This is a genomic window from Streptomyces sp. NPDC057099, assembly GCF_042671245.1.
Lineage (GTDB): Bacteria > Actinomycetota > Actinomycetes > Streptomycetales > Streptomycetaceae > Streptomyces > Streptomyces purpurascens.
Map to the genome: position 1 here is coordinate 112008 of NZ_JBHUTX010000009.1, position 55283 is coordinate 167290.

General features: G+C 70.1%; 55 protein-coding genes and 1 pseudogene (1 of these 56 only partly in view). 30 read left to right on the forward strand and 26 right to left on the reverse strand.

Annotated elements, in window-relative coordinates; genetic code table 11:
* Window positions 1-22 precede the first annotated feature (22 nt).
* Complete coding sequence (locus ACFT4A_RS15335) at window positions 23-871, reverse strand: DUF4394 domain-containing protein (protein ID WP_382829985.1); 849 nt, start codon at window positions 869-871, stop codon at window positions 23-25.
* Between the two features lie 260 nt (window positions 872-1131).
* Between ACFT4A_RS15335 and ACFT4A_RS15340 the strand changes: the two genes are divergently transcribed.
* Window positions 1132-2376, forward strand: coding sequence for a PucR family transcriptional regulator (locus ACFT4A_RS15340; protein WP_382829987.1), 1245 nt, complete (start codon window positions 1132-1134; stop codon window positions 2374-2376).
* Between the two features lie 44 nt (window positions 2377-2420).
* Here ACFT4A_RS15340 and ACFT4A_RS15345 read toward each other — a convergent pair whose 3' ends face one another.
* On the reverse strand, window positions 2421-5162 hold the full coding sequence (locus ACFT4A_RS15345; protein ID WP_382829989.1) for a SpoIIE family protein phosphatase: 2742 nt from the start codon (window positions 5160-5162) through the stop codon (window positions 2421-2423).
* Window positions 5163-5271: 109 nt separating this feature from the next.
* Between ACFT4A_RS15345 and ACFT4A_RS15350 the strand changes: the two genes are divergently transcribed.
* The gene (locus ACFT4A_RS15350) at window positions 5272-6408 is read left to right on the forward strand and encodes a PP2C family protein-serine/threonine phosphatase (RefSeq protein ID WP_382829991.1); all 1137 of its coding nucleotides are present in this window, start codon (window positions 5272-5274) and stop codon (window positions 6406-6408) included.
* A 373-nt stretch (window positions 6409-6781) separates the two neighbouring features.
* Here ACFT4A_RS15350 and ACFT4A_RS15355 read toward each other — a convergent pair whose 3' ends face one another.
* From ACFT4A_RS15355 to ACFT4A_RS15370, 4 genes are read right to left on the reverse strand one after another with little or no spacing between them, the layout of a single operon-like run.
* Complete coding sequence (locus ACFT4A_RS15355) at window positions 6782-7945, reverse strand: DSD1 family PLP-dependent enzyme (protein ID WP_382829994.1); 1164 nt, start codon at window positions 7943-7945, stop codon at window positions 6782-6784.
* A complete protein-coding gene (locus ACFT4A_RS15360) occupies window positions 7942-8907 on the reverse strand; it encodes an ornithine cyclodeaminase family protein (RefSeq protein WP_382829997.1) in 966 nt (321 codons plus the stop codon). The genes ACFT4A_RS15355 and ACFT4A_RS15360 overlap by 4 nt, the downstream gene beginning before the upstream one ends.
* A complete protein-coding gene (locus ACFT4A_RS15365) occupies window positions 8891-9181 on the reverse strand; it encodes a Rid family hydrolase (protein WP_382829999.1) in 291 nt (96 codons plus the stop codon). The genes ACFT4A_RS15360 and ACFT4A_RS15365 overlap by 17 nt, the downstream gene beginning before the upstream one ends.
* A 5-nt stretch (window positions 9182-9186) precedes the next feature.
* Window positions 9187-9885, reverse strand: coding sequence for a transcriptional regulator (locus ACFT4A_RS15370; RefSeq protein ID WP_382830002.1), 699 nt, complete (start codon window positions 9883-9885; stop codon window positions 9187-9189).
* A gap of 231 nt (window positions 9886-10116) precedes the next feature.
* Between ACFT4A_RS15370 and ACFT4A_RS15375 the strand changes: the two genes are divergently transcribed.
* Window positions 10117-11250, forward strand: a complete 1134-nt coding sequence (locus tag ACFT4A_RS15375) for a threonine synthase (protein ID WP_382830005.1) — start codon at window positions 10117-10119, stop codon at window positions 11248-11250.
* 194 nt (window positions 11251-11444) lie between these two features.
* Window positions 11445-11834, forward strand: a complete 390-nt coding sequence (locus tag ACFT4A_RS15380) for a DUF6368 family protein (RefSeq protein ID WP_382830007.1) — start codon at window positions 11445-11447, stop codon at window positions 11832-11834.
* Window positions 11835-11992: 158 nt separating this feature from the next.
* Here the strand turns inward: ACFT4A_RS15380 and ACFT4A_RS15385 are convergent, their stop codons facing one another.
* Window positions 11993-13609 carry a sulfite oxidase gene (locus ACFT4A_RS15385; protein WP_382830009.1) on the reverse strand — a complete coding sequence of 539 codons (1617 nt, stop codon included), beginning with the start codon at window positions 13607-13609 and terminating at the stop codon, window positions 11993-11995.
* Window positions 13610-14188: 579 nt separating this feature from the next.
* A complete protein-coding gene (locus ACFT4A_RS15390) occupies window positions 14189-15037 on the reverse strand; it encodes a DUF4394 domain-containing protein (RefSeq protein ID WP_382830012.1) in 849 nt (282 codons plus the stop codon).
* Between the two features lie 328 nt (window positions 15038-15365).
* Here ACFT4A_RS15390 and ACFT4A_RS15395 point away from each other — a divergent pair, with 328 nt between their 5' ends.
* On the forward strand, window positions 15366-16103 hold the full coding sequence (locus ACFT4A_RS15395) for a flavodoxin family protein (RefSeq protein WP_382830015.1): 738 nt from the start codon (window positions 15366-15368) through the stop codon (window positions 16101-16103).
* A gap of 47 nt (window positions 16104-16150) precedes the next feature.
* Here ACFT4A_RS15395 and ACFT4A_RS15400 read toward each other — a convergent pair whose 3' ends face one another.
* Window positions 16151-17566 (reverse strand): hypothetical protein, encoded by a 1416-nt coding sequence (locus ACFT4A_RS15400; protein ID WP_382830016.1) that lies wholly within the window; start codon window positions 17564-17566, stop codon window positions 16151-16153.
* A gap of 113 nt (window positions 17567-17679) precedes the next feature.
* Between ACFT4A_RS15400 and ACFT4A_RS15405 the strand changes: the two genes are divergently transcribed.
* Window positions 17680-18948, forward strand: coding sequence for a molybdopterin-dependent oxidoreductase (locus tag ACFT4A_RS15405; RefSeq protein WP_382830019.1), 1269 nt, complete (start codon window positions 17680-17682; stop codon window positions 18946-18948).
* A gap of 316 nt (window positions 18949-19264) precedes the next feature.
* On the opposite strand, the gene ACFT4A_RS15410 is transcribed toward ACFT4A_RS15405, so the two are convergent.
* Genes ACFT4A_RS15410 through ACFT4A_RS15420 form a run of 3 tightly spaced genes read right to left on the reverse strand, consistent with a single transcriptional unit; the run spans window position 19265 to window position 21377 of the window.
* Complete coding sequence (locus ACFT4A_RS15410) at window positions 19265-20044, reverse strand: class I SAM-dependent methyltransferase (protein ID WP_382830022.1); 780 nt, start codon at window positions 20042-20044, stop codon at window positions 19265-19267.
* Window positions 20041-20658: a DUF2064 domain-containing protein gene (locus ACFT4A_RS15415; protein WP_382830025.1), complete on the reverse strand. Its 618-nt coding sequence runs from the start codon at window positions 20656-20658 to the stop codon at window positions 20041-20043. The genes ACFT4A_RS15410 and ACFT4A_RS15415 overlap by 4 nt, the downstream gene beginning before the upstream one ends.
* Entirely contained in the window at window positions 20655-21377 is a 723-nt protein-coding gene (locus ACFT4A_RS15420) for a glycosyltransferase family 2 protein (RefSeq protein ID WP_382830028.1), read from the reverse strand. The genes ACFT4A_RS15415 and ACFT4A_RS15420 overlap by 4 nt, the downstream gene beginning before the upstream one ends.
* A gap of 127 nt (window positions 21378-21504) precedes the next feature.
* On the opposite strand from ACFT4A_RS15420, the gene ACFT4A_RS15425 reads away from it, so the two are divergent.
* Together ACFT4A_RS15425 and ACFT4A_RS15430 are read left to right on the forward strand one after the other, a co-directional pair.
* On the forward strand, window positions 21505-22245 hold the full coding sequence (locus ACFT4A_RS15425; protein ID WP_382830030.1) for a response regulator transcription factor: 741 nt from the start codon (window positions 21505-21507) through the stop codon (window positions 22243-22245).
* Window positions 22242-23354, forward strand: coding sequence for a sensor histidine kinase (locus ACFT4A_RS15430; protein WP_382830033.1), 1113 nt, complete (start codon window positions 22242-22244; stop codon window positions 23352-23354). Before ACFT4A_RS15425 ends, ACFT4A_RS15430 begins: the two co-directional genes overlap by 4 nt.
* 31 nt (window positions 23355-23385) lie before the next feature.
* Here ACFT4A_RS15430 and ACFT4A_RS15435 read toward each other — a convergent pair whose 3' ends face one another.
* Together ACFT4A_RS15435 and ACFT4A_RS15440 are read right to left on the reverse strand one after the other, a co-directional pair.
* The gene (locus tag ACFT4A_RS15435) at window positions 23386-24387 is read right to left on the reverse strand and encodes an NAD-dependent epimerase/dehydratase family protein (RefSeq protein WP_382830036.1); all 1002 of its coding nucleotides are present in this window, start codon (window positions 24385-24387) and stop codon (window positions 23386-23388) included.
* Between the two features lie 96 nt (window positions 24388-24483).
* Window positions 24484-25989, reverse strand: coding sequence for a SulP family inorganic anion transporter (locus tag ACFT4A_RS15440; RefSeq protein WP_382830038.1), 1506 nt, complete (start codon window positions 25987-25989; stop codon window positions 24484-24486).
* Window positions 25990-26268: 279 nt separating this feature from the next.
* Here ACFT4A_RS15440 and ACFT4A_RS15445 point away from each other — a divergent pair, with 279 nt between their 5' ends.
* Window positions 26269-26673: a MerR family transcriptional regulator gene (locus tag ACFT4A_RS15445; protein WP_382830041.1), complete on the forward strand. Its 405-nt coding sequence runs from the start codon at window positions 26269-26271 to the stop codon at window positions 26671-26673.
* Here the strand turns inward: ACFT4A_RS15445 and ACFT4A_RS15450 are convergent.
* Window positions 26670-27164 (reverse strand): GntR family transcriptional regulator, encoded by a 495-nt coding sequence (locus ACFT4A_RS15450; RefSeq protein WP_382830044.1) that lies wholly within the window; start codon window positions 27162-27164, stop codon window positions 26670-26672. The genes ACFT4A_RS15445 and ACFT4A_RS15450 overlap by 4 nt on opposite strands.
* A gap of 97 nt (window positions 27165-27261) precedes the next feature.
* Window positions 27262-27642 (reverse strand): flavin reductase family protein, encoded by a 381-nt coding sequence (locus tag ACFT4A_RS15455; RefSeq protein ID WP_382830046.1) that lies wholly within the window; start codon window positions 27640-27642, stop codon window positions 27262-27264.
* A 121-nt stretch (window positions 27643-27763) separates the two neighbouring features.
* Between ACFT4A_RS15455 and ACFT4A_RS15460 the strand changes: the two genes are divergently transcribed.
* A complete protein-coding gene (locus tag ACFT4A_RS15460; RefSeq protein ID WP_382830049.1) occupies window positions 27764-27922 on the forward strand; it encodes a hypothetical protein in 159 nt (52 codons plus the stop codon).
* Between the two features lie 31 nt (window positions 27923-27953).
* On the forward strand, window positions 27954-28817 hold the full coding sequence (locus ACFT4A_RS15465; RefSeq protein WP_382830050.1) for an NAD-dependent epimerase/dehydratase family protein: 864 nt from the start codon (window positions 27954-27956) through the stop codon (window positions 28815-28817).
* A 26-nt stretch (window positions 28818-28843) separates the two neighbouring features.
* Here the strand turns inward: ACFT4A_RS15465 and ACFT4A_RS15470 are convergent, their stop codons facing one another.
* Window positions 28844-29299, reverse strand: a complete 456-nt coding sequence (locus tag ACFT4A_RS15470; protein ID WP_382830053.1) for a group II truncated hemoglobin — start codon at window positions 29297-29299, stop codon at window positions 28844-28846.
* Between the two features lie 283 nt (window positions 29300-29582).
* Between ACFT4A_RS15470 and ACFT4A_RS15475 the strand changes: the two genes are divergently transcribed.
* The 3 genes from ACFT4A_RS15475 to ACFT4A_RS15485 are packed head-to-tail and all read left to right on the forward strand — an operon-like array spanning window position 29583 to window position 33071.
* A complete protein-coding gene (locus ACFT4A_RS15475; RefSeq protein WP_382830055.1) occupies window positions 29583-30773 on the forward strand; it encodes a hypothetical protein in 1191 nt (396 codons plus the stop codon).
* 38 nt (window positions 30774-30811) lie between these two features.
* Window positions 30812-32335 (forward strand): substrate-binding domain-containing protein, encoded by a 1524-nt coding sequence (locus ACFT4A_RS15480; protein WP_382830057.1) that lies wholly within the window; start codon window positions 30812-30814, stop codon window positions 32333-32335.
* The gene (locus tag ACFT4A_RS15485) at window positions 32322-33071 is read left to right on the forward strand and encodes a hypothetical protein (RefSeq protein ID WP_382830060.1); all 750 of its coding nucleotides are present in this window, start codon (window positions 32322-32324) and stop codon (window positions 33069-33071) included. The genes ACFT4A_RS15480 and ACFT4A_RS15485 overlap by 14 nt, the downstream gene beginning before the upstream one ends.
* 8 nt (window positions 33072-33079) lie before the next feature.
* On the opposite strand, the gene ACFT4A_RS15490 is transcribed toward ACFT4A_RS15485, so the two are convergent.
* Both ACFT4A_RS15490 and ACFT4A_RS15495 read right to left on the reverse strand, forming a co-directional pair.
* A complete protein-coding gene (locus tag ACFT4A_RS15490; protein WP_382830063.1) occupies window positions 33080-34126 on the reverse strand; it encodes a Clp protease N-terminal domain-containing protein in 1047 nt (348 codons plus the stop codon).
* Window positions 34127-34185: 59 nt separating this feature from the next.
* The gene (locus tag ACFT4A_RS15495; RefSeq protein WP_382830066.1) at window positions 34186-34785 is read right to left on the reverse strand and encodes a hypothetical protein; all 600 of its coding nucleotides are present in this window, start codon (window positions 34783-34785) and stop codon (window positions 34186-34188) included.
* 261 nt (window positions 34786-35046) lie between these two features.
* On the opposite strand from ACFT4A_RS15495, the gene ACFT4A_RS15500 reads away from it, so the two are divergent.
* The 4 genes from ACFT4A_RS15500 to infA all read left to right on the forward strand — a co-directional run bounded on the left by ACFT4A_RS15500 (window position 35047) and on the right by infA (window position 38815).
* The gene (locus ACFT4A_RS15500; RefSeq protein WP_382830272.1) at window positions 35047-36834 is read left to right on the forward strand and encodes a sensor histidine kinase; all 1788 of its coding nucleotides are present in this window, start codon (window positions 35047-35049) and stop codon (window positions 36832-36834) included.
* Between the two features lie 127 nt (window positions 36835-36961).
* On the forward strand, window positions 36962-37609 hold the full coding sequence (locus tag ACFT4A_RS15505) for a response regulator (protein ID WP_382830069.1): 648 nt from the start codon (window positions 36962-36964) through the stop codon (window positions 37607-37609).
* 193 nt (window positions 37610-37802) lie between these two features.
* Complete coding sequence (locus ACFT4A_RS15510; protein WP_382830071.1) at window positions 37803-38594, forward strand: GNAT family N-acetyltransferase; 792 nt, start codon at window positions 37803-37805, stop codon at window positions 38592-38594.
* Window positions 38591-38815 carry a translation initiation factor IF-1 gene (infA, locus tag ACFT4A_RS15515; protein WP_010981942.1) on the forward strand — a complete coding sequence of 75 codons (225 nt, stop codon included), beginning with the start codon at window positions 38591-38593 and terminating at the stop codon, window positions 38813-38815. The genes ACFT4A_RS15510 and infA overlap by 4 nt, the downstream gene beginning before the upstream one ends.
* 77 nt (window positions 38816-38892) lie before the next feature.
* On the opposite strand, the gene ACFT4A_RS15520 is transcribed toward infA, so the two are convergent.
* Window positions 38893-39327 (reverse strand): VOC family protein, encoded by a 435-nt coding sequence (locus tag ACFT4A_RS15520; RefSeq protein WP_382830074.1) that lies wholly within the window; start codon window positions 39325-39327, stop codon window positions 38893-38895.
* A 98-nt stretch (window positions 39328-39425) separates the two neighbouring features.
* Between ACFT4A_RS15520 and ACFT4A_RS15525 the strand changes: the two genes are divergently transcribed.
* Genes ACFT4A_RS15525 through ACFT4A_RS15535 form a run of 3 tightly spaced genes read left to right on the forward strand, consistent with a single transcriptional unit; the run spans window position 39426 to window position 41796 of the window.
* Complete coding sequence (locus ACFT4A_RS15525) at window positions 39426-40031, forward strand: TetR/AcrR family transcriptional regulator (protein ID WP_382830076.1); 606 nt, start codon at window positions 39426-39428, stop codon at window positions 40029-40031.
* The gene (locus ACFT4A_RS15530; RefSeq protein WP_382830079.1) at window positions 40028-41092 is read left to right on the forward strand and encodes a DMT family transporter; all 1065 of its coding nucleotides are present in this window, start codon (window positions 40028-40030) and stop codon (window positions 41090-41092) included. The genes ACFT4A_RS15525 and ACFT4A_RS15530 overlap by 4 nt, the downstream gene beginning before the upstream one ends.
* A complete protein-coding gene (locus ACFT4A_RS15535) occupies window positions 41089-41796 on the forward strand; it encodes a GNAT family N-acetyltransferase (protein ID WP_382830082.1) in 708 nt (235 codons plus the stop codon). Before ACFT4A_RS15530 ends, ACFT4A_RS15535 begins: the two co-directional genes overlap by 4 nt.
* Before the next feature lie 25 nt (window positions 41797-41821).
* On the opposite strand, the gene ACFT4A_RS15540 is transcribed toward ACFT4A_RS15535, so the two are convergent.
* From ACFT4A_RS15540 to ACFT4A_RS15550, 3 genes are all read right to left on the reverse strand, one after another.
* Window positions 41822-44461 (reverse strand): SpoIIE family protein phosphatase, encoded by a 2640-nt coding sequence (locus ACFT4A_RS15540; RefSeq protein ID WP_382830275.1) that lies wholly within the window; start codon window positions 44459-44461, stop codon window positions 41822-41824.
* 267 nt (window positions 44462-44728) lie between these two features.
* Window positions 44729-45754 carry an ABC transporter substrate-binding protein gene (locus ACFT4A_RS15545; RefSeq protein WP_382830085.1) on the reverse strand — a complete coding sequence of 342 codons (1026 nt, stop codon included), beginning with the start codon at window positions 45752-45754 and terminating at the stop codon, window positions 44729-44731.
* Window positions 45755-46018: 264 nt separating this feature from the next.
* Window positions 46019-46279: a hypothetical protein gene (locus tag ACFT4A_RS15550; RefSeq protein ID WP_382830087.1), complete on the reverse strand. Its 261-nt coding sequence runs from the start codon at window positions 46277-46279 to the stop codon at window positions 46019-46021.
* Window positions 46280-46389: 110 nt separating this feature from the next.
* On the opposite strand from ACFT4A_RS15550, the gene ACFT4A_RS15555 reads away from it, so the two are divergent.
* Both ACFT4A_RS15555 and ACFT4A_RS15560 read left to right on the forward strand, forming a co-directional pair.
* On the forward strand, window positions 46390-47004 hold the full coding sequence (locus tag ACFT4A_RS15555) for a TetR/AcrR family transcriptional regulator (protein ID WP_382830089.1): 615 nt from the start codon (window positions 46390-46392) through the stop codon (window positions 47002-47004).
* 12 nt (window positions 47005-47016) lie between these two features.
* Window positions 47017-47970 (forward strand): phosphotransferase family protein, encoded by a 954-nt coding sequence (locus tag ACFT4A_RS15560; protein WP_382830090.1) that lies wholly within the window; start codon window positions 47017-47019, stop codon window positions 47968-47970.
* A 27-nt stretch (window positions 47971-47997) separates the two neighbouring features.
* Here the strand turns inward: ACFT4A_RS15560 and ACFT4A_RS15565 are convergent, their stop codons facing one another.
* Entirely contained in the window at window positions 47998-48357 is a 360-nt protein-coding gene (locus tag ACFT4A_RS15565; protein ID WP_382830093.1) for a hypothetical protein, read from the reverse strand.
* Window positions 48358-48686: 329 nt separating this feature from the next.
* On the opposite strand from ACFT4A_RS15565, the gene ACFT4A_RS15570 reads away from it, so the two are divergent.
* From ACFT4A_RS15570 to ACFT4A_RS15590, 5 genes and pseudogenes are all read left to right on the forward strand, one after another.
* Complete coding sequence (locus ACFT4A_RS15570; protein ID WP_382830096.1) at window positions 48687-50120, forward strand: glycoside hydrolase family 43 protein; 1434 nt, start codon at window positions 48687-48689, stop codon at window positions 50118-50120.
* A gap of 47 nt (window positions 50121-50167) precedes the next feature.
* Window positions 50168-50449, forward strand: a complete 282-nt coding sequence (locus ACFT4A_RS15575) for a hypothetical protein (RefSeq protein ID WP_382830099.1) — start codon at window positions 50168-50170, stop codon at window positions 50447-50449.
* A 156-nt stretch (window positions 50450-50605) separates the two neighbouring features.
* On the forward strand, window positions 50606-51016 hold the full coding sequence (locus tag ACFT4A_RS15580; RefSeq protein WP_382830102.1) for a GPP34 family phosphoprotein: 411 nt from the start codon (window positions 50606-50608) through the stop codon (window positions 51014-51016).
* 52 nt (window positions 51017-51068) lie between these two features.
* Window positions 51069-51131, forward strand: a pseudogene (locus ACFT4A_RS15585) (hypothetical protein); the annotation flags it as partial.
* A gap of 15 nt (window positions 51132-51146) precedes the next feature.
* Window positions 51147-51470 (forward strand): GNAT family N-acetyltransferase, encoded by a 324-nt coding sequence (locus tag ACFT4A_RS15590; RefSeq protein WP_382830277.1) that lies wholly within the window; start codon window positions 51147-51149, stop codon window positions 51468-51470.
* A 312-nt stretch (window positions 51471-51782) separates the two neighbouring features.
* On the opposite strand, the gene ACFT4A_RS15595 is transcribed toward ACFT4A_RS15590, so the two are convergent.
* Window positions 51783-52166 (reverse strand): VOC family protein, encoded by a 384-nt coding sequence (locus tag ACFT4A_RS15595; RefSeq protein ID WP_382830105.1) that lies wholly within the window; start codon window positions 52164-52166, stop codon window positions 51783-51785.
* 125 nt (window positions 52167-52291) lie between these two features.
* Here ACFT4A_RS15595 and ACFT4A_RS15600 point away from each other — a divergent pair, with 125 nt between their 5' ends.
* Window positions 52292-53185: an aminoglycoside phosphotransferase family protein gene (locus ACFT4A_RS15600; RefSeq protein ID WP_382830108.1), complete on the forward strand. Its 894-nt coding sequence runs from the start codon at window positions 52292-52294 to the stop codon at window positions 53183-53185.
* A gap of 98 nt (window positions 53186-53283) precedes the next feature.
* On the forward strand, window positions 53284-54189 hold the full coding sequence (locus ACFT4A_RS15605) for a trypsin-like serine peptidase (protein ID WP_382830111.1): 906 nt from the start codon (window positions 53284-53286) through the stop codon (window positions 54187-54189).
* A 120-nt stretch (window positions 54190-54309) separates the two neighbouring features.
* Here the strand turns inward: ACFT4A_RS15605 and ACFT4A_RS15610 are convergent, their stop codons facing one another.
* Window positions 54310-55283 carry the 3' portion of an Nramp family divalent metal transporter gene (locus ACFT4A_RS15610; protein WP_382830113.1) on the reverse strand. It continues 457 nt past the right edge of the window, so the window shows 974 of its 1431 coding nt (coding positions 458-1431); its start codon lies off the right edge, out of view; the stop codon is at window positions 54310-54312.

Genomic DNA, 55283 nt, shown 5'->3' on the forward strand with positions numbered 1-55283 from the left:
GGGCCGCGGCGAGGGGCGGGGGTCAGGATCCGGTGAGGGAGATGGCCAGGTCCGTGATGTTCAGCGGGAACTGGCCGATGGAGGTGGCCTGGCCGGTGAAGACGTTGATGGCGTACAGCGAGGGGGTGTTGGCGCCGTACGGGGTGAGGGAGGCGAACGCGGCGTTGTCGACCGTCTTCCCGCCGGACAAGGTGCTGTAGATGTCCATGCCGGCGTTGATTCCGGCGTCGATGCCGAGGCTGCCGGTCGGGGCGAGCGTGCCGTTGTTCGCCGGGGACTGGAGGACGACCTGGTCCGTGGTCGTGTTGATGTCGACGAGTGTGGTCGCGGTGGCCGCGTTGAGGTCGTTGTTCGTATAGGCGGCGGCCGAGACACCCTTGGTCGTGCCCTCGGTCGGCGGGGTGGTGAGGTTCAGATCCTGGATGGTGCTGTGGTCGTTGAGGTTGTGCCGCAGGTTCTGGCCGTTGTCGCTGATCACGCGCAGGCGGTCGGCCGCGGGGTTGAAGTCGACGCCGAAGTTCGCGCCGTGCAGCGCGTACTGGAGTTGGGACACCTTGGTGACGACCACGTCCGTGGTGGTCGGCGGGGTCTTGATCGTGTAGATGCCGCCCTTGTTGCCGACGCCGTACATGAGGCCGTCCTGCACGCGGAAGTCGATCCCGATCAGGCCCGTGTCGCCGCTGAGGCCGGTGACGACCCTGACCCAGTCGAGGACCTGCGGCCGGTCGGTCGTGAACGTGGCCATCAGGGTGCCATCGCCGCTGATCCCGAAGGCGCGCAGGCTGGGCGTGGCGGCGGGGGCGGCCGAGCCGGTGCCGGGTGCGCCGAGCATGAGCGCCGTCGAAGTGACCATGACCGCGACCGCCGCCATGATTCTCTTTCTTGTGTCTGCTGTCATCGGAGTTTCCCTCCCGTTATTGATCACCGCATCATGCCGAAGGCGGTTCTCATTAAGGCCGCTTCACAGTTCCTCCACAAGCGAAAAGGTTGACGGAAACACCCCGATCCGGGAATTTTGCGCACTGTGATAAAAGCCCTGTCGATACACCTGCCACCGTTTTGTGCGGAGTGATGAACGCCGTCCGGATCTCCCCTGTCGGCCCGCTTGTCCTGAATGGCAAGCTCGCGTTCATGGGGAGCCTCTTCGCCGAGCTGGCCCGGCAGGCGTCGAGAAACGCCCGTCGTGAGGTCGAGACGTACACACGTGAGATCTCGGAGTTCGGGTTCCTGGACAAGGACTCCCGGGCGCGAGCCGAGACGCTGGAGCACGCGATGTGGCTCCGACGTCGTACCGTCGAACTCGCGCCGGACAACAGCGAGTTGAGCGGAGAGGATCTCGGCTACATCGCGTCGATGGGGGAGCTGCGGGCAGGTGCCGGGATGTCGCTCGACGCGCGGCAGCGGGTGCTGCGCGTGCACACCGCCCTCATGCTGCGTGAGATCAACGAGGCGACGGAGGCCCAGCGCGGCGGCGGTGTCGACGAACTCATGCGCATGATGACGTGGTTCGCCCCCCAGGGTGAACGAGGCATCGCTTCCTACCGCCAGGGATTCGTGCGCGTACTGCGCCGCCGAATGCCGTACACCGAGCAGGTCGCCCTGCTGACCCGGTCATTGCTGAGCGGAGATCCGATTTCGGCGGAACTCGCCGCAGCCGTCGAGATGGAACTCCCGGACCGCTACGCGGTGACGGTTTTTCGTATTCCGGACCTGCCTGCCATCGATCGTTTCCTGGAAAGCGAGATCGGGGTGCTCGCGAAGAGCCACCGTGCGCCGATCATGTGGGGACCGGAGGGCGGCGACGGGAGCGGTGAGCTGATCACTTTGCTTCCGCTGTTCTCCGGCCCCGAGGCAGCGGAAAGCGCACCGCCGCACGCCGTTCCCGACCTCTCACCCGACCTCACCCCCGGCCACCTGCCGGACCTCGTACAGGACTTCGTCCAGGCCCTCGGCCGCCCCTGCGCCGTCGGCATGTCCGTCGCACCGCTGCCGGAGCTGGCCGACGCTCTGGACCGCGCCCGCCGGATCAGTCGGGCAGCCCCGCCGCGCCGGGCATCCGTCCGGCTGCGGCCGCACACCCTGGCCGATGTCTTCGTCGAACTCGCCGTCGCGGACGTGCCACTCGTCGACGACTGGCTCCGCACACTGGCCCGCCGCCTGGAGACCGGCCCCGACCTCCTGACCACCCTCGACGCCTACTACCGCCACGACATGCACCGCGGTGCCACGGCGACCTCGCTCAACGTCCACACCCGTACCTTGGACTACCGCCTGCGCCGGGTCCGTGAGCTCACGGGGATCGACCCTGGATCGACGCGAGGCGTGCGCACCTTCAGTGCCGTGGTCACCCGGCACCTGTCGGGAGCATGGCGCTGAAACGCGTCGGGCGCGCCGGACCGTTGACAGCGCAACGAGCTGCATCACGGGTCGGCTGCCTCGTCGTCCAGGGGGGTGTCCGCGTCGGCCGGACTCGGGGGAGGCCGCTGTATGACCTCGGGCAGGGCCTGCTCGGCCCAGATCACCTTGCCCTGCGGGGTGTACCGGGTGCCCCAACGCTCAGCCATCTGCGACACCAGGAACAGGCCCCGGCCACCCTCGTCCATCGACGCGGCGTACCGCAGATGCGGTGAGGTGCTGCTGCCGTCGGACACTTCGCAGATCAGCGTACGGTCGCGGATCAGCCGCACGTGGATCGGCCCGGATCCGTAGCGGATGGCGTTGGTGATGAGCTCGCTCAGGATGAGCTCCATGGTGAAGCCGAACTCTGAGAGGCCCCACCCTTCGAGCCTCTGGGACACGGCGTCGCGCATGCCGGCGACGGCGGCGGGATCCGGTGGTACGTCCCAGTCGGCGATCCGGTCGGGCGGCAGTTGCCGCGTGCGGGCGACGAGCAGGGCGACGTCGTCCTTGGGGCGCCCGGGGAGCACCCTGTCCAGCACGTCCTGGCAGGTCTCCTCGGGCGGCCGGCCGGGGTGGCCGGTGAGCGCATCGCGCAGCAGTTCCATTCCCACGTCCAGGTCGCGCCTGCGATCCTCGATGAGGCCGTCGGTGTACAGGACGAGCTGGGTCCCCTCGGCGAGGCACAGTTCCGCGGTCTGGAACGGCATGCCACCGAGGCCCAGGGGCGGACCGGCGGGCACGTCCGGGAAAGTGACGGTCCCATCCGGCCGGACCAGCGCGGGTGCCAGATGCCCCGCCCGCGCCATGACGTAGCTGCGCGTCACGGGGTCGTAGATCCCGTACAGGCAGGTGGCGCCCACGACGCCCGCCGCGCTCTGAGCCGTCTCGTTCTGGTCGATGCTTCCGACCAGGTCGTCCAGATGGCTGAGCAGCTCGTCAGGTGGCAGATCGAGGGCGGAGAAGTTGTGCACCGCGGTACGCAGCCGTCCCATCGTGGCGGCGGCGTGGAGGCCGTGGCCGACCACATCGCCGACGGCCAGTGCCACCCGGCTGCCCGGCATGGGAATCACGTCGAACCAGTCTCCGCCCACGCCCGACTGGGCGGGGAGGTAGCGGTAGGCGATGTCGAGGGCGTTCTGCTCGGGCATGGCCTGCGGCAGCAGGCTGCGCTGGAGGGTGACTGCCAGGGCGTGCTCGCGGGTGTAGCGGCGGGCATTGTCGATGCTTATCGCGGCACGGGCCACCAGCTCCTCCGCCAGCGACACGTCCTCCTCGTTGAAGCACTCATGCTGTCGCGTGCGCCAGAAGGTGGCCATGCCCAGCACGACGCCGCGGGCCTGGATGGGGGCGGTGATGAGGGAGTGGATGCCGTAGTCGATGATCGCCTTGGCCCGCTCCGGGTCCTGCACACGCCAGCCCGTGGCGGTCGGCAGATCGCTCACCAGCTGGGAGCGGCCGCTGCCGTAGCCGCGCGCCTGCGGTGTGGAGGGAAGGTAGTCGAAAAGCCGGCCCTGTTCGGTGAGCGGATGGTCGTCCACGATGCCGGACACGGCCGCGCGTCGCATGTCCGTCCCCGTGGGGGCCGGCTCCTCGCCGTGCAGGACCGCGTCGGCCAGGTCCACGGTGACGAAGTCCGCGAAGCGGGGAATGGGGACCCGCGCCAGCTCGTCGGCGGTGCGCAGCACGTCCAGGGTGGTACCGATGCGGAGTCCGGCGTCGTACAGCAGCCTGAGCCGCTCCCGTGCCACCTCCGCCCTGCCCGTCACCGCCTGCAGCTCGGTGGAGTCGCGCAGTGTCACCACCGTTTCCCTGGGGCCGCCCTCGCGACCCGTGGGCCGCTGGTTGACCGCGATCAGCCGCTCTCCCGCGAGGTGCACCTCGTCGGTGGCCTCGCGCCCGGAGGCGAGCAGCGCCTTCGTCTCGGGATCGAGTCCCGGCAGTTCCGAGACGAGCCGCCCCTCGATGTCCAGGGGCAGCTCCAGCAGTCGTCTGGCCTCGTCGTTCGCCAGCATCAGCCGCCCGTCGGCGGCCACGATCAGCACCCCTTCCCGAACGGAGTGGAGCACCGTGTCGTGGTGCTCGTACATCAGGCTCATCTCGTCCGGTGCCAGGCTGTGTGTCTGCCGTCGCAGCCGCCTGCCCAGCAGTGCCGTCACGCCGATGGACAACAGGAGCGCTCCGGCCCCCGCGCCCAGGATGATCGGTAGTTGCCGGGTCAACTGACTTTCGACGTTCTTGACCTGCATCCCGGCCGAGACGAGCCCCACGACCTTCCTGTCGGCGTTCTTGATCGGCACCGTGGCCTGCACCTCACGACCGAGCGGGCCGTCGACGCTCTCCACGTAGAGCCTCCCCGCCAGCGACGGTCCGATCTCGCCCACGAACCGCTTTCCGATGCGGTCCGGCAAGGGGTGCGTGTACCGGATGCCCTCGGTGTCCATGACCACGATGAAGTCGACGTCGGCGGCCCGGCGTGCCGCTTCGGTGAGCGGCTGGAGGATCTTGCTGGGGTCCGGGGTCCGCAATGCCGCCAGGACACCCGGCGAGTGCGCGAAGGTCTGTGCCACGGCCGTGGAGCGGCGCTTTGCCTCGGCACTGGTGTCCCGCTCCGACTGCAGAATGAGAGCGAAGACACCGCAGCCTACGAGCAGCACCACCAGAGCCACCTGGAAAATCAACACCTGCCCGGCCACGCTCCGCGTGTTCTTGCTGATCAGACGCTTAACCGACAGGCGTTGAAAACGGGCGAAAAGACTCGCCATGCGACCTTTTTAGCACCGGTGATCCCAAGTGGCCAGGGCACGCCCGATCCTTGCCCGGTCAATCTCGAACGCGCGTTCGTCTCACTCTGCGACCGATTAGGTCGATATGATGCTTTTTGTGATCACGCCTGCACGGCTGTGGCGCCGTCGCCCCGCCTACAGCGGCCGATGGGAAGCTGCCAGGCTGTCGCCCCTGGTCCTGACCGCTGTCATCGCCGCCCTCGCGTTCTCCACGCCCAGGGAGATCGCCTTCAGTCGCCTTCTGCCCGCCGCGCCCGCCCTCGCGGCCGCGATGTGGCCCGTGCTCCCCACGATGGCGCTGGGGGCGTTCTGCCTTCTGCTCATGATCGTCCTCAGCCTCTTCCATACCGATCTGGGGACGCCGTACACGTCGGCCGCGATCATCGCGGTCACCTTGGCGGCCGCATACGGCAGTCATGTCCGACTTCAGCGGGAGGAGACGCTCTTCCAGGTCCGCCTCGTCGCCGACGCCGCCCAGAAGGTACTGCTGCGCCCCCTGCCACGCCGCATCGGGGGCGTCGAGATCGAATCGCTCTATCTGGCGGCCCAGGAGCAGGCCCGGATCGGCGGCGACTTCTACGAGGTGCTCGGTACGCCGTTCGGGGTCCGGCTGCTCATAGGCGACGTACGAGGCAAGGGCCTGTCCGCGGTGGGGGCGGCCTCGGCGGTGATCAGCTGCTTCAGGGAGGCCGCCTACGACGAGCCCGACCTGCTGGGCATCGTGCACCGCCTGGAGACCACCGTCACGCGCCACAGCGCGGCATTTCCCGTCCAGGACCAGCCCGAGCACTTCGCCACCGCTCTCCTCGCCGAGATCCCGCACGGTGGCGACCGGCTACGACTCCTCAACTGCGGACATCCGCCACCGCTGATCGAGTACTGCGGGAACGTCCGGGTCCTGGAGCCCACGCTCCCCTCCCCGCCCCTCAACCTCGCAGCGCTCATCGGTGACCGCTACTGGGTCGACATCGTCGCCTTCGCCCCGGGCGAGCAGTTGCTGCTCTACACGGATGGCGTATCCGAGGCCCGGGACCACACCGGCCGGTTCTTCCCGTTGGCGGACTGGATGCGGCGGCAGGATGCGGAGCACCCCCGCGAGCTGCTCGACCAACTGCACCGGGATCTGCTCCGGCACAGCGGCGGAAGGCTCGGTGACGACATCGCGGCCCTCGCGCTGAGGCGCACCACCGCGCAGGATCGGGGAGTCGTCGGAGCCGAGGGCTGAATCCCGGTGCCGGGATACCGGACCGGTTCGGGGATCATTCGACGGCGGTGCCGGTGAGGCCGGCCGTGACGTTGCGCTTGAGGTTGGCGGGGGTGGGGGAGCGGCGGGAATTCGCACAACGGGGAATGGGGCCCGCCTGAGTTGGTGAATCCGGCGGCGATCTTGTCGCGGCCTCGGCCAGAACGGTGGTGTGGCCGTAGCCGGAGTGAAACGCGAGAGCGACAACGGGGCGGTCGGAGGAAGACCTGGTGATGCTGCTTTCCGTTCGTGAATCGAGGTATGTGGCCAGCATGGCACTCGATATGAGCGGCGTGAGGGGGAAGGATTTGTACCCCGGCGGAGCGCTCCTGGGGTGGCGGCGGGCCCCTAGAGGTCACCAACCGGAGATGCGCGGCCAGACGGCTTGTACAACGGGTGCCCCGGGGGCAGGGCGTGTGCTGTCGATGACGTGGTAGCCATGGTGCTGGGCGGCGGTGGCGCAGGCGTGGTTGGGGAGGATCCGCAGGCGGGTGCCGATGGGGAGGTCCGGCAGAGTAGCGCCGTCGCGGGCGGTGAGGGTGCCGTGTTCCTGGCTGGCCGCGCTCATGACCAGGCCCGGGACGGGGTTTCCTGCCAAGTCGAGGACGAGTCCGTAGCCCTGGTCGGTTTTCTGGGCGGCGGTTCCGCGGTCGCGTGACATGGCCATCCAACCGCCGTCGGTGACGATCCAGCCGTACTCGGGGCGGTGGCCGATGACGGTGACCACGACGGACAGGGCGAGGTCGTCGATCTGGCAGACGCCTAGGCCGGCCATGACGAGGTCGAAGAAGACGTAGTTGCCGGCGCGCAGTTCGGTGACGCCGGTGAGGTCCTCGGCGGCGTGGGCGGTCGGGGTGGAGCCGACGCTGACGGTGTGTACGTGAAGGCCGGCGGCGCGCAGGCGCTCGGCTGCGGCGACCGCGGTGTCGCGTTCGTTCCTGGCCGCTAGGCGCTGTTCCTCGGCCGAGTAGGCGAAGTAGGACTCGCCCGCGTGGGTGAGCACTCCGTCCAGGCAGTCGGCGTCGTGCAGGACCCGGCCGATGGCGGGCAGTCCGGGGGCGTCCGGCTTGATTCCTCCGCGGTGGCCGTCACAGTCGATCTCGATCTGGGTCGGGACGGCGATGCCGGCCTCGCGGGCGGCGGCGGCGACGGACGTGGCCTGTTCCGTGCTGTCGAGCAGGACGCGCAGGGTGATCCCGCGGCGCAGCAGGGCGACGACCCGGGGGAGTTTGTGGGGGTCGATGCCGACGGCGTAGGTGATGTCGGTGTAGCCGCCGTCGGCGAAGGCCTCCGCCTCGGCGAGGGTGGAGACGGTGACGGGGCAGGGTGCCTTGTCGTGCAGCAGGGCGGCGACGTCGAGGCTCTTGGCCGTCTTGACGTGTGGGCGCAGGGTGACGCCGAGCTGTCCGGCCCGGGCGGTGAGGCGCTCGATGTTGCGCAGGGTCTTGTGGACGTCGACGACCGCGAAGGGGGTGTCGGGGTCCTCGAGGGTCCGTGCGGCGGCGGGGTCGGTGTTCACAGCGTGATGTCCAGTTTCTTGAGGAGAGCCAGCCCGAGGTACAGGTCCTGCAGACCGATTCCGGAGCTGTCGAAGACCGTGATGTCGTCGACGGAGCTGCGGCCGGGGTGGTGACCGAGGAGGACCTCGCCGAGCGGGGTGAGGGGTGTTCCTTCCGGGGCGTTCTGGCACTCGCCCATGCGGCGGGCCTGCTCGGGGAGGTCGCAGAAGACGTGGGCGCGGTCGAACAGGGCAGGCGGCAGTTCGCGTTTGCCGGGGGCGTCCGCGCCCATGGCGGAGATGTGGGTGCCTGGGCGAACCCAGTCGTCCTCGAACAGTGCGGGGCTGTCGGCCCGGGTCGTGGTGGCGGTCACGATGACATCGGCCAGGGCGCAGGCCTCGGCCGCGTCGGCAGCGCGCGTGGTGTGGCCCTCGGAGGTCAGTGCGTCGGTCATGTGCTGGATTCGCTGCGCGTTCCGGCCGACGACGAGTACGTCCTTGATGGGGCGCACGCGGCTGACGGCCCGGATTTCGTAGGCGGCCTGGTGGCCCGTGCCGAAGACGGCCAGGGTGGCCGCGTCGGGCCGGGCGAGCAGGTCCACGGCGAGCGCGTCGGCGGCGGCGGTTCGGTGGGCATTGGCGGCCCCGACGTCCAGCACGGCGGCGATGCGGCCGATGGTCTGGTCGAACAGCAGGAGCGTGGAGTGGTGGCGCGGCAGGCCGTGTTCGGTGTTGCCGGGCCAGTAGGTGCCGATCTTCACTCCGGCGTGCGCTGCGGATGCCGACGGCTTGAGAGTGAACCGGTTGGCCGGGTCGGAGCCGTGCGCCGCGAGGCTGGGGAAGACGGTGCCGTCCACGGTGGCGGCGAACGCGGCGCGGGCCGCGTCCAAGGCGAGTTCCTCGTCCACGACCGCGGCGGTCTGCCCTTCGGTGACGTGCAGCAGGGCGCGGGTACAGGGCCGGGGGTCAGCCGAGGGCGGCAACGGCGTGCACCTCCACGGCGGATCCGTAGGGGCCGGCGAGCCTCAGGCAGGCGTCGACGTTGTCGAGTATCTGGCGGGCCCGGACCTCGAAGGGCTTGCCGGACAGGCAGCTCCCGTCGGACGCCAGGGGAAGCTGCCCCGAGACAGGGGCGACGCCCCGGTGGGTGGCGACGTGCGAGTAGTGGCCCGCCGGCGGCGCCGGCTCGGCACTGTCGGCTGTCGCTATCGGCGATCGTGTGGTGTCGGTATCACGGGAGGGCGTGCGGGTCGTCATCGTCCTCACTTCGTGTACGTGTAGACGCTGGCCCGGGAGATGCCGAGGAGATCGGCGATGGTCTGCGCCGCGTTGCGGGTGTCGAAGTAGCCGTCCTCGTAGAGGCGGCGCACGAGGTCCTTCTTGTCGTCCCGGGAAAGGGACCGGGGGGTGGTGGAGCGTTCGGCCGCGGCCGTCTCGATGACCTCGCGCAGTTCGCGGCGCGTGCGGTCGCGCAGGCTCTCCAGCGAGACGTCACGGTGCCCGGGGTCGGTGGCCACCAGGTTGGACAGGGCCAGGGTGACCGGGGAGAGCGTCGAGACGTCGAGGTTCAGGCAGAGGGCCGCGATGTACTCGCCGGCGGCGTTCTTGATGCCGATCGAGGTGCTCTTGGCGGGGCGTCCGTCGGGGAACTGGTTGGCGTAGTTCTGGATGACGCTGGGGTAGTTCGCATCCTGGATGCGGGCCAGTCCCAACTCGGTGGCCGAGTCGCCTATCTGACGTCCGGACAGGTTGTTCTCGATGGCCCGGATGGCATGGCGCGGATTGCGCAGGTCGTGCAGCACCACCTCGCAGAGCCCGGGGAACATGCGGCCCAGCGCGACGGCGATCTTCTCGGCTTCGGCGAGGAGGTGCTCGTCACTGGCTGAGTCGGACACCGTCGGCCCGTCCGCCTGCCGATCGGCTTCCTCGGCGCGCCGGGTGCTCTCGTCCTTCACGGACATCCGTCTGCTCCTTCCTGATTCTTGTGCTGGGGCGGCCGGACGCGGTGTCGTGCCACGTCCGGGAAGTCGGTCACGGAGACCTTGTGTCGATTTCCCGTCTGAATGTAGACAGATAATCTATCCAGATCTAGAGTTCCTGTCCAGGGTCAGTCGTCGACGCATCGACCGGCGCCGATCACTTACGGAGCCGGGCCGAGCCCTTGCCAGCCTGCCTAAGGAACGGAACGTCCCGTGTCTCAGAACATCCCCCGCGTCGCCGACCGCAGCGGCGGCCGTTACGCAGCCGACGAGCCCCGCTGGTGCGGCGACGACGGCTCCCCCCTGATGATGGAACCCCTGCCCGGCATCACCCGCCGGCAGATCGACACCAGCGTCAACTCCCAGTGGCGCTACCGCGCCGCACTGCCCCTGCCGCAGGTCGAACCCGTGACCCTCGGCGAAGGACGAACCCCTCTGTTGCAGCGGACCTTGGCGGGACTCCACGTAGCGGTCAAGCCCGAATCCATGAACCCCACGGGCAGCTTCAAGGACCGGGGCACCTCCGTCATGATCAGCGTGCTGCGCCACCAAGGCGTCAGGCAGCTCCTGGAAGACTCCAGCGGCAACGGAGGCTCATCCGTCGCCGCATACAGTGCCGCCGCCGACATCGACGCCCAGATCATCGCTCCCGCCTCCACCTCCCCTTCGAAGATCGTGCAGAGCCGCCTGCACGGAGCGAGCGTGGATCTGGTCCCCGGCAGCCGCCAGGACGTCGCCGACGAAGCCCTCCGCCGCGCTGACACCCGCTTCTACGCCAGCCACAACTGGCACCCCCAGTTCCTCCAGGGCATCAAACTGATCGCCTACGAGATCTGGGAGGACCTGGGCTTCACCGCACCCTCGGCCGTCCTCGTGCCCGCGGGCGCCGGCAGCCTCGTCCTGGGCTGCGCCATGGGATTCGCCGAACTCAAGCGCGCCGGTGAGATCGGCCAGGTGCCCCGCATCCTGGTCAGCCAGCCCGAACTGTGCAGCCCGCTCGTCCGTGCCTTCACTGACGGTGCCGACACGGTCGACGCCCGTGCCTGGCCCAAGACCCTCGCTGAAGGGACAGCCATCGCACAGCCGGTACGCGACCGGGAAGTCCTCCAGGCGATCCGGGACAGCGGTGGCGCCGCCACGGCCGTGGCCGAGGACGAACTCCTGCCCGCCGTGCGGGAACTCGCCGCCACCGGAGTGTTCGTCGAGCCCACCAGCGCCCAAGTCCTGCCGGCCCTGCGCCAGTTCCATGCCGCCGGTGACATCAGTACCGACGACACCGTCGTCCTCGTCCTGACAGGCTCCGGCCTCAAGGCCGGCCAGGCCCTCAGTCAGCTCATCACCGACTAGCGCATCCCTTCCCCTCGCAGGGCACGTCGAGCGGTGCTCCGACCCCCGTTCCTGACAGAGGCTCCACTGCGGCGCTCAAACCGTTCGGACAGGGCGGAGTTGGTGGACCGGCTGGACTCGGCGCAGGAACAATTCGAGCCGTCGCGGAGCCGCTCCTCGGCAACACCATCGCGGACGAAGAGCTCACGGCCCTGGTGGGATTCAATCCGCAGCGCGAGGATTGGCATCGGCCCTTCCTGGTCTACTTGATGGGGCCGGGTGTCGGCGATGAGAGTGTTTTCGAGGCTGAGCACGCGGACGAGCCCGAGGTGGAGGCCATCCTCGGCTTCCGGCCGACCCATGCCGTCAATGTCAGCGCCTACTGCAATCGCGAGATCGACCATGTGGCCACGGCCCTGCTGACCGCCGCTGTCATGGACGTCATCGGGGGCGTGGCCAAAGTCGAGCTGCTGGACGGACAAGCGTCCGTAGTCGCTGGCTTTCCGGGGGTGCGGGGGATCGCCGACGACGACTGGATGGCGCTGGGGACGGCGGAGTTCCTGCGGGCCTGGGCTGCGTATCCCGCCTTCCGGCTGGTCAAGTAGCCCGGACAGATCCGCGGCGGCGGTCAGGGAAGTGCCAAGTGCTGGGCGGCTCCGTGGGGAGCGGGACGGGTCGGCGGGGAGGGTTCTTGCGGCACCTGCCTGGCCGTCAGCTTTGCCCCGGGTCCGGTGTACGGGGAGCGGAAGTGGCTCGGGTGGGGCTAGTCGGCGGTCACCACGACTGAGTGCCATCCGCTGGCCCCGTCGGGGATGGTGCGGGCCCGCTTCTCGGTCTGCACCGCTCCCGTGCGGTCGGTGGCGCGCACCGTGAGGGTGTGGCTGCCCTTGGTGGCCTGCCAGGGGAAGGACCACTGGCGCCAGGTGTCCCGGGAGTCCTCGGCCGCGAGCCGGGCCTCCTGCCAGGGGCCGTCGTCGACGCGGACCTCGACCTTGTCGATGCCACGGTGCTGTGCCCAGGCGACTCCGCCGACCATGACGGTGCCGGCCTTCGGGCGGGCGAAGGGCTTGGGGGTGTCGATACGGGACTGGGTCTTGATCGGTGCCCTGCGGGCCCAGTCGCGTTTGACCCAGTACGGGTCGTAGGCCGCGAACGTGGTGAGCTCGATGTCCCTGATCCACTTGCAGGCGGAGACGTAGCCGTACAGGCCGGGCACGACCATGCGGACCGGGAAGCCGTGTGCGAAGGGCAGGGGCTCGCCGTTCATGCCGAGGGCGAGGAGGGCGTCGCGGCCGTCCATGACGTCGTCGACGGGGCTGCCGATCGTCATGCCGTCCACCGAGCGGGCCACCAGCTGGTCGGCCGGGCCGCCCCGGGACGGCGGCCGTACCCCGCACTCGGCCAGCAGGTCCGCAAGTCGTACGCCGATCCAGCGGGCGTTGCCCACGTAGGGGCCGCCGACCTCGTTCGACACGCAGGTGAGGGTGATGTCGCGCTCGACCAGTTCCCGTCGTAGCAGGTCGTCGAAGGAGAGGGTGACCGGCCGGGTGACGCCCCGGCCGTGGATGCGCAATTGCCAGGTCGTGGCGTCGACCTTGGGCACCACGAGCGCGGTGTCCACACGGTAGAAGTCCTTGTTCGAGGTCGTGAAGGCGCTGATCCCGGGGATGCGGAGCTGGGCGCCCTTGGGAACGGCGAGGGCGGGAGACGCGGGTGTCGGCAGGACGATGTCCTTGCGTGAGGCGATCGCCTCCTGGCCGCGTGAACCCTTCAGCGCCCGGCCCAGGGCCCCGGCCCCGGCGGACGCGGCGGCGGCAGCCGTCGCCGCGATGATGAAGCCACGCCGGTCCCACCCCGGCGAGCGTGCCGAGTCGTCCTCCTCGCGGCCGATCGCCCTCGGTGTGGTCTCAGTCAGTGCGAGGCGTCCGGCGAGGACGAAAAGGACGCAGGATCCGATGACCGCGCCCACGACCGAGGGCAGCGTGTCGGCCCATCCGGTCGAGTCGGGCCGGGTGGTGGCCGCTGCCGCTCCGACCACCCCGAACACCAAGACGCCCGCCGCCCCGGTCCGCCGGTACCGCAGCGCCACAAGGCCCAATGCCAGCGCGAACACTGACAGAACGGTGAGGATCCCGAGCTGCAGAACCAGCTTGTCGTTGGTGCCGAAGCTCCGGATCGCCCAGTCCTTCACAGCGGCGGGCGTGCGGTCGATCGCCGCACCTCCGACCGCGATGACGGGACCGGCCTGCGGGCGTACTCCCGCCGATACGAGTTCGGCGACAGCGAGCGCCGCGAATCCAGAAAGGACGCCGCTGAGCGCCCCAAGCGACGGCCTTAGCCAGTTGCGGGGATTTCGCAGCTTCCTCGTGGCATCTGTCACGTGGGGAATCCGGTCCCGCGGAACCGGAGGATTGGTCGACCGCTCGATCGGAGGAATCTTCTTCTCAGATCAATCCGCACGTGCCGCCGCAACGGATGAACGAACCTGATCGTTGAGCTGCTTTTCCTGCCGCTTCAGCTCCGTGCGCAGGACTGTCCGCGGGCGACTGGAGCGATGGGGAAAGAGCGAACTGGCTGATGACGCCGTACTCATCGTCAGCGAGTTGTTGGCCAACGCCTTGCGCTACGGTCGGCCGCCGGTCCGTCTGTCCCTCACTCTTCAAGGCGCGGGCGAAGTGGAGGCACCCCTCGGCGTACCTGAGCGGGGGAGGACGTGGACTCCGTCTCGTCGATGCGCTCGCCTGTGACTGGGGTGACCTGCCTGACGGCCTCGGCCACATGGTCTGGGCCGAGTTGCCGTGCAGCGCCGATTCATGACATCCCGCCGACGTCCCGGGCGGAACGCAGACTCGGACGGTGCGTGATGCCGGGACCCTCGGTCGCGACCACCAGGGCTGCGGAACTGTGCTGGAGACCGAGCCGAGGGCACCGTCATCGCGAGGTGGGCCGACCCCCGCGCCTAGTTCTGGTCGAGGGGCAGGGCGATGTCGAAGACCTGCCGACCGGCGGGGAAGGCGCCGAGGTTGTCGGTTTCGCCATTGAGGATGTTGACGCTGTAGAAGCTGTATCGCCCCGACCTGCTGAGGGCGGCGAAGCCCTTGTTGTCCCCGTTTTCCTTCTTGTAGTAGATGTCGAACCCGGCAGAGGGACCGGCGTTGAAGCCAAGGTTGCCGGTGGGGGCCAGGTTGCCGGCGTTCGCCGGGGACTGCACCACGACACGGTCGTTGACGGTGTCGATGTCGAACAGCGTCGTCGCGGTCGCCGTGTTGAGGTCGTTGTTCGTGTACGCCGCTCCGGTCACGCCCAGTGCCCTGGACGGCGGTGTGGTCGGGTTGGTCAGTGTGCCGTCGGCGATGGTGGTGAACCGTGCGGTGGGGTCGTCGATGTTGTGCCGCAGGTTCTGCCCGGTGTCGCTGATCACCCTCAGCCGGTTCGCTGCCGGGTTGAAGTCCACGCCGAAGTTCGTGCCCGACAGGGGGACGGTCAGCCGGGAGACCTTCACCGCCTTGGCTCTGTTGGTGATGGTGTAGATGCCGCCGGCGTTGCCGACACCGTAGAGCTTGCCGTTCTGCACGCGGAAGTCGATCCCGATCAGCCTTCCGTCACCGGACAGGCCGCTGATCCGGCCCAGGTCCCACAGGTCGCCTGGGGTGTGGACGTCGAAGCCGACCAGGCGCTGGTCCGTGGTCAACCCCACGCTGAGCAGGCGCTTTCCGTCACCGCCCCAACTGCCCTGGGCGTGGGCGGTGGCTGGGAGGGCGGCGGCCGTGGTGGCGGCCAGGGCGACAGCGACAACTGCCTTACGCATCATGCGTCTCCGAACAGATTCGAGGGCCGCCTGACGGGCAGCCTCAGCACCCAGCAGAAAACCAGACAAACGATGCGAAAGTGTTGCTGTGATGCTTGCGCGTAACCGTGTCGCAGCCAACGGAGCAACAAGCACCCCCGCCGAGTGGGCACGAACATGCAGCGAGGCCCCGGGGCCCGGCCGGACGGGAAGGCGCTGGGGGGAAAGCGGCGTCCGCAGGTGGGTCGCAGCCGGACATCGCGTGAGTTCCGCGAGACGCTGCCGCCGGGGCGGCTCGGCTGCCTCTCCCCGGTCCTTCACCTGTCCGTTCTCCTCACTGGAGTCCACCATGGCAGTGCAGTCCGCCTCTCCCACCGATGCCGTGCATCACTACGACGATCTGACCGCTCTCTACATCAACTGCACCCTCAAGCCGTCTCCGCAGCTCAGCCACACCCAGGGTCTGATCGACAAGAGCCGGGCCATCATGGACGGCGCAGGTGTGACCACGGACCTGATCCGCGCCGTCGACCACGACATCGCACCCGGTGTCTACCCGGACATGACCCGGCACGGCTTCGCCACCGACGCCTGGCCGGACATGTACGAGAAGGTGATGGCGGCGGACATCCTCGTCCTGGCCGGCCCGATCTGGCTGGGCGACAACAGCTCGGTGACCAAGCAGATCGTCGAGCGCCTCTACGCGTGCTCCTCCCTGCTGAACTCCCGGGGCCAGTACGCCTACTACGGTCGCGTCGGAGGCTGTCTGATCACCGGCAACGAGGACGGCGTGAAGCACTGCGCCATGAACCTCCTCTACAGCCTCCAGCACCTCGGCTACACGATCCCGCCCCAGGCGGACGCGGGCTGGATCGGCGCGGCCGGCCCCGGGCCGTCGTACCTCGACGCGGGGTCGGGCGGCCCGGAGAACGACTTCACCAACCGCAACACCAGCTTCATGACCTGGAACCTGATGCACCTCGCCGCCCTGCTGAAGCGCGCCGGGGGCGTTCCCGCCCACGGCAATCAGCGTTCGGAGTGGGACGCGGGCTGCCGCCCGGGCGCGGACAACCCCGAGCACCGCTGAGCCGGACGGACGCCCCTGCCCTCCGGGACATGTGGGGTTCCGCCCCGTCACCAGCCGGTCAAGAGCAGGTGGTTCAGGAGCAGGGCGAGTACGGCCTGCGCGGCGAGCCAGGCGCGGGGATGGGTCAGGAACGCGCAGGCGGCCGGGAGCCACAGCGCGAACGGCAGCCAGATGCGTTCGGTCTCCGCCTTGCTCATCCCGGACAGATCGGCGACGAGCAGAGCGGCGAGAGCGGCGGTGGTCAGGAGGGCGAGGCGGAGGTGAGGGGGCATGTCGGGGGCGCTGGGGAGAGAACGCGTCCTGAGCCGTGTCGCTGACCTGAGGAGCGTGGCCCCGGTGCGTCGCAGGCCCGCCACCGTTGCCGGGCCCACGATCAGGACGGTGCAGGCCAGGTTCGCCCACACCCAGTAGCCGTACGGCCGGACGCCGCCGGCTCCTTGGTGGTAGCGGTCGACGAGCAGCCGGTACGCCTCCCACCAGTCGAAGCCGGCGAAGGTGAACGCGAGCGGGACGACGATGACTCCGGCAAGGGCGTAGGGCAGGGGACGGGCTCGTTTCCGACCGAGCAGCAGGACGGCGCCCGCGACGACGGCGAAGAGAGCGAGGCCGTAGGAGAGGTAGCAGGTGAGGCCGAAGAGGAGGCCCGAGGCGAAACCGGTGAGCCGGGGCCGGTGTCCGGTGACGGCGAGGGCGAGGAAGGCGATGGTCCAGGCGGCGACCGCCGTGAAGTAGCCGTCCGCGGACGTCCCCATCCACACGGCTGCCGGCGTCAGTACCAGGAACGGCGCCGCCCGCCGTGCGAGTGTCTCGTCGGCGAGGGCCCGTACGGCGACCAGTACCGCCACGCAGGCCGACGCGCCGACGGTGATGCACCAGGTTCCGGCCCAGCCACCGCCGCCGAGTCCGACCCGGTCGAGCAGGACGAAGGTGAGGGGCGCCGCCGGAGGGTGGCCGGCCACATGCGCGGGCCAGTGGTCGGGGGACTGGAGCAGGATGTGGTGGGTGAAGTCCCGCAATGTCGCCGGGATGTCCTGGAAGCGGTCGATGACCCGCAGGTACTCGTGCCTGGTCGTGAGCCGGGCCGCGACCCCGCGCTGCCAGCCGTCGATCAGCGCCAGTGACCACGTCCACGCCATCGCCGTACCCCAGGCGGCGCCGAGGAGCGCGCGCCATGGCAGCCGGTCGGCCACGCGCGGGCCGTACGCCACAACCATGACGGCGACGGCGAGCGCCGCCGGGGTGCCGGGGCCGAGGTGAGGGTCCCAGTCGGCCAGGAGGGGAGGCAGGCCCACGTGCAGGGTGCCGTGCTCCCGTTCGATCGCGGCGCCGACCAGCGCGGCCGTCGCGACGAGCAGTGCCGCGGCCGTGGTCGCGTACAGGTCGTGGCGAAGGGCACGGACCGGTCCACGGCGAAGGCCACGGGCGGGATCACGGGCGGGATCACGGTGAAGATCACGGGTCACAGGGGAACGCTAGGCCGCGCGGACCATGCCGAGGCCGCTGCACGTGCGGACGTCAGCGTTTCGTCATGGGTCGCGCACCCTTTCCCGGGGTGGTCCGGGCCTACCGTCGGGCCATGCGAGACGACCCACGGCTTCCTTCCTCACCGGGCTTCTGGCGCAGCCCCCTGCGCGGCCCCTGGTTCACCTCGGTGCTGGGCCTCGTCCTGCTCGTCGGCATCACCCTGCTGTTCGTGACGGGCCTGGTCTCGTACGCGGCCTACAACCCGGACCTGTCGCCGGTGAACGACAAGACACCGGACAAGGGGATCCTCGGCTTCTACCTGTTCGCCTGGCCCACGAACCCGCACTGGCTGTACCGGCTCAACCAGGGCGTCCACGTCACCCTCGGCATCACCCTGGTCCCCGTCCTGCTCGCCAAGCTGTGGTCGGTGGTGCCGAAGCTGTTCGCGCTGCCGCCGGCCCGCTCGCTCGCGCACGCCCTGGAGCGGATCTCGCTGCTCCTCCTGGTCGGCGGCGCGCTGTTCGAGTTCGTGACGGGCGTGCTCAACATCCAGCTGGACTACGTGTTTCCCGGCTCCTTCTACACGCTGCACTTCTACGGTGCCTGGGTGTTCTTCGCGGCGTTCCTCGCGCACGTGCTGCTGCGGGCGCCGGCCGCTGTGCGCAACCTGCGACGCATGCGGGAAGGGCGGGGACCGCAGGAGGAGTCCGGCGCGCTGCCCGAGTTCCCGCTGGTCTCCCCGCGGCCCGCGGAGCCCACGGTGACGCGGCGCGGCGGGCTGTGGCTGGTCGGGGGCGGTTCGCTGTTGCTGTTCGGGACCACGGTGGGGCAGAGCTTCGACGGTCCGCTGCGGCGGACGGCTCTCCTCGCTCCGCACGGAGGCGCCGATCCGGGCAGCGGCCCGAACGGCTTCCAGATCAACAAGACGGCCGTGTCCAGGGGGATCAGTGCCACGGAGACAAGTGAGGCGGCGTGGCGACTGGTGGTCAGAGGCCGCTCCGGGACGGTCCGGTTGAGCCGGGCCGAACTGCTGGAGCTCCCCCTGCACAGTGCGGCGTTGCCCATCGCCTGCGTGGAGGGCTGGTCGACCTCCGACCAGTGGTGGCGGGGCGTACGGCTGCGGGATCTCGCCGCCCTGGTCGGCTACGACGCGAACGCGGCGCCCGATGTGTTCGTGGAGTCCCTGCAGCGCAGCGGCGCCTTCCGCAGCGCGGCCCTGCGCGCCAACCAGGTGCGGGACCCGCGCTCCCTGCTGGCGCTGGACGTCAACGGCGAACCGCTCAGCCCCGATCACGGCCATCCGGCCCGGATCATCGTGCCCGCGGCGCCCGGTGTGCTCAACACCAAGTGGGTCGCCCGGATGACCTTCGGAGACCTGTGATGCGCACCGTGGTCCCGCCGCTGGGAAGCCCCCTGCAGATCCTGCTCCTGGCCTGCTCGTTCGCGCTCGCCGGATACGCGGGCGTGCGGCTGCTGTCGGACGACTGGTTCGGCGTGGCGCTGTGGTTCGTGGGCGCCGCGCTGCTGCACGACCTGGTGTTCCTGCCGCTGTACGCGGTGGCGGACCGGGCGGTCGTCCGGTCGCTCGGAGCGGTCGGCCACCGGGAGCGGACGATGTACGTCCGGGTGCCGACCGCCCTGTCCCTGCTGCTCCTGCTGGTGTGGTTCCCCCTGATCAGCGGTCGGGTGGCGGACCATTACCCGGCGGCGACGGGCCTGTCCGCCGACGGCTTCCTCGCCCGCTGGCTGTTGATCACGGCGGTGCTCTTCGGCGGCTCGGCGCTGCTGCTGGTACTGCGGTTGCGCAGGGCGAGGAAACAGCGGCCACCGGCCGACCACTGAGCGACGGTGTGCCAGCCCAGCGGGCGGGCGTAACGGAGCAGCGCCGGCGTGCCGAGCCGGGCCCAGGGGAACGGGGTGCCGCAGGCGCCCTGATCGCCGGTGCCGCCGGTGACACCGACGAGACGGACGATGGCACGCTCGTCGATGTCCAGCGGGGCCGTCTCGGCTATGAGGAGGCCACCGGGGCGGAGGAGCCGGGCGAGCCGTTCGAGCAGGGCACACGGGTCACCGCCGATACCGACGTTCCCGTCGACGAGGAGGGCACTGCCCCAGCGGCCCTCGCCCGGGAGTGGTTCGAAGACGGAACGCGGCAGCGCCGGCGCGCCGAGCCCCACGGTGTGGGCGACGGCGGCAGAGCTGACGTCGATGCCGAGCGCTGTCCGGCCCCGTGCGGCCAGCTCCGCGACCAGTCGCCCCGGCCCGCAGCCCACGTCGAGGACGGCACCCTCGCACCGGTCGAGCACCTCCCGGTCCACGGCGTCGGCGCGGGCACACCACCGCTCCACCTCCAGGGGCAGCAGCCATCCGTCGCCACGGCGGAGGAAGAGCGGCCCGCGGCCGGCCCGGAGGGCGTCGGCGTAGGGGTCGGCGGACCAGCTGTGCTCCGCCGTGCCCGGCACGACTACCGTGCTCATCGGCCGTCGCCGTTCCGCAGCCCGGCCAGCGCGGCGGCGAAGCGACCGTGCGGCGCCGCGGCTGCGACCGCTTCGGCGTCGGCGGCGGTGTCCACGTCCCGCAGGCACGGGAGTTCACGCACGTTCAGTCCCGCGGCGACGAGCCGGGCGCGCTGGACGGCACCGGTCGTGGGAGTCGACATCGGGACCTCGCGCACCAGCTCCGGATCCGGGGCGGCCAGTCCGAGCGCCCAGAAGCCGCCGTCCTCGGCGGCGCCGAAGCAGGCGTCGTACCCGTCGAAGTCCACGGTGAGCAGGCCCGGCGTGACCTGTGGTGTGTCCATTCCGATCAGCAGGGCCGGGCCGTCGCAGGCGGCGAAGGCCGCGGCCAGTCGGGTGTCGAGGCCGCCCGCGCACTGCGCCACGACGTCGAAGCCGGGCGGCAGCCAGGGCCCGGCCTTTCCTTCGAGGACCAGGATCCGGCGCCGTGCGGGTGCCGCGGCCACCGCGCACAGGGTGTCGGTGAGGGCCGCCTCGGCCAGCGTCGCCGCCTCCTCGGGCGTGAACGGCGGACAGAGCCGGGTCTTCACCCGTCCCGGGAGGGGCTCCTTGGCGATGACGAGCAGGGTGGTCATCGGCGGCTGCCTCCTCGTGAGGGCGCCGCGGCTGTCGCGGGCGGGGCCGGTGCCTCGGCCAGGACGCGGCTCATGTCCCGTACCGCCTGCCAGGTGCCGCGCCAGGCGCCGGTCACCTTCGAGGCACCGCTGCGCGGCAGGTAGGGGACGTCGTGCTCGGTGATGTGCCAGTCCGCGTCGGCGGCGCGCACGACCATCTGCAGGGGGTAGCCGCTGCGCCGGTCGGTGAGGCCCAGGGCGAGCAGTGACGCGCGGCGGGCGGCGCGCAGGGGCCCGAGGTCGTGCAGCCGAAGGCCGGTGCGGCGGCGCAGCATCAGGGAGAGCGCGAGATTGCCGGCCCTGGCGTGTGCGGGCCAGGCGCCTCTGCCCTGCGGTCGGCGCCGCCCGAGGACCAGGTCGGCCGAGCCGTCGTGCACTTCGCGAACGAAGGGCACGAGCAGGGCCGGATCCAGGGAGGCGTCGCAGTCGCAGAAGCACACGATGTCGGCCGTGGCGGCGGTCAGTCCCGCATGGCAGGCGGCGCCGAAGCCGCGGCGGGGCTCGTCGACGACGGTCGCGCCGAGTGCGCGGGCGATGTCGGCCGAGCCGTCGGTGGACCCGTTGTCCACGACGAGGGCACGCCAGCCGGGAGGGATGCGGTCGAGTACCCAGGGCAGGGCTTCGGCCTCGTTCAGACAGGGGAGGACGACATCGACGTCCTCGGGTGCGGAAGAGGTCATCACGGATTTCACCCTACGAACGCGAACGCCGCATATCGGACTTCGGCTCCTTACGAAACGCGGACGCCGGTGGCAGGGGCCGGCTCGGGGCGCGACGTGGAGGGTCCGGCGGTGCGAGGCTGGCGGCATGGACAAGCAATCTGTCGAGCCGGTGGCGGCCGGCCGGGCGTCCGGGGCCGGGCGGGTCCTGGTCGTCGACGACGATCCCACGGTCGCGGAGGTCGTCTCGGGCTATCTCGACCGCGCCGGATACGTGGTGGACCGGGCCGGGGACGGGCCGAGCGCACTGGCCGGCGCCGCCGCGCACTGGCCGGACCTGGTGGTGCTCGATCTGATGCTGCCCGGCATGGACGGCCTGGAGGTGTGCCGCCGGCTGCGCGGTCTCGGGCCCGTCCCGGTCATCATGCTCACCGCTCGCGGGGATGAGGACGACCGCATCATGGGCCTGGAAGTGGGCGCGGACGACTACGTCACCAAGCCCTTCAGCCCCCGCGAGCTGGTGCTGCGGGTGGAGTCGGTGCTGCGCCGGGCGCGTCCCCTCACCGGCGCGCCTCCCCTGAGCGCGGCCGGACTCACCGTCGACCCCGCCGCCCGCCGCGCCGCCAAGAACGGCGTCGAACTCGCCCTCACCCTGCGTGAGTTCGACCTGCTCGCGTTCCTCCTGCGGCATCCGGGCCGGGCGTACAGCCGCGAGGACCTGATGCGCGAGGTGTGGGGCTGGGACTTCGGCGACCTGTCGACCGTCACGGTCCACGTCCGCCGGCTGCGCGGCAAGGTCGAGGACGACCCGGCCCTGCCCCGCCTGATCCAGACCGTGTGGGGCGTGGGCTACCGCTTCGACCCCGACGGAGAGGAGCCCGGACCGTGAACGACACCCTCCTCATCGCCCTGTACGCCCTGCTCGGTGCCGGCGTCGCCGGGCTGCTCGGCGCCGGAACACTGTGGCTGCTGCGCCGCCGGTCGCTGACCGCATCGCTCACCGTCGTGGCGGCGGTGGCCGTGACCGCGATGCTCGCGGGCACGCTCGCCGTGGCTTGGGCGATGTTCCTGTCCGCGCACGATCTGACCGTGGTCACGACCGTCGTCGCGATGGCGGCCGTCGTGTCGCTGGCCACCGCGTTGCTGCTGGGCCGCTGGGTGGTCGCCCGCAGCCGTGAACTCGCCCTCGCCGCACGCTCCTTCGGCGACGGCGGCGACTTCACCGCGCCCCGACGTGCCGCCACCGCCGAACTCGCCGACGTCAGCCGCGAACTGGAGGCCACGAGCGCGAAGCTCGCCGAGTCCCGGGAGCGCGAGCGCGCCCTGGAGACGTCCCGCCGTGAGCTGGTCGCCTGGATCTCGCACGACCTGCGCACCCCGCTGGCCGGACTGCGCGCGATGTCCGAGGCATTGGAGGACGGTGTCGCCGCCGACCCCGACCGCTACCTGAAGCAGATGCGCACCGAGGTCGAACGCCTCAACGACATGGTCGGCGACCTCTTCGAACTCTCCCGCATCCACGCCGGAACCCTGGCCCTGTCGCCCTCCCGGATGTCCGTCTACGACCTGGTCGGCGACGCTCTCGCCGGGGCGTATCCGCTGGCGCACGAACACGGGGTGCGACTGCTCGGGGACCGCGTCGAGCCGGTGCCGGTGGAAGTGGACGGCAAGGAGATGAGCCGGGTGCTGGGCAATCTCCTGGTCAACGCGATCCGGCGCACCCCGGCGGACGGCACCGTCATGGTGGCCGCCGAACGCCTGCCCGACGGCGTCGTGCTGTCCGTCACCGACGGCTGCGGCGGCATCCCCGAGGAGGACCTGCCCCGCGTGTTCGACACCGGCTGGCGCGGCTCCCACGCCCGGACCCCGCCCGCCGGCGCCGGTCTGGGCCTGGCCATCGTCCGCGGCATCGTGGAGGCCCACCAGGGCCGGGCCACCGTCCGCAACATCCCCGGCGGCTGCCGCTTCGAGGTGGTGCTGCCCGCTGCCGCTTCCTGAAAACGGGCAGCACCACCGGTCCATCAGGGCCCTACGAGCCACGCAGGGCCGACCCCGCGAACTCCCGCATGCCCTCGTCGAACCCGGCCTCCGGCTTCCACCCCAGCTCCGCCCGCAGCCGGGACGAGTCAGCCGTGATGTGCCGGACGTCCCCGAGCCGGAACTCACCGGTCACGACCGGCTCGGGCCCGCCGTACGCCGACGCCAGCGCCCGCGCCATGTCCCCGACGGTGTGCGTGTCGCCGCTGCCGGTGTTGTACGCCGTGAGCACACCCGGGGCGGTCTCCGCCTCCAGTGCCACCGCGTTGGCGATCGCCACGTCCCGGACGTGCACGAAGTCCCGCCGCTGCCGCCCGTCCTCGAACACCCGCGGAGCCTCGCCCCGGGCGAGCGCCGAACGGAAGAAGGAGGCGACACCCGCGTACGGCGTGTCCCGGGGCATCCCGGGCCCGTACACGTTGTGATACCGCAACGACACCGCCGCCCCGCCCGTCGAGCGCGCCCAAGCGGCAGCCAGATGCTCCTGAGCGAGCTTGGTCGTCGCGTACACGTTCCGCGGATCGGCCGGAGCGTCCTCACCGACCAGCCCCGGCGCCAACTCCTCCCCGCACACCGGACACCGCGGCTCGAAGCGCCCGGCCGCGAGGTCGGCGGCGGCCCGGGGCCCCGGCCGTACCACCCCGTGACGTGCGCAGGTGTACCGGCCCTCCCCGTAGACCACCATCGACCCGGCCAGCACCAGTCGCCGCACGCCCTGTTCGGCCATGGCCGTGAGCAGTACGGCGGTCCCGAGGTCGTTGTGGGAGACGTAGTCCGCCGCATCGGCGAACCCGGTGCCCAGCCCGACCATCGCGGCCTGATGGCACACGGCGTCCACACCGGACAGCGCGCGCACCACCGCGTCCCGGTCCCGTACGTCCGCGCCCGGGTCCTCGCGCACGTCGAACACGAGGGGCTCATGCCCGCGCGCCCGAAGCACCTCGACGACATGGGACCCGATGAACCCGGCACCGCCGGAGACCAGTACACGCATGCGCCCACCGTAGGGCGGAGCCGGCGCCACACCGGGGGACCGCGCCCAGCCGTCACGAGTCCGTAAGACCTGCCGAGCGCTCGGAGAAGGAGCCGGTCAGTGGCTGCCGGTGAGTTCGCCGCTGAGCGTCCCGTGGATTCGGGCGCTGGGCTCGTTCAGCCCGATGATCTCGACGGTCTTGCCGCGCTGGGCGTACTTCGTCTCGATGGCGTCCAGGGCGGCGACGGAGGAGGCGTCCCAGACGTGCGCGGCGGACAGGTCGATGACGACCCGGTCGGGGTCGGTGGCGTAGTCGAACCGGCCGACGAGGTCGTTGGAGGAGGCGAAGAACAGCTCTCCCGTCACCCGGTAGACGACCCTGGTGCCGTCGCGGTCGGTGGCGGCGGTGACTTCGGCGAGGTGGGCGACCCGCTTGGCGAAGACGACCATGGCGGTGACCGAGCCGACGACCACGCCGATGGCGAGGTTGTGGGTGGCGACCACGCAGGCGACGGTGACCGCCATGACGGTGATCTCCCCGGCGGGCATGCGCTTGAGGGTCTTCGGCGCGATGGAGTGCCAGTCGAAGGTCGCGAAGCACACCATGACCATCACCGCCACCAGGGCGGCCATGGGGATGTCGGAGACGACCGGCCCGAAGACGATGCACAGCACCATCAGAAACGCGCCCGCCAGGAACGTCGACAGCCGGGTGCGGGCGCCGGAGACCCGCACATTGATCATCGTCTGGCCGATCATGGCGCAGCCGCCCATGCCGCCGAAGAACCCCGTGACGATGTTGGCGATGCCCTGACCGACGGACTCGCGGGTCTTGGAGGAGTGGGTGTCGGTGATCTCGTCGACGAGCTTGGCGGTCATCAGCGACTCCATGAGGCCGACCAGGGCCATGGCGAGCGCGTACGGCGCGATGGTCGTCAGGGTGTCCAGGGTGAACGGCACGTCCGGCAGCCCCGGCACGGGGAGGGAGGACGGCAGCTCGCCCTTGTCGCCGACGGTCGGCACGGCGATCCCGGCCGCGATCGTGACGACGGTCAGGACGACGATGGATACCAGCGGTGCGGGGACCACGGTGGTGACCTTCGGGAAGAACACCATCAGCGCCAGCCCGGCCGCGATCAGCGGGTAGACCGGCCAGGGCACGTCCGTCATCTCCGGTACCTGCGCCATGAAGACGAGGATGGCGAGGGAGTTGACGAAGCCGACCATCACGCTGCGCGGCACGAACCGCATCAGCTTCGCCACGCCGAGCGCGCCGAGGACGATCTGGAACATGCCGGCCAGGATCACGGCGGCGACCAGGTGGCCGAAACCGTGCTCGCGGTTCAGCGGGGCGATCACGAGGGCGACGGCCCCGGTGGCCGCGGAGATCATCGCCCGTCGTCCGCCGACGATCGCGATGGTCACGGCCATGGTGAAGGAGGCGAACAGGCCGATCGCCGGGTCGACCCCGGCGATGATCGAGAAGGAGATCGCCTCCGGGATCAGTGCGAGAGCGACCACGAGCCCGCCCAGCACCTCGGTGCGCCAGACCTTCGGATCACGCAGCCAGTCGGGCTCGAGGCCGCGCAGCCGTGCGGCGGGAGACAGTACGGAGGAGGACAAGGGAACAGCTACCTGTCGTGCTCGGGCACACCCTGGGCGGGGGAGGCGTACGGAAGACGGCGCGGAAGGCCGGGCGGGCCTCCCGCGATCGGCCCGCTGTCGGGCCGGAAGTGTCTTCGCCGGGGGCGGCATCGGCCCCGACACGGGATCGGCCGGGCCCCGCAGCCCGCACCGCACGCAGACGGAGGGCGACACAGGCGACCCGCACCGCGGGAAACTCTACCCTAACGTTAGGGTAGAGATCGGCGGGGATGCTTCGGACGAGGTCAGGGCAGGGACGTGGACGACAAGCACATGCAGATCGGCGAGGTCGCAGCGCGGACCGAACTGTCCCTGCGCACCATCCGGCACTACGAGGAGACCGGACTCGTCGTCCCCTCGGCCCGCTCCCAGGGCGGCTTCCGCCTCTACACCGAGCGGGACGTCGAGCGGCTGATGGTCATCCGACGGATGAAGCCGCTCGGGTTCACGCTCGACGAGATGCGTGAACTGCTCGCAGCGACCGACCGCCTCGATTCCGGCGACGAACTGCTCGCCTCCGACCGGGAGGAACTCCTGAAGCGGGTACGCGGTTTCGAACAGGCCGCACAGCGGCGTGTGGAGGACCTGCGCACCCAGCTGGAGCGCGCCGAGGACTTCGCCGCGACCCTTCGCGACCGACTCGACAGCGCGCAAGCGGACTAGGTCTGGGAACCTGCCCCGCCGAACCTCTCGTTCGAACCGCCGATGGGCAGCCCCGCCAGCAGCGCACGCCGGCTGGCCCTGACGTGCTCACGCATCACGTGCTCGGCGCTGTCGCCGTCCTTCTCCAGGATCAGCTCCAGGACGACGTGGTGCTCACGGTCCGACTGCAGGGCACGGCCCGGCTGGCCCAGTGACGTGTGCACCAGCCGGGAGTACGCCAGCTGGTTCATCAGCATCCGGTAGTGGGCCTCCAGCTTGCTGTTGTCGGCACCGGCGATGAGCAGATCGTGGAACTCCTGGACCAACCCCGCGTACCGCTCCCGGTCGTCCCGCTCCACCGCCTCATCGGCCTCGCGCAGATTCCGCTCGAGCAGGTCGATCTCCCTGACGCCGAACTCCTCCGCGAGGGCGAGTTCCGAGAGCGGAGCCCCGGGCTCGATGTCTCCCTTGATGATGCGCCGGCGCATCTCGGCGATCACCCTGGCCTGCATCGAACCTCCCCGGCCTTCGGCCGGGGAGACCCCCACTGCGGTTCGCTCTGCGCGCGATTCACCGAACCCTCCTCCGTCTCCCGAGCCTGCCCGCCGGTCATCCCAGCGGCGCGAGCGCGCCGCCGTCGAAGAACTTACCCGCGCTGTAGACCATGGGAGGGCGCTCGGCGACCGCGGCATGCACCACGCGGCAGATGAACACGGTGTGCGTACTGGCCTGCAGCCGCTCGCGGATCTCGACCTCCATCTGCGCGCTGCTCCGAGCGATCAGCGGGCTGCCGAACGGGCCGCTCTCCCACTCCACGTCCGCGAACTTGTCCCTTGCCTTGGTCGCGAACGTAGCCACGACGTCGAGTTGGTCCGTGGACAGGATGTTGATCGCGAGGTGGTTCGCCCGGAACAGACAGTCGTGGGTGGACGAGGTGCGCTGGACGCAGACCATCACACACGGCTGGCGCCCGGCGGTGGAGGCGATCAACCGCTTCTACCGCACCTTCGACGCCTGATTCGGCAACAAGACCACTCCACGGAACGGGTTCCTGACGCCCAGCCCGGAGTCCAAGTTCGAGGACCGGCCGGAGTCGCTCCACAGGACGGCGATGATCGGCACCCCGGCCGAGGTCATCGAGCGGCTGCACACCTATGAGGAACTCGGCGTCGACGAGTACAGCTTCTGGATCGATACCAGCCTGTCGCACGAGGAGAAGCGCAAGTCTTTGGAACTGTTCATCAAGGAGGTCGTGCCGGCCTTCCAGTGAAGCCGTCCAACTCGCCCGGGAGAGGGTGTTCATGTCGCAGCAGTCGAGGCATGTCGTGGTGACCGGGGCAGCGGGGTTGGTCGGTTCGGCCATCGCGCGCCGCCTCAGGGCCGCGGGCCGCTCGGTCGTCGGTGTCGATCGCCTGCCGTCGCCCGGCCCGTCCGTGGTGGCGGACCTGCGCGACCCCGGGACGTGGAGCCATGCACTGTCGGGGGCAGGGGCGGTCGTCCACACGGCGGCCCTGCACGCGCCTCACGTCGGTGTGCGCCCGGACGGCGAGTTCCGTGAGATCAACGTCGGGGCGACCCGGGACCTGCTGGACGCGTCGTCGGCTGCCGGGGTGCGCCGTTTCGTCTACACCAGCTCGACCTCGGTGTACGGGCACGCGCTGGAGCCGGTGGACGAGGCGGTCTGGGTCACCGAGGACCTCGTCTGCCGGCCGCGCGACATCTACGACGAGACGAAACTCGCGGCCGAAGACCTGGTGCTCTCCGCGGCGGGCGCGTTGAGCACGGTGTGTCTGCGCATCGCCCGGTGCTTCCCCGAACCGCCGGCGGTCCAGGCCAGGCACCGGCTCTACCGGGGTGTCGACCTGGCCGATGTGACAGAGGCTCACCTGCTCGCCGTCCTGGGCCCCCGGGAGGCGGCCGGTGTGCTGAACATCGCCGGCCCGTATCCGTGGCGGATCGAGGACCGCGGGCAACTGCGGCACGATCCGGCCGCGCTCATCACACGACGGGTCCCTGAGGTGGCAGCCGGGTTCGGCCGGCACGGATGGACGCTGCCGACGTCGATCGACCGGGTGTACGTGTCGGAGCGGGCGGGCGCGGTCCTCGGCTACCGCCCCCGCCGCGGGGTGACGGCGCTGATGGCCGAGGCCCGCACGGCCGGCTGACCACTCTCCCTCCACCGGTGGAGCTGCTAGGACAGCCCCTTCCAGCCCCAGCGGGGAGTGGGACCGGGGTCGCCCAGGTCGGTGTCGTCGGGTTCGGCCGAGACGGACCGGGCGATCTTCGTGCCCCAGTCGAAGTACGCCATCACCTGCTGTCGCAGCAGGTCGTCGTCGGGGAGTTCCTTCTCGACGGCCTCCGTCATCAGCTCCATCCACCGCAGGCGCTGCTCCTCGGTGATGGCCAGTCCGAGGTGGGAGCGGAGCAGGGCCTGATGGCCGCCCAGGTCCTGGGTGAACGCTTCCGGACCGCCGAAGACCTCGTCCAGCCAGATGGCCACGTGCTCGATGTGAGTGCGGGTGAAATCGGCGAAGACCGGCGCCAGCAGAGGGTCGGCCAGGACCCGGTCGTAGAAGGTGTTGCTCACCCGGCGGAGGACCTCCACCCCACCGATGGCCTCGCTCAAAGATCCAGTGCGCTCGCTCATGCCACTCATCCCCGTCGACAGCGTCATGCCGGTCAGACCAACGTGTCCCATGCTCGCACCCCACCTCGCCGCGTGTCCGAACATTCGTCCTGCCCATTCGGGTTCAACCGACGTTCCGGGAAGGGCCGTTCGGGGTACATCGGCAACACCGACGATCCTGGTCCGGGCCCACGGGGGGAGAACGCAGGTGTCACGGGGGGAGACGCAGGTGCCCGCGAACAGACCCGCCGCCGAGGAGCCGCGGTTAACCGTCACCAGACCCCCGCGCCGACGCCTGCGCAAGGTGCTGGCGTCGGCGCTGCCCGTCCCGGTCGTCGGGCTGGTCCTGCTCGTGGCCTCCGGGAACCTGCTGTTGCCGTTGCGGCAGGTGGTCACCATCGAGGCCAAGATGGCCTCGAAGAGGGACTTCTTCCAGGACCCCGTGGTCGAGAGGCTGCTGATGAAGCACGGCTTCCGCGTGCACATCACCAACATGGGCTCGCGTGAGATCGCCAAGCAGGACTACGAGGGATACGACGTCGTCTTCCCCTCCGGCCAGCCGGCCTCCGACCTGATCAGCCGGGAGCGCGCCCGGGCGAACCGTCCGGTGCTGCTGTACCGTCCGTTCGTCAGCCCCATCGTGCTGGCCACCTACCGGGACTACGCCGAGGTGCTCACGGCGGAGGGCGTCGCGAAGCGCCTGCCGGGCTCGGGCGGCCGGCCGATGTACTACACCCTCGACATGCGGCGGTTCCTCGATCTCGCGCGCGGCAAGAGGAAGGGCGTCCAGCGCGATCCCGAGGACGGCTACCGCTGGGACGAGATCGACCGCGACGACCACGTCCGCAATGGCAACAAGATCCTTGCCCAGACCTCGGACATCTGCGAGTCCAACTCCGGCGGCACCTACCTCGGGCTCGTGGCCTTCGTCGAGCACGGGAACGACGCGCCGGACAGCGAGACCGAAGCCGAGCAACTCGCGCGGAAGATCAAGCCGCTCCTCGTCGAACAGGGCCTGCCGTCCTCCGAGCGGGCCGAGACGTATCTGTCCCCCGACGGGCAGAGCATCGCACCTGTCTCGGTGATCTACGAGCACCAGTTCCTCGCCCACCAGATCGAGCGCGAGGCCGAGAAGGGCGCGACCGACGACGAGCGCGTCCTGCTCTACCCGTCCACACGCTTCGTCACCGAACCCCAGCTCGTCGCGCTGACCGGCGACGGCGCCCGGCTCGGTGAACTGGTCAGCGAGGACCGCGAACTCCAGCACCGAGCCATGGAGTTGGGCTTCCGGGCCCGCAACGCAACCAGCGGCGCAACCAACGGCGTGACCGGCGGCGCGGCCAGCGACGAGCTCACCCGGTTCCTCACCGACCGGCAGATCCCGGTGCCCACCACCTCCTCCGACGACACCCGGGCGGTCCTGCCCAGCCTGCCCCTGCTGGAGAAGATGATCGAGATCGTCGGCGACTGCCCGGACCGGACGGGCAGCCAGTGAGGCGCGGTGCGGGCCGGCTGGCGCTCTGCCTGGCGCTCGTGGCCACCTTGCTCACCGCCTGCTCGGGCGACGACGGCGATGAAACGGTCCGACTGCGCGTGCTCGCCAGTCCCGATCTCGCCGTACTGGCTCCACTGCTGGGCGATCTGAAGGACGAGACCGGCGTCGACCTGCGGTTGGACCAGCGGGCCGACGCCGAGACGAAGAACCCGGACCGCGACAGGTACGACCTCGCGTGGCTGTCCTCCGACCGCTATCTGCGTCTCACCGACAAGAGCGCGATCCGGGGGGTGCAGCGCACCTCCACCATGACGTCCCCCGTCGTCATCGGCCTGAAGCCGGACGTGGCACGGAAGCTTCGCGCCCGGGTGCCCGGCGGCCGGCTCACCTGGGCGGACATCGCGGACGCCGCCGCCACCGGCACCGTCCGCTTCGGCATGGCCGACCCCCGGCACGCCGGCAGCGGGCTCGCCGCCCTCGTCGGCGTCGCCACCGCCGCGGCCGGCACCGGGGCCGCGCTGCGCCCCGAGGACGTCTCCTGCGACCGGCTGCGCGGCTTCCGCTCCGGCCAGACCCTCACCGCCGACACCGGTCCCGCCCTCGTCGACGCCTACGCCGACCACCAGGACGAGACCAACGCCCTTATCACCTACGAGTCCGATCTGCTCGCCCTCAACGCCACCGACCGCCTCGACGACCGTCTGGAGGTCGTCCGCCCCGAAGACGGCATGGTCCTGGCGGACTTCCCGCTGCTCCTGCTCGACCAGGCCCACCGCACCGCGTACGACAAGGTCACCGAGTGGCTGCGGCGCGACTCGGTGCAGCGGCAGATCATGCGGCAGACTCTGCGCCGCCCCGTGAACACGACGGTCACCCGGGACGCCCGGCTGCGCGAACCGGTCGGCAACGCGCTCTTCTACCCCGACCAACCCGCCGTCGTCGAAGGCCTGTTGGCGGACTACGGTGACCCCGACCGCCGCACCACGAGCCAGGTCGTCTTCCTGCTCGACTTCTCCGGCTCGATGCGCGGTGCCCGGATGTCCGCTCTGCGCGAGGCCTTCGCCGGACTCAGCGGCGCGGACCCCTCCGCCTCCGGCAAGTTCACCCGCTTCTACCGGGGCGAGCGGCTGACCGTCGTCCGGTTCGGCGGCCGAGTCCTGGAGGAGAAGACCGTCACCGTCACCGGCCCGAAGGACCTGACGGCCCTCGCCGACACCGTCGCCAGGGGCGGATACGGCGATGCCACCGCCGTCTGGTCCGCCCTCGACCGCGGGTACCGCACCGCCGCCCGCGAACTGGCCGCCGACCCCGACCGCTCCGTCTCACTCGTCCTGATGACGGACGGCGAGAACAACGCGGGCCTGTCCTATGCGGAGTTCGTACGCCGTCACAAGGCGCTGCCCACCGCCGTGCGCGCCGCCGTCCACACCTACCCCGTCCACTTCGGCGAGGCCGACCCGGGCGCACTGCGGCGCGCGGCGGGGCGGACGGGCGGACGGATGGTGGATGCCGCCGGCTCGTCCCTTTCCGAGGCTTTCAAGGAGATCCGTGGCTGTCACTGACGCACTGTGGTGGAGCCTTTGGTGGCCGTGGATGACGGTCTGGCTGGTGACGGCCGCCGGCGCGGTGGTGCTCGCGGTGGTCCTGGTGCGCCATTCCCGGGAGCGGCGCAGGCACATGCGGCGCTGGCAGTCGGCGTACAGCATATGTCTGTACCTCGACGAGCAGGCGGTGATGGACCTGTACGAGATCGGCAACTACCGGTCCGCGCTGGAGGAGGCCGTCGAGCTGCGGACGAAGGTCGACACGAGTGTCGGCTTCTGGAGCCGGGTGCTGACGTGGCTGTTCCGTTTCCGGCTGAAGCGGGACGTCAGCCAGGAGACGTTCCGCAAGTTCGTGCGCAAGGACAAACCGATCAATGTGATCGGCGTGGTCATGGAGGCCTTCGACCGGGCCGACGCCATCGTCCACGCCGACCTGACCACACTGACCGTCGTCCCGAACCGCAACCTCGCCGACAACCTGGCCGCCGGCCGTGCGGTGACCCTGAGCCGCATCGGCGAATTCGTCTCGGTCAAAGGCGTGTTCACCGGCGTGCCCGACGTCGCGGAGGGATTCGTCCTGCGGGCCGAATACGGCGCCGAGCGGCCCCCGGTGCACATGCGCGTCGTGGCCCCCGGGAACGCGCGCCGCTCGATCCCGGCCGGCACTTTCACGGCCCGTTGTCTCGGCAAGATGACCGGCTGGCGCGAGGACACCCGCGAGGTGACGCTGGAGGCGATCGCGATCTTCTGGTGACCGCACCGTCAGTCACCGGGAGCGGTGGTCAGTGTGTCGATCAGCTGCCGGGCGCGTGTCTCCTCCCTCAGGAGGGTCTCGACCAGCGGGCCGGTGCCCGGGTCATCTGCCGACGCGCTACAGGAGTCGGCCGACCGCACCGGGCGCGGGCGCGCGATCTCGCCGAGGTACGTCTTGACGGGCCGGGCATCGGCCGTCAGCCGGACGCGGTCACCGGTCAGGGCAGCGTGAACCGAGGCGTAGTCGATGCCCAGGCGGGCCAGCCGCTCACCGCCCGCGTACCGGGTGCCGGGAGCGGGGCTGCTCTCCTTCACCATGTGCGGGTACTGGAGCGCGACCTCGTGGGTGGCCAGAACCGCCAGCAGGACATGCTCGGTGCCCACCACGCCGTGGCCGAGACGGCGTGCCTGGTCGTAGGTCTCCATGCTGACCCACCAGGCAGGCCTCGAAGCCCAGTTGATCCCGGCGAACTTGAGTACCCACCGCTGCCAGAAGGGCGTGTGCCGATAGTGGCTACGGCCGAGAAGAACGTCGCGGGTGGCGTGCAGCAAGGGGGCGAGGCCGTCCTGCCGGCCGCCGGTTCCGCCGTCGAGCCGGGCGCGTACGGCCTGCGGCGAGACGCGGCATGCGCCCAGCAGTTCCATCGCCCGGTTGTCCTCCTCCAGCAACGCCCGCAGCAGATGAACGGCGGTGAACTTCGCCGCGTCCTCCCGCCGCGCCTGCCCCATCGCCGCGGTCAGCGCCCTGGCAGCGGCGCCGGTGAGGTGTTCCCGACCGCCGTCGTCCCCCAGCACGTCCTGCGCCGCAACGCTCGCCTCGGCGTCGTCGGCACCGCTCCACGCACCGTCCCGGTGCATTCTGTCCCGCAGTACCACCATCAGCGTGGTCCTGGTCGCTCCTTCATCGCCGAGCGCCTTGCGCGCCGGCCCCTTGGCCGTGGTGATGCCGGCCAATAGATGCTCGGTACCCATGGGTCCCTCGGCGGACCCCCGGGCACCGCGGGCGGCCCCCAGGATTCCGATGGTGTTCCAATCGGGCTCCTTGATCGCTTCCATGCAGCCTTCGTCTCCGATTCCGCTCAATGGCTCGCTGTCTTCCATGTCTTTGACGTGCGTCATCGTGACTCCAGGGCGTCCAGCGCAACGGCCTGTGCGAGGGCGAGGCGGCGGTCGAGGTCCGGGGCCGCGATGTCGAGCACGTAGCGGTCGCGCAGCCCGAACTTCTTGTCGAACGCCATCAACCGCTTGTCGCCCACGGCGAAATCGAAGTGGTACGGCCAGACGAACGGCACGAAATCGGTGAACGGAAGAAACTCCCAGACCCGGCGCAGCAGGGCCACCGACAGGTTGCGTTCGCGCCCGGCCAGCTCCATCGTGCCCGGCTGCTCCAGGATCCACGTCGAGCGCAGCAAGGAGGCGACAGGCTTCTCGCGGAACGAGCCGATGGGGATCCCCTCCTCGTCCCGCACGGTGTAGACGGCGCCGATGTCCAGGACTTGGCCGGCCTCGAAGGTGCACAGGACGCGGTCCTTGGACTCGTCGGTGTAGAGGGTCACCTGTTCCTTGAGCGCCATCCGCTTCTGCTGTGCGAAGGCGACGACCTCGCCCTCCGAGCCGTCGGGACAGGCCACGGTCACCACGTACTGGTTGGCCATGACGGTCATCTTCTGGAGGACGCTGAACCGATCGTGCGCCTGCAGCTGTGCGTTGTCCACGTGACGGCTCCCGCCTGTTCGTCCCTCGCGCGGCCCCGTTGTGCACGGCCCGCACCGCTTCCGCTCTGCTGAAACCATCGTCACCGCGACGGGCGGCTCGAAGCAGTCCCCGGAAGTCGTGGCTCGCAGCGACCAAGGTCGACGGCCCGGGCGCGCCCAACAGCGCCTGCCATACCTGTGGTTGTTCACTTTCGTCGTTCGCCGCCACGCCGCAGGGATGATGCGGTGCACCCGCGCGCTGAATATCGTCGGCCTGTGGAACTGGACGAAGCACACACCGCCCGCGTCGTACGGCAGCTCCGTGCCCGGCTTGCCGCCGCGTCCCCTTGGAGCCGCAGAAGGATCGCCGGGGAGATCGTGCTCACCGTCGCCCTCGCTGGGTTCGCGGCGCTGTTCGAATCAGTGAGGGCCGGGTTCGGTGTACGAACCTTCGCTGTCGTAGCGGGCATCGCCGTGCTGTCACTGACCAGGCGCGCGCTGCCGGCGACGGTGCTGGTCGTCTCCGCCTGCGCGGCAGCGGTGTTGCCGTCCGCGGTGCCGCTGCTGGTCTATGCGAGCTGGTCGGCGGGAAGCCGCATCATGAAGCCCTGGCGCGTGGTCGCCGCATTCGCTGCCGGGCTCGTCCTCCATACCGTGGTGTCCGCCCACCACGAGATCAGCGGCTCCGGTCTGTCGCTGCCCGTCACGGGCGCACTGAGTGCGGCGGCCTTTCTCACGCTGGGGATCGTGCCGGGGCTGGTGTCCCGCTACCGGGCGCAACGCCGCTCGCTGCTGGACGCACTGCAGCGGAACAACACCCAGCTCATGCGCGAGCAGGCGATGGTGGCACGGCAGGCGCGTCTGCTGGAGCGCGGTCGCATCGCCCAGGACATGCACGACAGCCTCGGCCACCAACTCGCCCTGATCTCCGTGCACGCGGGCGCCCTGCAGGTCGATCCGGACCTGACCGATCGCCAGCGGGACGGGGTCCGGATCCTGCGTGACGCCTCCGTGGCCGCGATGGGGGAGCTGCGCGAGGCCGTCGGCATCCTCCACGAGGACCGGGACGACCGGAACGGGCCCGACGGCCACAGCGAGCATGCCGGGAAGCGTGTCAGGCACTCTCCGGTCGTGGCCACCGACACGGGCGGCGGGCGTCCGCTCTCCCGGGCGGTGGCCTCCATCGACGGCCTGGTCGCAACGTCCCGGGCTGCGGGCGCGACCGTGGAGCTGCACCGGTCCGGCACCGCCCGGCCACTGGCGCCCGCCGCCGACCACGCGGCGTACCGCATAGCCCAGGAGGGCCTCACCAACGCGCACAAGCACGCCCCGGGCGCCCCGATCACCCTTGCCCTGCGCTACGAGCCGGACAGCCTGGTGGTGGAGGTCGCCAACGGACCCGCGCCGGCCGGGGCGTCGGACGCCCCGGCAGCGATCAGCGGCGGTCAGGGACTTGCCGGCCTGCGCGAGCGGGCCCGGCTCATCGGCGGCATGGTGCACACCGGCCCCACCGCGGACGGCGGCTTCCGCATCGCGGGGATGCTGCCCTACAGCACCGGGCACGGCGAGCCCGGGCCCGGCCCGGACGAAGCGACCTCCGTCGGTCCGGACGACGACTTTGCGGGACAGCCGGAGGCGGGCCCAGCGGGCAACGGTGGAACGGTCATCAACCGTTCCGACAACCAGCGGGAGTACGCCGCCATCATGAGCAGCAAGAAGAACGTGGCCATCGGCTGCGCCGTCACCGCCGTCGTCCTCGTCGTGAGCGTGATCACCCTGGGCGTCTGGGGAGTGAGCACGCTGATGGACGAGCTGGACAAGTCCACGATCCCGGTGCGTGTGTACGAGTCGGTGAGGACCGGCGATCCCGAAGCCGAGGTACAGGCCAAACTGCCCGAGGAGGACTCGTTTCTGACGGCGGATCTGGAGGACCAGGGCCCGCGGACACCCAAGGACGCGACCTGCCGCCACTTCGGGTCCGACGACCCCGACGACATCTCCACCATCTTCCGGTTCTGCTTCCGCGACGGAGAGCTGGTCGCCAAGCAGACCTTCAAGGACGAGAGCTGATCCGCAAGTCCGAGAAATGAGCCGGCCCGCGCTGTGGAGCCGTCTGTGCGATGCACCCGACCGGATCAAGGCATGATGGCGAGGCCATGCCATCTGCTTTCCGACCGACACCGCCCCAGGAGGCCGTGTGATCCGGGTCCTCGTCGCCGACGACGAGCCGCTCATCCGGGCCGGCATCAGGATGATCCTCAACTCGGCCGACGACATCGACGTGGTCGCAGAGGCCGGTGACGGCCGGGAGGCGGTGAAGAACGCCCGCGGCACCGCCGTCGACGTGGCCCTGCTGGACATCCAGATGCCGGTGATGGACGGGCTGACGGCCCTGGCCGAGCTGGGCCGCGCCGCACCGCAGGTACGGGTACTGATCCTCACCACGTTCGGCGAGCGCGACAACGTACTGCGCGCGCTCGGTCACGGCGGCGCGGGCTTCCTGCTCAAGGACACCGCGCCCGATGAGCTGATCCACGCGGTGCGGGCGGCGGCCGCCGGCAACGCCTATCTCTCGCCGGCGGCCACCCGGCACGTGGCGGACGCCCTCGCCTCCCCAGGGGCCACCGCCCGCGCGGAGGAGGCCAGACGCCGCCTCGACGGCCTGACCGCCCGGGAGCGCGACGTGCTCGCCCTCCTCGGCGAGGGCCTGTCCAACGCGGACACGGGCAAGCGGCTGCACATGAGCGAAGCCACCGTGAAGACGTACGTCAGCCGCATCCTCAGCAAACTCGGGTGCGACAACCGGGTTCAGGCGGCGCTGCTCGCGCGCGATGCAGGACTGTGAAGGCCATGGGAAATGAATTGAGCGAGGCGGCGCCCCGCTGCTAATTTCGCGGTGGACCGTGAGTCGTCGTATGGAGGTGAGCCCCGTGAACACAGTTACCCGTGGGTGCTCCCTCAACCCGTCACGGTCCGGCGGCTGACGTTCGGTGTCGCCAGGAGCGCCTGAGGTCGAGGCACTCTTGAAGGAGACTCCGATGGACACAAAGCCTTTTGCGGCTGGCCTGAGCGAGAACGCGGTGGTGATCACGCGTGTCGCGGACAGGCAATGGCATGCGCTCGATGACGACCTGGTGGTCGGTCGCGGGCATGCGCAACACCGGCCCGACGGACGCCTGTTCGTCAGTATCGACGCCTGGCACGACGCCACCTTCGACCGGCTCGCCGAGGCGATGCCGGCGGAACTGTCCGCGCCGCTGTACACGGTGGTCGACGAAGCCGACGTCGAGTTGACGGCCGGTTGGCGGCGGGCCGGTTTCGCGGTCCGGCGCCGCGAGTGGGAGTACGTCGTGCCGACCGACCCTCGGGTCACCGGGCTCGAAGCGGTGCTGCCGCCTGCGGGCGTGACGATCGTGCCCGCCGGTCAGGCGGACGAGACTCTGCTGCGGGCGGTGGACCGCGCGATCCGTGACGAAGTCGAGGCGAGCGTCGGGTGGCAGTCGATGCCCGCGGAGGTGATGCCCCGCGCCGAAGGCGACACCATCGTCGACCCGTCGAAGTACGCGGTGGCCGCGGCGCCGGACCGCTACCTGGGTCTGATCCGGGTGGTGACGGTGATCCGGCCGCGCATCGGGCTGGTCGCGGTCCGGGCCGGCGAGCAGCGCCGTGGCATCGCGCGGGCGCTGCTGGCTCACGCGCTGGGGACGTTGCACCGCTCCGGGTTCGCCGGGGCCTGGACCGAGGTCGATGAGTCCAACCAAGCGGCCTCGGCGTTGTTCGAGGGCATCGGCGCCCGGCCGATGAGCAGCAGCCTGGAGCTGGTGCGATGACCAAGAACAAGAACGTCATCGAAGTCGAGGGCAAGGTCGTCGAGTGCCTGCGCAGCGCCATGTTCACCGTGGAGCTCGAGAACGGCCATCAGGTACTCGCGCACATCAGCGGGAAGATCCGCAAGAACTACATCAAGATCATGCTGGAAGACCGGGTGCTGGTGGAGCTCCCGCCGTACGACCTTACGCGCGGCCGGATCGTGTTCCGGTACCGGAACTAGCGGCGGTCGACACCTTCCGCGGTGGCTGACCCTGGGGCTCCGGTCACGGTGTTCTCCGTGACCGGGGCACCGCCTGGTCAGTCGAGACAGAACTCGTTGCCCTCGATGTCCTGCATCACGATGCACGACTCGTTGGTGCCATCGGCGAGCAGCGTTCGCACGTGTGCCGCACCGAGGGAGACCAGTCGGGCGCACTCGGCCTCGAGTGTGGCGAGGCGCTCCGCACCCACGAGCCCGGTGCCCGCCCGCACGCAGAGATGCACCCGATTCTTGACGACCTTCCCTTCGGGAACGCGCTGGAAGAGCAGGCGCGGGCCCGCACCCGAGGGATCGCTGCAGGCGAAGTAGGTGACCTGCTCCTCAGGCGGCAGCGAGCGGTGGTAGTCCTCCCAAGTGGCAAACCCCTTCGGAACCGGCGGTACGACGTACCCCAACACCTCGCACCAGAACCCGGCGAGGCGCGCGGGTTCCGCGCAGTCGAAGGTGACTTGGAACTGCTTGATCGATGACATCGGCGCACCATAGCAAGGGGGTGCGCAGCAGGTTCAGCTTCCCTCATCCCACGCATTCCCCTAAGCTAGGTAGACCTACCTACCTAGTTTGGATTGCGATGAGCGAGACCCACGTGAGCACGGCGGGAAGCGGGAGGCGGCGTCCGGCCCGGAAGCGGTTGCTGGAGGCGGCGGCTCGGCGCTTCTACGCCGACGGCGTGGTCGCGACCGGCATCGACACGATCACTGCCGAGGCCGGCGTGGCGAAGATGAGCCTCTACAACAACTTCTCCTCCAAGGCCGACCTGGTCCGGGCCTACCTCGACGCCCGGCATGAGGAGTGGCTCGGTCTGTACCGGGCCCGGCTGGAGCGGGTCGAGGGCCCGCGCGATGGCGTGCTGGCGGTGTTCGACGCGTACGCCGATCACGCGGCGTACGCGTACGAGCACGGCTTCCGGGGGTGTGGTCTGCTCAACGCCGCCGCCGAACTCCCGGCCGGGGACGAGGGCCGGGCCGTGGTGCGTGCCCACAAGGAAGAGGTGGAGCGTCTGATCGCCGGCCACCTGGAGGAGCTGTTGCCCGATCGGCCCGACGAGGCCGGCGCGATGGCCGAGCACCTCGCCTTCTTGCTGGAGGGCGCGATGGCACGCGCCGGCCTGGAGGGCGACGGTGAGCGTGTCCAGCATGCCCGCTCGATGGCGGCGGCCCTGCTGGACCGGCTGTGAGGGGGATCGACCGCGGCCGGTCCGCGGGAATCGGGGCCCTGTGCGTGCTGGCCGCCTCCGTGCTGTGGGGGACGACGGGCACGGCCGCCACCTTCGCCCCGGACGTGGGTCCGCTGGCCGTCGGTGCCGTCGCCATGGGCCTGGGCGGACTGCTGCAAGCCCTGGTCGCCACGCGGCAGATCGCCCGGAGCATCGCGGGCCTGCGCGACCAGCGCGGCACGGTCCTGCTCGGCGCCGCCTCGGTGGCGGTCTATCCCCTGGCGTTCTACAGCTCCATGCACCTGGCGGGAGTCGCCGTGGGCACCGTCGTATCGATCGGCACCGCCCCGCTCGCCTCGGCCCTCATCGAACGCGTCATCGACGGCCGCCGGCTCACACGGCGTTGGATGCTCGCGGCCGCCCTCGGGCTGCTCGGCACCGTCCTGCTGTGCGTGGCCGAAGCCGCGCACGCCGCCGACGGCACGGGACGGGCCTCCGTGGCCGACACGTTGCTCGGCGTGGGTCTCGGCCTCGTCGCCGCCGTGACGTACGCCCTCTACTCCTGGGCCGCGCACCGGGTCATTGCCCGCGACATCCCCTCCCGCGCTGCCATGGGCGCCGTCTTCGGGATCGGCGGCCTGCTGCTCCTGCCCGTGCTGGCGGTCACCGGCGGACCGCTCGTGAACTCCTGGTCCAACGCGGCGGTCGGCAGCTACATGGCTCTCGTGCCGATGTTCGCCGGCTACGTCCTCTTCGGCTGGGGGCTGGCACACGTGCCCGCCAGCACCGCCACCACCCTGTCGCTCCTCGAACCGGCTGTCGCGGCGGTCCTCGCCGTCCTCGTCGTCGGCGAGCGCCTCCCCGCCACGGGCTGGCTGGGCATCGCCCTCGTCGTCGCGTGCCTGGCCGTCCTCACCACCCCCTCGCCTGCCCACCGCCGCTCGCGCGGGCAACCGCGCAAGCCCGCGGGCGACAAGGGGAGGACCGGGGCTGACTACGATGGTCAGCCGGCATCCGGTGGCACCGTGTCCGTCACGGGGCGACCGGCTTCGACCAAGGGCAGGAGCGGCGCAGCACGATGACAGGTCTCCGCGACGTCGTCGCACTCGACGACCCGGTGGGGGAGTCGCTTCGCGGCCACCACGGGCATCTGGCTCGCCGATTCGGCCGGGCTGTCACCTATCTGCCGGGAGTCGCGACCTTTTCCGCGGTCTCCGCGGAGGCGGACTCGGAGGAGTGGGACGACCTCGCCAGGCTGCTGGGGCGAGGCGAGTTCGCCGACATGTTCAGCTGCCCGGCGACGCCGCCGTCGGACTGGGAGCCGGTTTTCGTCCTCGAGGGCCGCCAGATGGTCTGGGCCGGTGAGAGCCGTTCGGATGTGTCGCGTGCCGAACCCGACCCCGCCGTGGTCCGGTTGGGCGCTGAGAGCGTGCCCGGGATGCTCGACCTCGTCGAACGGACCCGGCCGGGTCCGTTCTGGCCGCGCACCCATGAACTCGGCACCTATCTCGGCGTCCACGACGGCGACACGTTGGTGGCGATGGTGGGGGAGCGGCTCCGGCCTCCTGGATGGACAGAGATCAGCGCTGTCTGCACCGCTCCCGAGGCACGCGGACAGGGCCACGCCGCCCGTCTGGTGCGCGCGCTCGTCGCGCGCATCGTGGGCCGGGGCGATCGTCCCTTCCTGCATGTGGCCGAGGCGAACACCGGCGCGATCGCGCTCTACGAGCGGCTCGGGTTCGAGACCCGGAAGCACGTGACGTTTCGCGGGTTCCGCACTCCGTGAGGCATGCGGCCCCGGCGCCGTCGGCTCACCAGGCCGCGTCCTCCCACTGGTCCAGCAGGGCGTCGGCCGACACTCCGTCGGGGTCGCTCACCGGGCTCTGGGTGGACTGTTCCGTCCAGATCACCTTGCCCCGGGCCGTGTAGCGGGTGCCCCAGCGCTCTGCGAACTGGGCGACGAGGAACAGCCCCCGTCCGCCTTCGTCGGTGGTCGCGGCCCGGCGCAGGTGTGGCGAGGTGCTGCTGCCGTCGGCGACCTCGCAGATCAGGCTGTCGCGGTCCTGGACCAGCCGCAGCCGGATCGGTTCCGTGCCGTAGCGGATGGCGTTGGTGACCAGCTCGCTGATGATCAGCTCCGTCGTGAAGGCCATCTCCTCCAGCCCCCAGGTCTCCAGCCGGCGAGTGACGTCCGACCGGATGCCGGCGACGACCGCCGGATCGTTGGGCACGTCCCATTCGCCCACGTGGGAGGGGTCCAGCAGGCGGGTACGGGCCACGAGCAGGGCGATGTCGTCGCTCGACCGAGCGGGCAGCACCGCGTCGAGGACGTCCCGGCAGGTCTCCTCCGGTGTCCGGTCCGGGTGGGCCAGGGCGTGACGCAGTCCCTCGAGGCCGGTGTCGAGGCCCCGTTCCCGGTTCTCGATCAGGCCGTCTGTGTAGAGGACCAGGCGGGATCCCTCGGGGAGGGCGATTTCGGTGGTCTCGAAGGGCAGGCCGCCGCCCAGACCGAGCGGTGGTGAACCGGGCACCCGCAGGAACTCCACGGTGCCGTCGGGGCGCACCAGGGCCGGCTCGGGATGCCCGGAGCGTGCCAGCGCGCACGTCCCGGATGCCGGGTCGTAGATCGCGTAGAGACACGTGGCTCCCGAGACGCTCTCGTTGTCCCGCTCGACGTTCCCGTCGCTGTCGATCCGGGCGACCAGCTCGTCCAGATGTCCGAGGAGCTCGTCCGGGGGCAGGTCCAGGGCGGAGAAGTTGTGCACCGCGGTGCGCAGCTGACCCATCGTCGCCGCGGCGTGCAGGCCGTGCCCCACCACGTCACCGACCACCAGGGCGACCCGGGCGCCGGGCAGGGGGATCACGTCGAACCAGTCGCCGCCCACGCCTTCCAGGGCGGGCAGATAGCGGTGGGCGACCTCCACGGCCGAGTGGTCGGGCAGGGAGCTGGGCAGCAGGCTCCGCTGGAGTGTCTCGGCCAGCGTGTGCTCGCGGGTGTAGCGGCGGGCGTTGTCGACGGCGACCGCGGCCCGGGCGGCCAGTTCCTCGGCGAAGGCCAGATCCTCCCCGCCGAAAGGGTCCGCGTCCGAGCGCCAGAAACTCGCCATACCCAGCACCACACCGCGGGCCTGCAGCGGCACGGTGATCAGGGAGTGGAAGCCGAGGTCCAGCAGGTGCCGGGCGCGTTCGGGGTCCTGGGCGTTCATCCACTCACTGGACGCGGTCAGGTCGGCGTCCAGGACCGCCCGGCCGCGCTCGGCGCCGACGGCCACGGGCGAGGTGGGGACGAAACGGATCAGCTCCCCGACCGGGTAGAGGGACCGGGCACCGTCGACGCCGTGTACCGCCACCCGGCGCATCTCGGGGCCGGGGCCGGCCGACTCCGCACCCCGCAGGATCGGATCCAGCAGATCGACCGTCGCGGCGTCGGCGAACCGGGGGACCGCCACCTCGGCCAGTTCCTGCGCGGTGCGGACCACGTCCAGCGTGGTGCCGATCCGGATCCCCGCCTCGTACAGCAGCCCCAGCCGCTCCCGGGCCACCTCGGCCCGGCCCGCCAGCGCACGCAGCTCTGTCGAGTCACGCAACGTGACGACGCTCCCCGCGGGGCGGCTGCCGGGATCGACCGGCCGAATGTTGACCGCCAGCAGCCGGTCGCCCGCCAGGTGCACCACGTCGGTGACGACTCGGGCCGAGCCCAGCAGCGCGGTGGTGTCCGCCGCGAGGTCGAGCTCGGTGACGCGGCGCTCCTCGGCGTCCGCCGGCAGGTCCAGCAGCCGCCGCGCCTCGTCGTTGGCGAGCAGCAGCCGTCCGTCGTCGCCGATGATCAGTACGCCTTCCCGCACCGCGTGCAGCACCGCGTCATGGTGCTCGTACATCCGGGTCATCTCGGAGGGATCCAGGGCGCGGGTCTGGCGCCGCAGCCGCCAGGAGACGATCGCCGTGCCGACCGCGGCCACCGCGAGTGCCGCGCCCGCGAACCCCAGCAGCTGCGGCAGCTGGTCCTGCACCACGTCGTCCACGCTGGCGACGGTGACCCCGACGGATACGAAGCCGACGATGGTGGTCCCGTCGGTGTCGTAGACGGGCACGGTCGTGTCCACGGCGAGGCCCAGGCTGCCCTCGAACGTCTTGGTGAAGGGCCGGTCGGCGGCGCCGCCCTCGCGCAGGGCGAAGATGTGCTTGCCGATCAGCTTCGGGTCGGGGTGGGTCCAGCGAAAGCCCTGCGGGTCGAACGCGACCACGTAGTCGACCCCGGTGTGCCTCCGGGTGTCCTCCGCGCGCGGCTGCATCAGCTCGGTGGGCTTGCTGGACTTCATGGCATCCAGCGTCCCCGGGGCGCGCGCGAAGGACTGCGCGACCCCCATCGACAACTGCCGGGCCTCCTGCATGTTCGAGTCCCGGGCCTGCACCACGAGAGCCCCTCCCGCGGCGGCGGCGAACAGCACCATGATCACGAGCTGGAGCAGAAACACCTGGCCGGCGACGCTGCGCACCCTGGGCAGGACCCGCCGGCGTCTCCCAGCGGGCCGGCCGCCGGGCTCCGGCTCCGGCGGCTCCGGCTGCGGGTCGGGCTCCTCGACCCGTCGCGAGGCCCGCCGAGGGCGCCCTCCGCTGTGCGCGTGGGGCCGGAAGGCCGAGAGTCGACCAAGGTGCCTGGCCATACGGACTCTTTACCATGCGTGTTCATATACGGCCATATGGCTGGGTTCAGTCGGTCAGTTGCGCACCCACTCCTCCCAGCGCCCGGTCACGGAGTCCCCGTTCTCCAGCCACCACGCGATGTCCAGGTCGAAGCCCGACAGCAGGTGTCCGGGTGTGCTTGCCAGGTTCACGGCGGTGGATTCGGTGAGAAACCCGTAGGCGGCGGGCACCACAGGCCCCTCGGGGTAGACACGGGCCATACGGGCCTGCACCTCGGGCCGCAGTGCGAAATCGATGAGCCGGTAGGCGGCGTCGGAATTGGCGGCGCCCTTGGGGATTCCGTAGCCGTTGCTCTGCCTACGGGCGCCGTTCCACTCGTACGCGAGCGGAGAGCCGCCCTTGATCAGGCTCTGGACGCGGCCGGCCCAGGTGCTGGAGGCCGCGACCCGGTTGCGATCCAGCAGCTCACCCGGTTCGGCGCCGTACTCCCAGAACGTCCGCACCGAGCCCTTGATCTCGTCGAGGACCTTGAAAGCACGGTTCACGTCGAGCGGATACAGCCCGTCGAGCGGTACCCCGTCGGCGAGCAGGGCGAACTCCAGTTCCGGCCAGTCCACCGTGCCCTGAAGCGCCCTTCTGCCGGGGAAGGCGCCGACGTCCCAGAAGTCCGCCCACGACGCGGGCTTTCTCCCGCCGAAGGCGTCCGCGCCGTAGGCGAGAACGCTGGCCCAGTAGCTCTTGCCCACACCGTTGGGGGTGAGCAGGGACTCGGCGATTCCCGCGTTCCTGGCGTTCTTCAGCCGGCCGTAGTCCAGTTCCTCGGAGACGTCCTCGTGCTCGAAGCGCACGAGATTGGACATGTCGATGTCCATGACGTCGAAGCGCGGACGGCCTTCCTTGAGCTGGGCGAGGATCTGGGCGCTCGAGAAGTTCACCACGTTGATCCGCACGCCGGTTTCCTTGGTGAACGGGTCGTAGATCGCCTTGCGGTTCGCCTCGCCGTAAGAGCCGCCGAAGTCACGGACCACGAGCACCTTGCTGGTCTTGGTGGAACTCCGGTCGGTGCGGCTGTCGCACGCGGTGAGCGATACGGCAGCCACACCGGCTGCGATTCCGCCGACCCCACTCAGGAAGGCCCTGCGGTCGATCCCGACGTCTCCCACCGGCTGCCTCCCCAGTGTCTTCTGGAGTGTCTTGTGATGATCCGTGACGGAGGGTGAATCCCGGTCGGTCTTGCTTCGCGCTTCAGTCAGTTCTTATCAGGAAAAGTCCGGTCTTTACAGGCGTGAGTGTGGGAGCCCAGGGTGCGCTGCGGCTTCGTCCGGCCGGCGCCGGCAGCTGCCTCCTCGACGGGTGTGGATTGCTCACGCTTGGCGGTGCGCACGCCTCCTCGCATGGTGACGGCGCGCCGCCGTGCCCAGCAGGGCCAGACCCGCGACGCCGACCAGCAGCGTTGTCCATTCAGGCATGTGGGCGGCCCGCAGGAGGCCGGCGACGCCGAAGCTCGTATCCCACCCGGCCTCCGTGATGGCGGAGCCGAAGCCCTGGATGACGAGGATGGCACCGAAGAGCCACAGCAGCCCCTGCCCCGAGCTGCTGTCCGTCCTCTTGAGCTGCTTGTCCATGACGAGCTTTCCCTCCCGTTGGCCTCACATCGTTCCGATGCGATCGCATCACATCGTGCAGGGAATCCGGATACGATGCAAGTGCATCAGAACGTGGGAAGGAGCGAACCGTGCCCAGGCAGGTCGACTACGAGGACCGACGCCGACGGATCGCCGAGGCGGTCTGCACCCTGATCGCGCGCTCCGGCATGGAGGCCGTCAGCCTCCGCGACGTCGCCGCCGAAGCCGGCGTGTCCATGGGTGCTGTCCAGCGGTGCTTCCGCACCAAGCAGGACATGCTGCTCTTCGCGCTGGAGCACATCTCCCGACACGTCGGCGAACGTGCCCACCAGCGCATCGCCGCCACCTCCACCCCTCAGGCCGCATCGACCCTGCTGTCCCACACGCTGGCCGAACTCGCCCTGTTGGATGAGGAATCGAAGACACAGGCTCAGGTCTGGCTGGCCTTCGTCGCCCACGCCCCCGCCAGTGAGGAACTGGCCGCCGTCCTGCGCGACACCTATGCCAAGCTCCACGGACTCATCGCATGGCTCATCCGCTACGGCCAGGACACCGGGGAAGTTCCCCAGCACGTCGACCCCGATCGCGAAGCCCACACACTCCTCGCCCTGGCCGACGGCCTCACGACCCACGTCCTGACAGGCCACCATGCCCCGCCCACGGCACTGGCCATCCTCCGACGCCATGTCGACCACCTGCTGGAAAAGGCATCCGACCGCGGGTGATGAGGTGGCACGGTGAGCAACCACGATGAGGCGGCGGCTGTCCGTCCGTTGACACTGGCTTGGGTGAGCCGGCATCTGGAAGTCGGCGAACGGGTCGTCAGAACCGAGACGCTGCGCGGCGGCATCACTGCCGAAATGCGGAGGCTGACCATCGGAACGCGGGGCGGAGGTACCCGTGACCTGGTACTGCGGACGTTCGTCGATACGGAGCACGCCGAGGACTGCCTGAACAGGGAGGCCGGCGCCCTGATCCTGCTCGCGGGGACCGGCGTGCCGGCGCCTGGGCTGGTCGCGGTTGATCCGACAGCCGCGCGTTGCGAGTATCCCTCGCTCCTCATGACGCATCTGGAGGGCCGGACGGTCCTCGATGATGAGGGACTGGAGAGCCGTGTTCCTTGCTTGGCCCGTCAACTCGTGGAGATCCACGCGCTGCGACCCGCCGAGCGGCCCCGGGAGTATGTGGCGTTGACGACCGCCGACACCTTCGTGACTCCGAAAGGGGCCGACGCGGCGGCCTGGGCCGCGGCGATCGACGTGATCCGCAGGCCTGCGCCGCCCTACGAAGGGCGGTTCCTGCACCGGGACTTCCACCCCGGCAACGTGCTGTTCGACGCGTCGTCCTCAAGTCCGGCAGCTGCCCGGATCACCGGCGTCGTCGACTGGGCGGCCACCTCCTGGGGTCCGGCGGATCTCGATGTGGCGCACTGCTCCACCAATCTCGCGCTGCTGCACGGCCCGGCGTGGGGTCTGCGGTTCGCTGAGGCGTATGAGGAGGCCGGTGGGGTGCTGGCCGCGACCGCGAGCGAGCGGCTGTACTGGCGGGTGCGGGACGGGCTGGCGTTCTCGGAGGAAGTGCGGTTGGTGTCGCAGCCGTGGCGGGAGGCGGGGAGGGCGGAGCTGACGACGCGGGTTGTGGAGGAGCGGCTGGATGCCTATGTCATCGCCCTGATGGATGCGTTGGGCTGAGCCAAGGCGGTCCGGGGCGCTTCGCTTCTACCAAGCGTTCCAGAGCCCGTCGTGGCGGTGGCGGACCGGAGGGATGTCTGCGTCGTCAAGGTCGTGGCCGGCGTGGTGCAGTCCGCGGATCCGCTGGGCTTCGAGTCGACGGTGGAGCCGGGCCCGGCCTTCAGCCTTGGCGATCTCCGCAGAGAACGAGCCCTTTCTGCAGTGGAGCACCATCCACTGCCAGGAGGTGATCCGGTGCAGCATCTTCGTAGGGGCAGGGCGACGGCCTTCGCGGGTGGCCTGGGCCAGTTCAGCGTGCGTGTAGCGCAGGTCGTAGAGGGACATGGACTCCGAGGCGACGTCTTGGATGCGGAGTTGCCTGGGAGTCGTGCGGACGGTTCGGGACATCGAGAGCCTCCGTAGGCCCCCTGGGCTTTCCAGAGGTACCTACGGAGGGTGCGTAGTGGTCAGCACGACTCAGCCTCCTTGTCGGTCGGACGATCGGTCAGCAGGACAGTAGTCGTGCGGGGCTGCAACGCCCAGCGAGCGGTGATGTACCGCTCGGGCGCGAGTCCGTCGCGGTTTGCTTCCAGTCGGGCGTGCCGGGGGTATTGACGCTTCCGGTTGGTCGCCCTTAGCGTCTGCCCGGCTCTACGAACAGTGTCTGATATGTCGAACGGTGAAGTGTCCGACGGGAGTTGGGGCACGGGCGCCTTCCACCAGAGCAGGAGATGCGCATGTCCACGGTTCTCGGCAGGTTGACGACGCTGTTGGTCGCCGTCTGTCTGGTTCTCACGGGCCAGGCTGTGATCAGACCCGACAAGGCGGGCGCCGCCGAGCCGGGCTATCTGATGACGCACTTCGTCGGAGAGGGGGCCGCCGGTCAGCAGATCTACTTCTCGCACAGCGTCGATGGCCTGCACTGGAGCGACCTCAACGGCGGTGGGATGACCCTGCGCTCCACGGTCGGCACGCGCGGGGTGCGCGACCCCGCACTGGTCCGCTCACCGGACGGCGGCAAGTACTGGATCATCGCGACCGACCTGTGCATCGGCTGCGGGCAGTCGTGGGAGGATTCCACGTCCAACGGCAGCCGCAACCTCGTGGTGTGGGAGTCGACGGACCTGGTCACCTGGTCGCAGCCCCGGCTGCTGAATGTCGCCGGCGCGATCCCTGACGGGCGCAACGCCTGGGCGCCGGAGGCGATCTGGGACCCGGAGACCAAGAACTACGTCCTGTACTGGGCGACGAACGCGACGCTCGACGGCGTACTGAAGCACCGCATCTACTACGCCCGCACCACCGACTTCCGCACCATCACCACCCCGCGGCTGTACATCGACCGCCCCGGCGCGCAGGGCATCATCGACACCCAGATCATCGAGACGCCGTCGGGCACCGGCACCTACCGCTATGTGCGGGCCTCCGGTGACGGCCAGATCACCCTCGAAGGCAGTAACTCGATCCTCGGGACCTGGACCACCCTCGGCAACCTCTCCGGCATCGGCCTCACCGGCTCGCAGGTCGAGGGCCCGATGTGGATGAAGTTCCGTGACCGCGACGAGTGGGCCCTCTACCTCGACCAGTACGCCGCGGGCCGCGGTTACATGCCCGTTCTGACAAGCAACCCGTCCGCTTCCGGCACGTACCGTCTGCCGGCCTCCGGCAGCTACGGCATGGGCGGGACCAAGAAGCGCCACGGCGCGATCCTCACCCTGACGGCCGCCGAGGAGAGCCGCGTCCTGACCCGCTGGGCCGACACCCCGGTCAATCGGCTCCAGTCGTACAACTACCAGGACCGGTACATCCGGCACGCGAACTTCGACGTCCGCGTCGACCCGAACGTCAGCCCCGCCCAGGACGCCCAGTTCCGGCTGCGGCCGGGCCTCGCGGGAAACGGTACCGTTTCCTTCGAGTCGGAAAACTTCCCCGGGTACTACCTGCGGCAGGACGGCACCGACTTCCAGCTGGTCCACAACGACGGCACCGCCGCGTTCGCCGCGGACGCCACGTTCCGCCGGGTCGCGGGTCTCGCCGACTCGGCAGGGTCGTCGTTCCAGTCGTACAACCACCCCGACCGGTACATCCGCCACTTCGGGTTCCAGCTGAGGCTCGACCCGATCACCACCGCGACGGGGCGCGGCGACGCCACGTTCAAGGTCGTCCAGTGACCGCTCAGTCCCCTAAGAGTGTCCGGAGAGTTCCAAGAAGGAGTGCGATGAGCAACCGCATTCGGTTGGTTACAGGTCTTTTGCTGGCCGTCATGGCGAGCGGGGTGACAGTCGGTCATGCCTCGGCGACCGGCACCTCCCCGGCGAGCCGTGCCACCGCCGCCAGTGCGCAGATCCTCAAGAGCGGCCCTCGTGAAGGGCCGCTCACCGGTGCCGAGTGCTCCGAGCGGGCCACGGCCTGGACGGAGAAGACCGGGATCTTCCACTTCTGCAAGTACAAGGACGGTTCGGACGCACTGGCGCAGGGCTGGTGGGTCTGGGAGTACTGAGGCCCGTGACTGAGGATCTGACGATCGGCGAGCACATCGTGCTGCTGGCACTGGACGAAGAAGCCGGCACCCTGCGCGAAGCGCCGCTGCGGGTGTCCCTGGCGGTTTCGGCGGCCGCTTTGCTGGAGCTGAGCTTCTCCGGGTACCTGGCGGAGCATGACGGCGCATTCGGAGTGGCTGCTGGCCGTACGCGAGCAGGCACTCGATACGGTGTACCAGGGGCTGTTGGAGAAGCAACTGATACGGGAGCAGGGGCGACGAGTCCTCGGCGCCTTCGGATCGGTGAAGTACCCGGTCACGGGCCTGTCGGAACTCGTGGCGCTGCGCGGACGGCTGGCAGCCGAGCTCGTGCAGGGCCAGGGCCCCGATGAGCGCACGGCGGCGCTGATCACCGTGCTGCACCACGCGGGCCTTGAGGCCGTCTTGCCGCATGGCCCCGGGGCGGTGGCACCCGAGTACCGTCTGACCGCGATCGCCGAGGGGCAAGGCCCGGCCGCGGCACTCGGAGACACGATCCGCACCACTGTCGCCGCCCTCACCGCGGTCATCGCCTCGTCCGCGCTGTAGGGAACTCCCGTTGCGAGAGACCAGCGAGCACGGCTCCTCGACCGCCCGGAACATGTACCTGCACGGCATCGACTACGACCGGAACGGGCGGCTGCACTCCTTCTTCACCTGGCGTGAGCAGAACGCCGCCGTGATGTGCAACGGCGGCGGCATCAGCAACCACGACCGCCATGCGACGGGCTGGGTGTCGTACTGGACGACGCGAAGAGCACGGGGCCGGGGCGTCGCATCAGGGGCTTGCCGGGCGTTGGCTCGCTGGGCCTTCGACGACGCGGGGCTCGTCCGGCTGGAGTTGGGACATCGGGTCAACAACCCTGCTTCTTGTCGGGTGGCCCTGGCTGCGGGTTTTGCGGCGGAAGGAATCGAGCGCCAGAAACTGGAGTACGACGGCACGCGTTATGACGTCGAACGTCACGCCCGGCTGGCCACTGACGAGGAGCCTGCGTTGTCCTGATCGCGTTTGAGCTGTCAGACCAGGCACTTCGAGCGGACTGCTGCTGCCCTCCGGGGACGGATTCGGGAGCTGGGCTTTTCCGAGGTGGCGACGTTTTACGTGTGGCACGACGTACAGGCCGGGCAGCTCCGGTGCTCGACCGGTTCCGTGTCCCCGGATGCGTTGCCGTTCAGCGGCCCTTATGTGGCGTCCGACGACCTTGGGCCGATCGTCGAGGGGTTTCTGGCCGACAGCGAGCCGGGGATCACACCCTTCCGTGTCTGGGTCAGCGGCGTCGGAGCCTCCAGCTGAGCTGGGCTGTGCGGGTGGGCCTCAAGTGGTCGTCGCCGCGCGGTCGGATTCGCTGCGGAGAACGCAGAATTCATTGCCCTCGGGGTCCGCGAGGACGGCCCAGCCGGGGCCGTCGGGTTCCCGGCGGTCGTCGACGAGGGTGGCACCGAGGGCAAGGAGTCGGTCGACCTCTTCCTCGCGTGTGGTCTTCGGGCGCAGGCACAGGTGAAGTCTGTTCTTGATGGTCTTCGGTTCCTGCACCTGGTTGAAGTACAACAGCGGGCCCTCCGGGAGCATCACCGCGGTCTCCGGGTCGCCTGGGTTGTCCTCCGGATGCAGCGGAGAACCCAGCACCTCACTCCAGAACCGAGCCAGTTCATAGGCATCCGCACAGTCGATCGCCACGTTCTGCAATACCGAGACCATGCACCAGAGCCTGCCTGAACCTCCGCTCGGCCCGCTGGAGAATCGGTGATGCCAGAGGCATTGCAGCGAGAGATGTTCCGGAGAGCGAGAGCCGTTCGCCTGCCGCCTCAGTACTGTGACGTCGTATGACCGACACCGAGATCGAGATCACCGCAGACCTGGTTCGCGACCTGCTGCGGGAGCAACATCCAGACCTCGCAGGGCTGGCCATCCGCGAAGTGCCGGGCGGGTGGGGCAACCAAATGTGGCGTCTCGGGGACGAGTTGGCCGTGCGCATGCAGCGCATGGACCCCACCCCGGAGCTCCAGCTCAAGGAGCGGCGGTGGCTCCCCGTGCTGGCTCCGCGCCTGCCGCTCCCGGTGCCGACCCCGGTGCGGTTCGGCGAACCGTCCGAGCGCTTCCCCAAGCACTGGACCGTGATGACATGGGTTCCCGGCGAGCCGCTGGACCACGGCTCGATCAGCCGCGGCACACACGCGGCCGACACCCTGGCGGGCTTCCTCCGGGCGCTCCATGTGGAGGCGCCCGTCGGGGCGCCGATCGCCAGGGACCGCGGTGCCCATCCCCGGAACTGCACGGACGGCTTCGAGAACTTCCTCCAGGCCGTTGCCCCCGACGACATCGCCGACGTACGGGCCGTCTGGGACGACGCCGTTGCGGCCCAGGCGTGGGAGGGCCCGTCGGTGTGGGTGCATGGAGACCTCCATCCCGCGAACGTCGTCGTCTCGGACGGAACGCTCTCGGGCATCGTCGACTTCGGTGACATGTTCGCCGGCGATCCGGCGTGGGACCTCGCCGCCGCGTGGGTGCTGCTCCCCGCGGGCACGGCCTCACGGTTCTTCGACATGTACGCGCATGCGGACGAGGCGGCGATCCGGCGCGCCCGCGGGCTGGCCGCGATGAAGAGTCTCTTCCTGATGCTCATGGGACAGAACGGAGATCGGGGTCTCCCCGGCGGCAAGCCGAACTGGGGACCTGTAGGCCGGGCGGCACTTGATCGTGTTCTGAAGGGCGTTTGACGCGGGAAGACGAAAGATCAGTCGGCGGATGCACCGCACTCGCCGAAACCACATCCTTCCGGGTGGTCGCCCGATCCCGATCATCCGAGAGGACACCCATGCCGCACAGCCCGTCCCGAGGCGCGCGCCGCGCCGTCTCCGGCCTCGCCACTGCCCTCTTGGCCCTGGCCGGTCCTCTGGCGGCCTCGGCCGGACCCGCTGCGGCCGCGGCCGGAAACGGGGAGGTCAGTACGGTGACCTACACGGCGGGGGAGCAGTCCGCCGCCCTGTCGTACTGGACGCCCGCGCGTATGAAGCAGGTGGGCCGCACCGTCGACCTGGGGCCGACCGGACCGCTCAGCAAGCCCTGGACCGGCAAGGGCATCCCCAGCATCGGCCGGCTCTTCTTCGTCAACTCGAGAGGGCAGGACACCTGGTGCACGGCCAGCGCCGTCACGAGCGCCAACCGCTCAGTGATCATGACTGCCGCCCACTGCGCGCGCCTCGGCTCCTCGCCCGTCAACACCTACAGCGACATCGTCTTCGTCCCCGGCTACGCCAAGGGCAAGGCACCGTACGGCCGTTATGCCGTCAAGTCGACCACGACACCGCGTTCCTGGGCCGAGGACACCGTCAATGACGTAGCGGCGATGGTCGTCGCCACCCCTGCCTCGGGGAAGCGGCTCACCGACGCGGTGGGGGCGCAGAAGGTCGCCTTCGGCCGTCCGGCCGGTGAGAGGGTCACCGCCTTCGGCTATCCCGGGACCACTCCGCAGCGGGGCGAGGAACTGCTGCACTGCACCGGTACCTCTCAGCGTGCCCCCGAGGGCGAGCAGCGCGTCCCGTGCGACCTCGGCGGCGGCGCGAGCGGCGGTCCCTGGCTCGCGGGCTTCGACTCCGCCACCGGCAAGGGCACCGTCGTCTCGGTCAACAGCCACGGCGAGGGCAACGGCGACTCCCCGATGTACGGGCCGACGTTCGACAAGACCGCGCGGGCCGCCTACGACGTCGCCGTGCGCGGCTGAGCGCCGCCGCTCCGGCCGACGGAGCAGCGCCAAGGGCCGTCCCGGGCGAGTGAAACAGGACGGTCCCTTGGGGCTGCTCGGTTGCCGTGTGTGGTGGCTTCTTCTCTATGGGGGGCTGGTTCAGTCGCCCGGTGTGAGGCCCAGCGTGTCGAGCACCCCGTACACCCCGAGGAAGAGAATCGCCGCGCTGCTGAGGACCAGGGCGGCGGTCATCCAGGGGTTGGCGCGGAAGCGGGGCGGGACGCCGGTGTAACGCAGGCGCCAGACCGCGATCACGACGGCGAGGAGGAAGATGCCGCCGCCGATGCCGCCGATCTGCACCATCAGGACCGGGGACTGGACCCACAGGAAGAAGCACATCCACACCGGGGGCAGGCACCAGGTGAGGATCCGGATGGTGCGGGTGCGGACGCGCATGTCGTTCCAGTCGATCGCGCCGAGCAGACCGAGGGTGTTGGTCCACAGCCTCGGCACGCTGGCCGACGAGGCGACGGTGACCGAGAAGAGCACGGAGATCGCGCCGGCCAGGAAGAGGTACTCGGCCCAGGGCCCGAGCGTGTCGGTGTAGCTGTGCGACAGCGTGGTGATCATCTCGTTGCCCTCGGGCACCAGGCCCTGCGGATGCAGCACGGAGGCGCCGATCACGTAGAAGGACAAGGTGCAGATCGTGCACACCAACCAGGCGACGCCCACATCGAGCCGCATGACCTTGAGCCAGCCCTCGGCGCGCCGGGCGCGCTGCTCGGTCCCGTCGTCGGGGCCGGTCCAGCGGGCGTAGCCCTTTTCGAGGCACCAGTAGGTGTACGTCGTCATCTCGTCGGCGCCGACGCCGGTGATGCCGAACATCGCGAGGGCTATGCCGACCGTGCCGGCCGGGATCTGGAAGCTGAGCCCGTCGGCGAGCTGTTCGGTGCCGTACCCGTAGGCGGTGAGCGGCAGGGCGAGTGCCAGGCCGACGGTGATCACCGTCTTGAGCGTGATGCCGATGACCTCGGCCCGCTCGACGACGTGGTACTTGCCCGTCTGGAGGATGAGGATGGCGGCGGTGGTGACGATCACGGCCCAGATCGTGAGGGACGTGCCGCTCAGCGACC

What these genes read in the sequence shown, in the direction of transcription:
- ACFT4A_RS15335 (WP_382829985.1), bottom strand. Translation starts at nt 871, where the DNA reads ATGGCGGCGGTCGCGGTCATGGTCACTTCGACGGCGCTCATGCTCGGC.
- ACFT4A_RS15340 (WP_382829987.1), top strand. Translation starts at nt 1,132, where the DNA reads ATGGGGAGCCTCTTCGCCGAGCTGGCCCGGCAGGCGTCGAGAAACGCC.
- ACFT4A_RS15345 (WP_382829989.1), bottom strand. Translation starts at nt 5,162, where the DNA reads ATGGCGAGTCTTTTCGCCCGTTTTCAACGCCTGTCGGTTAAGCGTCTG.
- ACFT4A_RS15350 (WP_382829991.1), top strand. Translation starts at nt 5,272, where the DNA reads ATGCTTTTTGTGATCACGCCTGCACGGCTGTGGCGCCGTCGCCCCGCC.
- ACFT4A_RS15365 (WP_382829999.1), bottom strand. Translation starts at nt 9,181, where the DNA reads ATGACGACCCGCACGCCCTCCCGTGATACCGACACCACACGATCGCCG.
- ACFT4A_RS15370 (WP_382830002.1), bottom strand. Translation starts at nt 9,885, where the DNA reads ATGTCCGTGAAGGACGAGAGCACCCGGCGCGCCGAGGAAGCCGATCGG.
- ACFT4A_RS15390 (WP_382830012.1), bottom strand. Translation starts at nt 15,037, where the DNA reads ATGCGTAAGGCAGTTGTCGCTGTCGCCCTGGCCGCCACCACGGCCGCC.
- ACFT4A_RS15395 (WP_382830015.1), top strand. Translation starts at nt 15,366, where the DNA reads ATGGCAGTGCAGTCCGCCTCTCCCACCGATGCCGTGCATCACTACGAC.
- ACFT4A_RS15405 (WP_382830019.1), top strand. Translation starts at nt 17,680, where the DNA reads ATGCGAGACGACCCACGGCTTCCTTCCTCACCGGGCTTCTGGCGCAGC.
- ACFT4A_RS15410 (WP_382830022.1), bottom strand. Translation starts at nt 20,044, where the DNA reads ATGAGCACGGTAGTCGTGCCGGGCACGGCGGAGCACAGCTGGTCCGCC.
- ACFT4A_RS15415 (WP_382830025.1), bottom strand. Translation starts at nt 20,658, where the DNA reads ATGACCACCCTGCTCGTCATCGCCAAGGAGCCCCTCCCGGGACGGGTG.
- ACFT4A_RS15420 (WP_382830028.1), bottom strand. Translation starts at nt 21,377, where the DNA reads ATGACCTCTTCCGCACCCGAGGACGTCGATGTCGTCCTCCCCTGTCTG.
- ACFT4A_RS15425 (WP_382830030.1), top strand. Translation starts at nt 21,505, where the DNA reads ATGGACAAGCAATCTGTCGAGCCGGTGGCGGCCGGCCGGGCGTCCGGG.
- ACFT4A_RS15435 (WP_382830036.1), bottom strand. Translation starts at nt 24,387, where the DNA reads ATGCGTGTACTGGTCTCCGGCGGTGCCGGGTTCATCGGGTCCCATGTC.
- ACFT4A_RS15450 (WP_382830044.1), bottom strand. Translation starts at nt 27,164, where the DNA reads ATGCAGGCCAGGGTGATCGCCGAGATGCGCCGGCGCATCATCAAGGGA.
- ACFT4A_RS15460 (WP_382830049.1), top strand. Translation starts at nt 27,764, where the DNA reads ATGATCGGCACCCCGGCCGAGGTCATCGAGCGGCTGCACACCTATGAG.
- ACFT4A_RS15465 (WP_382830050.1), top strand. Translation starts at nt 27,954, where the DNA reads ATGTCGCAGCAGTCGAGGCATGTCGTGGTGACCGGGGCAGCGGGGTTG.
- ACFT4A_RS15470 (WP_382830053.1), bottom strand. Translation starts at nt 29,299, where the DNA reads ATGAGCGAGCGCACTGGATCTTTGAGCGAGGCCATCGGTGGGGTGGAG.
- ACFT4A_RS15490 (WP_382830063.1), bottom strand. Translation starts at nt 34,126, where the DNA reads ATGGAAGCGATCAAGGAGCCCGATTGGAACACCATCGGAATCCTGGGG.
- ACFT4A_RS15510 (WP_382830071.1), top strand. Translation starts at nt 37,803, where the DNA reads ATGGACACAAAGCCTTTTGCGGCTGGCCTGAGCGAGAACGCGGTGGTG.
- infA (WP_010981942.1), top strand. Translation starts at nt 38,591, where the DNA reads ATGACCAAGAACAAGAACGTCATCGAAGTCGAGGGCAAGGTCGTCGAG.
- ACFT4A_RS15520 (WP_382830074.1), bottom strand. Translation starts at nt 39,327, where the DNA reads ATGTCATCGATCAAGCAGTTCCAAGTCACCTTCGACTGCGCGGAACCC.
- ACFT4A_RS15525 (WP_382830076.1), top strand. Translation starts at nt 39,426, where the DNA reads ATGAGCGAGACCCACGTGAGCACGGCGGGAAGCGGGAGGCGGCGTCCG.
- ACFT4A_RS15535 (WP_382830082.1), top strand. Translation starts at nt 41,089, where the DNA reads ATGACAGGTCTCCGCGACGTCGTCGCACTCGACGACCCGGTGGGGGAG.
- ACFT4A_RS15540 (WP_382830275.1), bottom strand. Translation starts at nt 44,461, where the DNA reads ATGGTGCTGTTCGCCGCCGCCGCGGGAGGGGCTCTCGTGGTGCAGGCC.
- ACFT4A_RS15550 (WP_382830087.1), bottom strand. Translation starts at nt 46,279, where the DNA reads ATGGACAAGCAGCTCAAGAGGACGGACAGCAGCTCGGGGCAGGGGCTG.
- ACFT4A_RS15565 (WP_382830093.1), bottom strand. Translation starts at nt 48,357, where the DNA reads ATGTCCCGAACCGTCCGCACGACTCCCAGGCAACTCCGCATCCAAGAC.
- ACFT4A_RS15570 (WP_382830096.1), top strand. Translation starts at nt 48,687, where the DNA reads ATGTCCACGGTTCTCGGCAGGTTGACGACGCTGTTGGTCGCCGTCTGT.
- ACFT4A_RS15575 (WP_382830099.1), top strand. Translation starts at nt 50,168, where the DNA reads ATGAGCAACCGCATTCGGTTGGTTACAGGTCTTTTGCTGGCCGTCATG.
- ACFT4A_RS15580 (WP_382830102.1), top strand. Translation starts at nt 50,606, where the DNA reads ATGACGGCGCATTCGGAGTGGCTGCTGGCCGTACGCGAGCAGGCACTC.
- ACFT4A_RS15595 (WP_382830105.1), bottom strand. Translation starts at nt 52,166, where the DNA reads ATGGTCTCGGTATTGCAGAACGTGGCGATCGACTGTGCGGATGCCTAT.
- ACFT4A_RS15600 (WP_382830108.1), top strand. Translation starts at nt 52,292, where the DNA reads ATGACCGACACCGAGATCGAGATCACCGCAGACCTGGTTCGCGACCTG.
- ACFT4A_RS15605 (WP_382830111.1), top strand. Translation starts at nt 53,284, where the DNA reads ATGCCGCACAGCCCGTCCCGAGGCGCGCGCCGCGCCGTCTCCGGCCTC.